Genomic DNA, 57,225 nt, shown 5'->3' with positions numbered 1-57,225 from the left:
TGGATTGGAAATACTGTACGTCAAGGGAGCCTATGAAGCTCTTTTATCCCATAGCGATAATTCCCCTGATGAGCTTGATATGTTAAGTGATGTACACGACCGGATGGCTTTGCAGGGATTGCGGGTATTGGCGTTTGGGCAGAGCGATAGCGGATGGGAAGACCCTTATCGATGGAAGATTAGGATAACAGGTCTTATCGGATTTGCAGACAAAGCCAAAGAAGGGGTAAAAGAGGCGATTGAGCTTGCTAAAATGGCGGGGATACGGCTTATCATGATTACCGGAGACAATCCGATCACTGCAAGCGTTATCGCCAAAGAGGTCGGTATAATGAAAGATAACACACCGATTCTTATGGGAAAAGAGATTGATACGCTGGATGATAACGCTCTGCTGGAATCGTTACAACATACTTCTGTCGTTGCCCGTGCTATGCCTGAGCATAAATACCGAATCGTCCAAATTTTGCAAAAAAGCGGTGAAATCGTTGCGGTTACCGGCGATGGTGTTAATGATGTTCCGGCACTCAAAGCAGCGGATTTGGGAATCGCAATGGGAAGCGGAAGCGAAGCGGCTAAATCGACTGCAAAAATGGTCATTGTCGATAATAATCTCGGTGTAATTATCAATGCGATCCGCCAGGGGCGTATCATTGCCGATAATCTGCGAAAAGTCATTTTTTATCTCCTCTCGACGAGTTTTGCTGAAATCATTATTATCACCTGCGCCATTGTCATGGCCTTGCCTCTTCCCCTTCATCCGACCCAAATTCTATGGATAAATATTGTCACGGACGGTGTTTGTGATAAAACTTTTGCCGTGTGTAAAGAAGAGAGCGATGTAATGCGCCGTTCTGTCCGTCATTTGGATCGGCAGTTTTTTGATCCGATCATGGTATATCGGATCCTTTGGTTTGCCCTAGCCACGGCAAGTATGGTACTGGGGCTGTTTTTGTATTTGCTATCTCATAACTATTCTTATGAGATAGCGATGACCGCCGCATTTACCACTCTTGTAGCCGCCCAATGGATCAATGCGATCCTATCGCAAAAAGAATCAGAACCTTTTTTCAAAAACATTCGAACCAGTTTCACTATCAATCCGTGGATATGGGTAGGGGTGGCCGCAGGGATCGGATTGCAAACGATTGCACTTTATATACTGCCGGAATGGTTTCACGTTATACCGCCAACAGCGGAAATTTTAGGATATGTTCTGATCGCATCTTTGGGTATTTTACTAATGGCAGAAGGCTATAAATGGATCGAATATCGATTCTATAGTGTTCACTAATTTTATGAATAATTCTTGATTGTTTTTGAGGTTTATTATGTGTTTGGAGGATAAAAGTTTACCGAGCCGTGTTTAACTCGGTAAATAAGATATTATTTAAAAAGGGCGATCATAACGCCTGCCGCAACAGCAGAACCGATTACACCGGCCACGTTTGGCCCCATTGCATGCATCAGCAGCATGTTGGATGGATCTGATTTCATTCCCTCTTTTTGCGATACACGTGCTGCCATCGGAACGGCGGAAACACCGGCAGAGCCGATTAGCGGATTGATTTTTTCATCACTGAAAATATTCATGAGTTTTGCCATCAAAACTCCTGCAGCAGTACCGACTGAGAATGCCAACAAACCAAGACCTAAAATAGCCAACGTATCGACAACCAAAAATTGATCTGCCGCCAATTTTGATCCGACGGCAAGTCCAAGGAAAATCGTAACGATATTGATCAATGCGTGCTGCATCGTATCGCTCAAACGATCGACGACACCGGTTTCTTTAAAGAAGTTACCTAGGGCAAATGCACCGACCAACGGAGCCGCATCCGGAAGGATGAAAATAATAAGCATTAGTACAAGAATCGGGAAAAGGAGCTTTTCGAGTTTTGTAACATGACGCAACGTACGCATACGGATTTTTCGCTCTTCAGGAGTTGTCAATGCACGCATAATCGGCGGTTGGATAATCGGAACCAAAGCCATGTACGAATACGAGGCAACGGCGATCGCACCTAAAAGCTCAGGAGCAAGTGTCGATGCGATAAAGATCGATGTCGGACCATCCGCTCCACCGATAATACTGATAGCGGCAGATTGCTGCAACGTAAAATCAAAAATGGTTGTGTATTGGCTAAGGGCATACGCACCGACCAATGTTCCGAAAATACCAAATTGTGCAGCACCCCCTAAAAGGGCAAGGCGCGGGTTGGCAAGCAATGGACCAAAATCGGTCATCGCCCCAACGCCCATAAATATCAAGAGCGGAAAAAGACCGTTGGCGATCCCCATATGATAGATGATCCCCAAGAAACCGTCCGGTCCCGCCATGTTTGCAATCGGGACATTGGCGAGCAATCCGCCAAATGCGATAGGAAGTAATAATAGAGGTTCAAACCCTTTGGCAATCGCCAGATAAAAGAGGATAAAAGTAACTCCAAACATAATCAAACGTCCCCATGTTTGGTGGAAATCGGACATTGGTTCGCCATGAGAGGTTAAAACCCCTTTTTGTGGCTCGATAAGAGCGCTGATCCCTGTCGTATGATAGAAATTGACCATCATGGCGTTAAAACTCATCGGTTGATAGTTCTCTTCACGATAGGTCGATTTTTGCGGTGTATCGGTTTTAGTCGTTACCGGCGTTGAAATATCAACAGCAACAACGGGTTCTGAAGCCGTACTCAAACACGAGAACATCAACATTATTAAAAGGGCAAACAATAATTTTTTCATTATATTTTTCCTTCTTGCTCTAATTGATGATGATGCTGTAATGCTCCCAAAATAGCGGCTATTTTAGCATTCTCATTTGTTTTTTGTACCGGAGCTTTTGGTGCAGATACCGGCGCATGTACTTTAGGTGCCTCCGGAAAATATCGCAGAATCAGTTTGGACATCAGCTTTGTCATGTAAATCATGATGGTTAGAAATAGATACACCGTACCCATTCCCAAAAGCATGATTTTTATACTTTCTAAAAACACACAAGTTCCTTTGTATTAATTTATCTTATTGTAACCGAATTTTTATTTGAGTCTGTATAGGCGAGTCTCTCTAGCTTAATACCATCCCAAAACCGTAAACTGAACATACCATACCGCGAGTGATGCGAGGTATCCCACGAGTACCGTCCATGAGAGTTTCATGTGGGAAGCAAAGGTATATATACCGTGCATTTTCCCCATGACACCAACCCCTGCCGCACTTCCGAAACTGATCAGTGACCCCCCGATACCGGCGGTCATGGTTACCAGCATCCATTGTGCGTGATCAATAGAGGGATTGGCTTTTAAGACGGCGGACATAACGGGAACATTATCGACGATTGCAGAGAGGAATCCCACTCCGATATTGACGATGGTTGGATCAAATGCCTCATAAAGTTTTGCCGCATAGGTGAGGAAACCTGTAAAATGAAGTGCACCGACTGCCGCCAAAATACCGAAGAAAAAGAGGAGTGTATTGTTCTCAATTTTACTCATGGCCTCGAAAATACTGACATCGATGTTGTGTCTTTGTTTGAGAAAGTACATATAGAGCTGCAAGATTGCCAAGCCAAACAGCATCCCCCACATTGGAGGCAAATGAAGAACCTGTTTCCCTGCAACCGCGAGAGCAATGGTAAGCGCTCCGAATGCGATAATGACTTTTCCCCCCTTTAGAATTTCAATTTTTTTCGCCTCCTCCGGATCACCCTCTTTGTTCGGATCAAGATCGGGAACATAACGGCTGAGGAAATAAGCGGTTATTAGCCAACCCGTGAAAGCTGCAGGGAAGAGATAGAGAAAATCGACAAAAGCCCCTTTTTCCGCTGCCCATACCATCAAAGTCGTGATATCTCCAAACGGGCTCCACGCACCGCCGGCATTGGCGGCAACCACAACGTTGATGGCACTCGGAACCAAAAATTCTTTCGTTTTGTTATCAATCGTCAATAACACCGTTGAGAGAATCAAAGCGGTTGTGAGGTTATCGGCTACCGGTGAGATAAAAAAGGCCAAGGCCCCGGTAATCCAGAAAAGTTCACGATAGCTGTACCCCTTGGCAATGAGTTTAGACCTCAGGGCACTGAATACACCGCGTTCGATTAACGCTTCAATATAGGTCATCGCGACAAACAAGAAAAAGAAAATTTCGGCAATTTCCAAAATCAGATGATCAACTTCATGTTCAAAGGGGGTCAAATCGGCTCCCACACCGACATAATAAAGCCCGATAAGGACAAACATAAACGTTCCGGTAAACAAGGCCGGTTTCGCTTTATCGATATGGTATTTCTCTTCGGCCGCAATAAAATAGTATCCCACTATGAAAATAGCAAGTAACAGCCATCCGAAAGGATGGCCTACAAAATTGATTGCCGCTGATTCTGCAACGGGTAGGGTCATGATTGGATTCCTTTAGATAGCTATAAAAGCAATAGCGGCTTTTGTTGAAACGGTACCGTTTCTTAGTGTTAAGTGTATCGTAGCTTACATGATTGATGGTTGAGAGAAGGTAATCTTTTCTAAAATAATTTAAAAATGATCAATTTTTAATTTCCGAACTTAGGGGTTCTTTATAGCATAGTGAATGAGGATTTTTCCGTTTTTGGATCGCTGATTGTCGTAAATGAAAAAGGGGAGATATTACGCCGCTTCTTCCACTCTGTAGAGCAGGCGGGAGCGTGAATTCTACTCTCCTGCTGATTGTTCCCCCGAAAGGGATGCTGTTATTTGATGTCGATATCGATGTGGGCCGACGTATCAGAATCGAGCACGCCGTTTGTGGCCGTCTTGATAAAGGTGTTATTTGAAGTGCCTACCGGCGATGTGCTATCCAGCGAGAACGTAATACGCCACTTCCCTTTTTTCGCATAAGTGATATTAGTATCCTGGAGGTTCCAGACGAAACCGTACGTAAAGTTGCCGGCCACATTGATCTCAGCCGCGAAAAAGCCCGGGCCGTCGCCTGTCCAAAGGGGTTGGTCGTACAGCGGAGCTTCTAGTTCAGTACCGTTATCATCCACTTTCTGGATTTTCAAGTGGGCATTGGTAGCAAAGACGAATGAGGTATTGTTTTCATAAGTAGTTTTGTCTGTTCCGTATATCTCATTCTCATTGGTGCCGTAGAGGGAAACCATCTTATACGATGTCATCGGCGTACTCAGGGCTTCGGAGAGCACCATCTCGATTCTGATGACGGAATTATCGGTCAGGTTCTGGCTGATTAGGTTGTCGCCCCATTTTGCCGTAACATTGTGCTCCGTATCCTTCCCGTTTTTCCATTCTCCCTGCCATGTGCTGCTTGTCTTCTGTTTGTAATAGGTTACGCCGCCGAGCACAAATGTCGTGAACTCATTGAAATTGGGAAATACCGCTAATGTTTCCGTGCTGAACGGGCGAAGCCCGGTATTGTAGTCGATGGCGGAAAGGTTGTTTTCCGTCCAGGATTTGTTCACGTCAAGAAGGAGCCCCGTGATACCGTAACCGTCGGCAAAGATCAGCGCTGCGGCAAAGTTGTTTCCGAAAGGAGGGGTCGCTACTACAACCGATGGGGTCTCCCCGCCGGCGTTCTTGGCGGCTACGACCCAGTAGGTAGTAGTTACGTTATCATCCACCTTGGTACTCTCGATGTACTCAAAGCTTGTTGCCGATAAGGAGGTGAGATGGTTTTTCGGTTGAAAGACTGGATTTTCCGCTGTAGGTTCTGTTGTGCTACGATAGATCTCGTAGGAGATCGGCGCACCGCCTGTTATTGGTGCATCCCAGGTCAGCGTAAAGGTCAGCAAACCCGAAGCTTTTGAATCATCAATTGCAAAATTCTGCGGTGCTCCCGGAGCCTCGACACCGCCATCGCCACCATCGCAGCCCTTAATTATAATAATGAACAAAACCAAAAATAACGCGGCCACCATTGAGACAAATTTCTTACTTCGCAATTGAATTGCTTTCATCTGTAACCCCTTGTGTATTACTATCTATTGACATGCTATCTTTATAAAGATAAATTGATAATAAAGTATTTTATTTAGTTATCATTTGTGAAAAGCAAATCTCGACGACATGAAGCTTGATAAGCTCAGTATTAAAACAGAAGAGTAAAAAAGTAAGTAATGTGGTTCTAAAAGAAGAAGAGATAAAATGAATAAAATAGCTACCTCTTTAGTAATGCTTTCTTCTATTTTTTGTACAATGACACAATAATACAATCAAAATAACTTTAAGTTTTAAAATATTTAGTGATCATTTTAATCTTTAGAGCTTGGAAATACCGAAAATATGGGAGTTTAGCATGAAGATAAGGGTCTATTACGAAGATACCGATGTCGGCGGGGTCGTCTATCACTCCAACTATCTTAACTTTTGTGAGCGGGCGAGAAGCCAGCTTTTTTTTGATGCAGGACGTTCTCCGATTTTAGAAGGGGGGCATTTTGTAGCCAAACATATCGAAGCCGATTATCTGAAAAGTGCTAAATTCGGCGAGTTGTTAGAGGTTAAAACCCATCTGGTAAAGATCAAGAATGCTTCGTTTACACTTTTACAGCAGATTTTTCGAGACGATGAGAAAGTGTTTGAGATGACGATTGATCTGGTTTATCTTGATTTTGAGGGTAATATGTCAAAAATCCCCTCTTCGGAAAAAGCTTTTTTATCCGACTTACAGTAGCGGTTTTAGTTTCGGAGCCGCTTTTTCGATGGCTCTAGCAATCTCCTGATTTCCCTGCATTACCGCAATATCGAGCGGCGTCATCCCCTCTTTGCTCATGCTTTGTCCCGACGCTCCCTTTTCGAGGAGATACAGTGCAATAGACGTATGCCCTTTCCATGCAGCGAGATGCAGAGGGGTTGCTCCTCCTGCATCCTGGGCATTGACATCGGCACCTTTTGCAATGAGATGTTTTACCGCTTCGCTATTTCCGACCCAGCAGGCATACATCAAAATCGTTTTGTTATTGTCTGCCCGGGCAGCATTCGCATCTTGAAGGGTTTGGACATGCGATTGAAACGTTGCGGTGTCATTGCGATCGAGTAAACCGACCAAATCAAATATATCCGCCCCTTCCACCGCTCCGACGGTGAGGAAAAGAGCAAAAAAAATATTTTTTATCATAATTATTTTTTAAACTCCTGGATAAACTCTTCAATATCATCAAACAATGCTTGAAGATCTTCTTCGTGTTCTACTTCATCCGCCAAAATTTGAGAGACGAGATCATAGGTAATGATATCTTTGTCGCGCGTGATATCGAGGATATTGGAATAGACGCCGATGGCGCATTGCTCTCCCTTGATCGCTTGCTCCAACACTTTGCGGACATCGGGCTCGCTCGGAGCATCATAACCGCAGTTGCAATTGGTCAGCCACTCTGCCGGATGAAGCGCAGGAATCCCCCCCAGCTGAATGATACGGTCACATACCATCGTCGCATGTCGGAGTTCATCGGCAGCATGCTGGGTGAGTTCTACAATCGCGGCATCTTTCATCAGCCCTTTAACGACTTTGGCTTCAATGAAATATTGATAGTAGGCGAGCCATTCATCGCAGTACGCTTTATTGAGCAGTTCGTAAACCGTTTGCGCTTCGATTCCCCGAAGCAGTGAAATACCTCTTTTACCCATTGCCCACTCCTTATTCTAGATAGATAAACTCTATCACTGGTTCTCTTAAAGGAAAATTATCATCCGCAGTAACGATTCAGTTCTTCCGGAAGTAAAAGGTTCACCTCATTCGTTTTCGAGATGGAGATAACCCCCTCGGATTTTAGTTTTTTAATCATTCGAGAGAGGGTTTCAGGAGTGATGCCGATTAACCGCGCAATATCGATCCCCTTGAGGCGTTGAAACGTATTTCGGTCCTCTCGGATTAAACGTGCCACTTTGGCTATAGCATTAGGTGCGCTATAGCGCTTCAGCGAGAGTTCGAGCGTTGATATTTTCTGGGTCAGAGAAGAGATGATGGCAATGCTCAATGAGGGGTCATTTTGCAAAAGTTTTAAAAACGGTTCACTGGATATTTTAAGAATAATGGAGGATTGGAGTGATTCGCACGATGCGGGGTAGGGGATGTGTTTGAGAGTCGCTGCTTCGGCAATCAACGAAGGGGACCGGAAACGATGGATTAGAATGGTTTCCGTGGAGGCCGTGGTTTTAAAAATAGAGACTTCCCCCTCGATGAGAAAATGAAAGTAACGGCTTTCATCCCCCTCATAAAAGACGATCTCCCCTTCATTGTAGTGTCGGATAATCCCGATCTGCTCAATTTGCGTCCGCTGTTGCGGGGTTAAATGGCTAAATATCCCGAATGTATCGAGTGAATGTGCTTTAACGGGAGGTGAGGGGTTCAAAACCAAATTCTTTCGCACGCAGCAGTTCAACAGGATAAATCACCTGCGAATTAATGAGACGCATGGAATATTCTCTGGGATCACCGCTGAGCTCAGAGACAAGATAATCGATACCGACACTGGTAGCGTATTGAATCCAATCTACAGTGATATCATTATTCATAAGGGCATTGGTTTCATAAATTGCCGAGGGAAATTCGATCAGAGAATTGGCAAGGATCATATTTTTGCGATCTTGATACTGGGTTAGCGTCAGAAGGGTGGGGTCGATATTGATCTGTGTTGAGAGGATATTACGCTCTTTAACCCCTGTAAAAGTCATATGAGCTGTTAAAACGGCACTTTTGACGACGGGAATATGGAGTATGACACTGCTTTTGGCAAATACGGAGGGCTTAGAGAGATGAGAGATGATGTTGTCACCTTTTAAATCTACCGGGTAGCTTGCCACTTTTTTCTTGATACCTTTATGGGTTAAAAACACCTCTTCGGTGATTGATTTCAGCTGAGTACCGACACTGGAGTTGTCATAAAAAATCGCGATCGAATCACTCATATAAGGGAGAAGGGCTTCGATTTGTGCAACATAATCGATCCCGCCGAAAGCGATGTTATCGGGTGCAGAGGGGATATCCCGTTTATGCACGGTAGGGATAAAAACCGGGATACGGGTATCCAGAGCGGTGAAGTTTTTAGCTCCTGCAGCGGTGAGCGGGGCCAGTATCCCATCCATCCCATCATGACGCACCTCGTCCAGAACCTGAGAGAGAGCATCGGTAGATTCATCAGGCATATCGTAGCGTTTTATCTCATATTGGTCGTTCAGACGGCTCATGAGGGTGGCCATTGAGACATTATAGACCGATTGTGTGTATTTACCGATCACTTTGGGGGAAGAAATTACGGCTATTTTGATGGTTGCAGGGAGACGATCGTTTTGCACCGAAGGTATCGGATCCGAAGATTTTCGGATGGTAATAGTTTGGGCATGGATAAATAGAAAAAAAAGCGGGAGAATAAAGAGGATTCGTAAAAATTTCATGATAATTGTCCCCGAATGGTGTGTAAATCACGCATTGTCTCTTTTTTGAGAGAAGGGTTTCGGACGAGATAGAGAGGATGATACATGGGGATTAAAAGAGCATCCCCGAAAGGGATGATCTCTCCTCGTACACGCTCAAAATCTCCCATATCACCGCTGAGAACTTGGTACGCATCAGGACCGAGTGTGACAATAACTCGGGGTTTGATCAGTGAAATTTGCTTGGATAAAAACGGTGTACAACTGCTGTATTCGCTGGAAGAGGGGCTTTGAAATCCAAAAGGTTTGCATTTTACGGCATGGGTAAAATAAGTCTCTTCGACACGCATATGCAATACTTTTTCGATCATATCGCGCAGCATCACTCCCGATCTTCCGACATAATATTCGGATGCTTCATCTTCGGCAGCAGAAACATAGCCATCCACAAACATCAACGAGGCGCGGGGATTTCCATAACCGCTCATGCTCTGGCGTCGTGATTTGCTCAGGTCGCACAAGTAACACTGAGCAATACTTTCTTCCAATGTGCTTAATGAATCCGGCAAACTTTTTGATGTACTTTGGACATTCGGCGTAATGGGATCGATATAGGTATGCCCGAGCGCTTTTAAACGGTAAAGATTTTCGAGTAAAGCAAGATTTTGAAAAGAGTCCACGGTTTCCACTTCTATGAATTTAAAAAGAGTATAAAGAAGAAGCGGTTAAAAGGAGATAAAGGAGCGTTACTAGGAGAAAAGTATCTCTTCGGGTTTACCGGTATAGTATCCTTGCGAATAGTCAACGCCAAGCTCTTTTACCGCATCATGAATGGGCTCAGAACTCACAAATTCGGCTATCGTTTTAGCACCGATTTTATGGGCAAAATTGACGATAGTTTCAACCACGATGTGGTGTCTTGGATTATCGGTAATCCCTTGGATGATGGAACCGTCGATTTTAATATAATCGACATTTAATTTTAGAATGTTTTCAAAATTCGAATACCCTGTTCCAAAATCGTCAATGGCAATTTTGGCACCCAGAGCTTTTGCGGTTGCAATAAACTGGACTACTTCATCGTAGTTTTCGATCCCCTCGGATTCCAGAATTTCAAATACCACTCGTGAAGCGGTACCCGTTTTTTTAATCGTATGGATGATCTCTTTGACGATATGAGGGTCACGCAGATCACTGTCCGAGAGGTTAATCGAAAAATCTTCACTACGGGATGAAAATAAAGAGCATGCTTGATTGATGACTTCAGCCGTAATTTGAGGATAAAGTTTTGTCTTTTTTGCGATTGATAGAAAGTGTGCAGGTGATATTATATTTCCATCATTGTCTACCATACGAACCAATGTTTCGTATTTTTCTATTTGTCCGGATATGAGGTTAACAATAGGCTGATAATGACAAATAATCCGTTTCTTTGCCAATGCCGTACGAATAGAATCACTCATTCTCATATTGGAAAGATAAGTTTCTTCTATGTTCTCATCCTCAGCATACAAAGCGATTGAGCGTTTATGTTTTTTGGCTCGGTTTAAAGCAATATCGGCACGTGTTAACAATTTATTGTGACCGAACGCAGCACCGACTGACATACGGATAGTGACTCTCTCATGGTTGACACAAAACACGTTCTCTTCCAGCAAGGACATTAATGCCGAAATCCGGTTATGCAGATCATTCCAGGTGAAATTGTCGTACAATAAAATCGCGAATTCGTCTCCGCTTATACGATACGGAAAAAAATTCATCTTGCAAAACCATTCTCCCACTTGATGAAGAATAGTGTCTCCGATTTCAATTCCATAAAAATCATTGATCTCTTTAAAATCGTCGATATTAAAAATAACGCAGACAGAGGGATTTCTTTTATCCATGTCGGCAACTATTTTTTGTCGATTCGGCAACCCCGTCAGTTGATCGTAGTAGGCAAGTTTGAATGATTTTTCTTGACTCTCCCGTAACGCCGTTAAATCGGTAAAGATCGCGAGGTAATTTTGGATTTTGTGATTCTCATCCATGATTGCGCTGATACTGACCCACGCCGGAAAGATAGCACCGTTCTTGCGCTTATTCCAAATTTCACTGCTCCAATGTTTTTCTTTTACTAAAGTATTCCACATTTGAGTGTAAAAAGAGGTGTCATATTTTCCGGATGAGAGGAAATTGGTATTTTTCCCGATAACATCCTTTTTTTCATAGCCGAATGTTTTTAAAAAGGCCTTATTGACTTTCACAATATTGTTGTAGCGATCGGTTACAATCATACTGTCCGAAGCATGTTCCATCGCCATGGCAAGGATTTCAAATTCTCGCCGATTTTCATAAATGTTTGCTTCATCCAATGTTTTAAATGATAGACAACTGGATTTTTTGTCCACACATAGCCTTTAAATAATTCATAAATAATTTGTTAGCACGAGTATATTATTTTATAACTTTAGTAATAATTTTTTTATCTTCAAATAAAACCGCTGTTTTTTTTAATTTACCGCATTAAATGAAAGTTAAAATGCAGAATTGAAAATTCTCTAAAATTCATGATAGAATCTGCTACAAACATTAAATAGTGAAGGGTTGTATGTGGATAACACTATACTCTATTCGATAGAATCATTTCCACCGTTGCCCGAATCCATCAAGAAAATCAATTCACTTTGCAGTGTTGCAGAGGTTGATTTAAAATCGATTATTCAAGTCATTGAGTCGGATCCTATCCTCTATACCAATATTTTACGCTCCTCAAATACTCCGTATCATGGATTTCGCTATCCCATTACGTCAATCTCACAAGCAATTGCACTTTTCGGTATCGCGGCGATTCGCGGGATGTCTCTTACGGCTGCGTTAAAGGCGCATCCTTATACGGATGTCTCAGCGTATGGCATGAGTATTCATGAGTGGTTTAGTGTGATGCTGCAACAGCAACGTTTCCTGGATATCTGGCTCGGAAAACAACATCGTTCAATCCTGCAGTCGCTAGGGGGGCTTACCTTTATTCTCGAAATAGGGCGCTTGGTTGCTTCCTACGCGTTAATGTTTCAGAAACATTCGTATTGCTTTACGGAGCATGAACCGGACAAACTGAGTTTTGAAGAAATAAATATACTGGGAGCTTCCGGTGATGAGCTGGCAAGCAAACTGTTCAAATTTTGGAATTTTGACTCTTTATTTGTCGATTCACTCTCCCATTCGCTGAACCCGGATGATGGACTTGAGCCTAAAAGCTGTGCGGCACTAAAATGTGCAAGGACCCTCTTTACACTTAGAGAGGTAAAACCGTTTGAAAAGATCACCCCTATTTTAGAGGAGTATGATTTTGCGGTCAATGATGCAAGAATTGCGTATGAGATGTTGCTCAATGTAAATGAGTAAACAGAGAATATAACTAAAGAGAGGCAAAAGAGATAGAAACTTGACCTCTAAAGGTCAAGAAAAGGGTTACGAACAGTGTCCGCCGCCGCAGCAAGAGCTAGCTTCTGCAACTTCAACTTCTACCGGAGTTGATTCCCAAACACCGTGTTTTGTGCAGTATCCATGAGCAACAAGGGTCAATTTTTTACCCATAGGGACGATGTTGAACGTTACTTCTGCATGATTTTTTTCATTTCCGAGAGTTCCTGGAACGAAATCAGCGCGTGCAAGTAATGTCTCTCCATTGTAAAGGGCGATATTCGCAATAAAGTGATCGAAATCGTCCGGATGAGAATATTCGTTCCCCATTTTTACGGTAACGGCAAATTTTTCACCTTTTTTAGCGCTTGCTTCACAGTGGATAAACGGTGAGTGACGATCGATATAATCTTTTTTCGCTTCACGGTCTACGGTACTGATATCTACGTAACGATTGATTGTTGGCATGTGAGGTTCCTTTTTATTGTTGATGTAATACACTTTTTGGGCAAAGCCCACAAAGTGGCAGGGACAAATGTCCCTACAACCCCCTAAAGCTTTCCGCATCTTTCGAATACGGAAGAAAACTTTTTCAGGTTGAGTAAGACATTGTACAACTCCAAACTTTTAATCATGCCTAAATCAGATACTTTATCTCTGAATTAATTTTTTCCAAAGCAACAGCGATTTTTAACCATCAAAGGGGTAAAATCGGGCTTTAAATATGATTATGGATAAGTGAATATGTTAAAACCTCTTTTGATTGAAATCGGTGTCGAAGAACTTCCGGCTGTTCCACTCCTTAAAGAACTAAGTGAGATCGAGAAAAAATGGGTAGCTGTTTTGGAAAAAAACGCCCTTGCAGGTGAATTTGAATTTTACTATACACCGCGCCGTTTGGTACTGTGGCACCGCGAATTTAAAACACGTCAAGACGACCGTATCGAGGAATTTTACGGTGCTCCGGTAGAGATCGCGATCAAAGATGGATCTGCGACTCCTGCCGCACTCGGATTTGCGAAAAAATGCGGCGTCGAGTTCGACCAGCTCACCCGTGCTGAAAAAGGGGGAAAAGAGGTTCTCTATTTCAGCCGCACCGTAGAAGGACGAGCCAGCAATGAAATTTTGGGCGAAATGATCGATCAATGGATCAAAAGTCTCAATTTCGGTAAATCGATGCGCTGGGGCTCTTCACACGAGAGCTTTATCCGTCCGATTCGCTGGGTAAACGTTACCTTGGGTGAAGATCTTGTCGATATGGAACTCTTCGGTGTCCGTTCATCCGCTGAAACTTATGTTCACCGAATCAGCCACTTCGAAGCAAAAAAAGTAGACTCTATCCATCACTATTTCGATCTACTCAAAGAGGGTTCCGTAGACCTTTATCCCCAAAGCCGCCGCGAATCGATTTTGGCTAATTTCGCTGCACTCGAATCCAAACACGGGATTAAAATCGAAATCGACCAAGATTTGCTCGATGAAGTTGTCGCCATTACTGAGCACCCGACACCGCTTTTGGGAAGTTTTGACGAGAGCTTCCTTGAACTCCCTCCCGAAGTCATCATCACCTCGATGAAAGAGCATCAGCGATACTTCCCTGTCTTTAAAGAGGGTAAACTCATTAACGCGTTCGTCGTCGTCTCCAACGCTCTAACCAATGATTTCAGCCATGTTATCGAGGGGAATCAGCGTGTTCTCCGTCCACGCCTCTCCGATGCACTTTTTTTCTATCGCAATGACCTGAAAAAAGGTTTGAGTACAGCAGGATTGGAGAAAGTCGTTTTTATGAACGGTTTGGGGACGTTGGCGGAGAAAATTCAACGCGAAAAAGTGGTCGCATCGACCATTGCCAACTTAATATATGATAATATTAATCCTGATCATTTAGAGCGGGCAATGGAGTTGGCAAAAGCCGATTTGATGTCCGAGATGGTCTATGAATTTACCGAGCTTCAGGGGCTTATGGGGTATTACTACGCCCTTGCTCTGGGGGAATCTGCCGAAATCGCCACGGCGATCAAAGAGCAATATCTCCCTACGGGGGAAGAGAGTGCACTACCATCCACAATCCTCAGCGCAATCGTCGCCATGTCGATGAAACTCGATACCCTGATCGGTATGTTCAGTATCGGTGAGATCCCGACGGGTTCACGCGATCCGTTCGCCCTTCGCCGCGCTGTCAACGGGATCATCAAAATCGCCGTAGCGCACCAAATTCCGTTGAACTTTTCAACCTTGATTGATCAGCTTGCTTCTTTGTATCCACAAGGAAAAGAGTACAAAAAGAACGTTGAGACGTTTATTATTGAGCGTCTTGCCGGAGCGTATGTCGGTGTTAATCCCTCTATCATCCAAGCTGTCGTGGCGAAAGATGCCCATGTAGAACTCGACGTTCTCGACATCGACCGAAAAATCCGCGCCGTCTCATCCATTGCGACATCGGATTCATTCGTCGAAGCGTTCTCCACCTTTAAACGGGTCAGCAACATCCTCAAAGACGAAGCGATGGACAAAGGTTTCAGCGTTAACGAAGCGTTGTTTGAAAACGATGCGGAGCGTCATCTATACTCTGCCGCAACCTCTGCAATCTCCGCAAACTATGAAACCCTAGAAGAGCGTTTGGATGCACTCTTCGCCCTCAAAGCTCCGTTGGACAACTTCTTCGACAATGTTATGGTTAATGCCGAAGATTTGAGCGTCCGTGCTAACCGTAAAGCGTTGGTTGGGATGATTTACGCCGAGATTTACTCAATTGCCGATATCAAAAACATCACCCTATGATGTCATCATCATTGGTGCAGGGATAAATGGCTGTTGTTGCGCCTATACTCTCGCACAAGCAGGTCTTAATGTCGCTCTAATCGATCAAGATGGTATCGCCTCAGGCGGGAGCGGTGCGGCGGGGGCGTTTATATCGCCCAAAATCTCCAAAGCGGGTACGCTCAAAGAGATCATGAGCGAAGCACACACCGAAGCACTCGAATTCTACACAACCAATTTCCCGAATTTTACCCTTGTCAAACCGCTCCTTCACGTTGCAAATACTCCGGAAGAGGGTGAAAAAGTTGAATCCTTCAAGCATGAAACTCATCTAAAACACTCGAATATTCCCCATAAGATACAAATACTCCTGAGTGATGAAGCGTTAAATTCACCTTCTATTTATTTTGACAAGGGTGCCGTCGTCGATGCGCAGGGTGTATGCAATGCCATGACGGAGGGGATCGATTTTTATCCGATCAAGGTAGAAAAGCTGATCCACAGCTATGGATCATGGCAAATCGGTGATTTGAACGCCAAACACCTTGTCCTTTCAATCGGAGCCTATCCGAAACTGCTTCCTATTGAGTATGTCGGTTTACGGGGTATTTGGGGACATCGGATTGATATTGAAACCGCTACGCATATCCCCTGCATTCTCCACCACCATGTCTCAATCTCTCCGACAACGAAAGAGGGGATAGTCGCTATCGGAGCAACCCATAACGTCCATTACTCCCCGTTTTCTGGGGAACTGTATGATGTGGAGCAGGGGAGATCCATTCTCCTTGAAAAAGCGTCAAAAACACTAAAATTAAATAATATTAATATCATCAACGACTATATGGGGTTGCGTTCAGGCTCAAATGACTATCTCCCGATGCTGGGGAGTCTGGTTAATGCCGTTTCTACGTTGGAAAAATATCCTCATCTACGGCACGGGCAGGTAGTCGATCCGCGTAAGTATGTCTATTATCCGAACCTAACGATGATAAACGGTTCCGGAGGGTATGGATTTGTACTCGCTCCCTACTTGGCAAAGCGATTAGGTGAATTTTTAACGGATGGAAAAGAGATGGACCCTATTTTATCGCCGTCGCGATTTTTCCCGAGATGGGCAAAGCGTCAGTCGTAAACGACCACTCCGTAGTTGTCATCAATACGATAAAAACGTGAATCGGCGGTGATAATCAGCTCGTCGAGGCGTGCCAAGTGAACATAGCTTTTTTTGCCGATTTTTATTCCGTTTTCGAGAAAAAAGCGCTTAAGATTGACGAATTTGATGTCATTTACGAATTTGTATTCGAACTGATTGTAGAGGCGCATTTTTTTGTAGCCAAAGATATGGCTATCGACCCCTAGCTGGGTTGCGGCGTATTGGGTCGGCAAATAACCGCTCAGATCGGTTAGATCCTCTTCGATATGGGCATATTTGCCAGGCAGGGTATTTTTTTCAAGAAAAACGTAACGGTTGAGTTTGATATGACGGGTATCATTCCAATACTGATAAGCAGGCGAAGAGATGTCGAGTTTGGTATAGACCTCTTTCCAAAGCCAATGTTTATCAAGTGTGGAATAAAAAGCAGACATACTTATTCATCATTGTTTAGGTTATTGAGTGCGAGACGTTTGGCATACATAAAGCGTTGCTTATAATACCCTTTATCAATCGAATCGTATTGAACTTTTTTATTGGCGTATGAGGCATGAATGATTTGACCTTCGCCGGCGTAAATAGCCACATGTGAGGGATCAGATTTGTAGGTGCGATAAAAGAGTAAATCGCCGATTTGAAGATCATTCGGATCAACATTTTCTCCCAATTGAGCTTGTTCTGCAGCACTACGGGGAAGGGCAATGCCGAATTGTCGATACACCTGTTGGGTAAAACCGGAACAATCGGTCCGTTCTCCGTCTCTGTTTCCAAATCCGTAAGGGGTTCCTAGAAAATCTTTAGCGCGTGAAAGGAGCTTCTCTTTTGCATTTTTGAAATTTTTAACGATCTTATGCGTATTATTTTTAGATTCGTTAGTGATGTTTGAAGTATCGGGGCAAGCTGCTTTTGAGGCGATGGGAGCCGGCTTCGTAACAACCAAAAAAGGATTGCTATCCTGACCGATCGTATCGGTATCCGCTTTCGTATTTTTTAAAACGGTTTCCGGGATTACTGCTGTTTTAATGGATGGTTCTGCCGGCGGGGTAGGTTTGGCAGCCGATAAAGAAGCATTGTGTTTAATAAAGGGGGTTTCATCGTTTTTAATCGTATCATTATTTTTTTTTAATTCGCGTTCATATTCTAGAAAGAGGGAAGGTTCCCGCCTCTGCGACTCTGCATGGACTGTAAGGGTCAGTAAAATCAGTGATAGCACTGTATGTTTAATCAACATCAAGCCTCCCATTTTTTCTGCGTAACAGTCATTATAAATGAAAAAGCTTTAGTTTTTTTTATAATCGACAATTTTGGCACGGCGTTATGGTACACTTTCTTCAAAAACGAATGGATAACACACATTTATGAAAGAAGCCATTGTACTGCTTAATATGGGCGGCCCCAACAATCTTAATGAAGTTGAGATGTTCCTGCACAATATGTTTAACGACCCGTATATCATTCGAACAAAAAGTACGCTTTTACGCCGATTTATCGCGGGAATGATCACCTTGACACGTACTGAAAAATCGCAAGAGATTTACCAAAAAATCGGCGGAAAATCACCGCTGGTTGAGCATACACGCAGTGTAGTAAAACGGTTGCAAGAAGTTGTAGGTGATGAGATCATTGTGGATTTTGTCATGCGTTATACCCCTCCGATGGCCAACGAAGTGTGTCGGCATTTAAAAGAACAGGGGGTAGAGAAAGTCTATCTTATCCCTCTGTATCCGCAATATTCGAGCACCACTACTCAATCCTCTCTCGATGATTTTGAAAAAACTGCACACGCTGTCGGATGGGACGTCATTACGGTAGAGATCAAACATTTCTTTGCCCATGAAACCTATAACCGGTGTCTCATCGAGCGGATCAAAGAGGCTTTGGGCGAGGATAAGGCTGATAGCTTTGAACTTATTTTTTCTGCCCACGGTCTGCCGCAGAAGATTGTTGATCAGGGGGATCCGTATCAGCGTCAGGTGATTGCCCATGTTGAATTGATCGAAACAATGATGAAAAAAAATGATCTTAATTTCAACGGGATTCATCTGGCCTATCAATCCAAAGTGGGGCCGATGAAATGGCTGGAACCCTCGTTGGATACGACGTTGCATGATCTGAAAAACAAACGAGTTATTATCGTTCCGATTGCTTTTACGATCGATAATTCCGAAACCGATTTCGAACTCTCTATTGAATATGCCGAAGTTGCACATGAACTGGGATATGCGGAGTATCGGGTGTGCCGTTGTCCGAATGATCATCTGTTGTTTATTCAAACGCTTCATGAGTTGTATCAAAAGATGAAATGAACCGTATGAAGAATATTGCGATATTCGATATGGATGGAACATTGATTGATTCGGGTTTGGATATTACCCTCTCGATCAATCATGTGCGTGCGAAGTGCTACGGTCTTCAACCCCTCAGCGTCCGTTCCGTCGTCGATGCAATCAATGCACCGGTCCGCAATCTGTCTGAGATTTTTTATGGAAAAACGCTGTATGAGGAGCGTGCTCGTGAACTTTTTGAAGAACATTATTACGATCAGTGCATTCAACATGTGATACCGTATGAAGGGATACGTGACGTTTTAAATCAGTTTCGTGAAAACGGGGTGGTCATGGGAGTGGCTACCAATGCTCCGAGTATTTTTGCCAAACGGATGCTCGGACATTTGGGCTTGGATTTACATTTCGACCTTATCATCGGCGCAGATGATGTTGATACCCCCAAACCTCATCCGCAAATGCTGTATCGCCATCTTGAACATCATGCTTACCGTTCGGGTATAGATAATGCTTGGATGATCGGTGACAATTCCAAAGACATGGAGGCCGCCTCACGAGCCGGTATTGCCAGTATCTTTGCCGGCTGGGGATTTAGTTCGAAAGGCGAGGGGGACCATTTTGCCTCTTCACCTCAATCTTTAATCGACATTATCTCTAAAAAGGAACCGTTATGATTAGTATCGATTTACTCCTCACCCTTATTATCATGTCACTTCTGTTTTTGCGTCATACCGCAGTCTACAAAGATTCGAACAAAATAAGCTATACCCCGGTTGTGTTAGCCTTGGGGGCCATCGGTGGATTGTTTCATTTTATCCTCAGCAGCGGAATGGATGCGGGTGTTCTAAAAGAGTCCCTTTTATCCCTGAGTATCGGGATCCTCCTCGCTGCCATCATGAGTGTGATGTCTCAGACGGTATCCGTTATCAATGCCAATGAGGATCGCACACGCATCAGTGGAATCAGTGATGAAGTTGCCACATTAGCTTCTTCCGTGACAACGCTAAAAGAGCGACTTGATCTTGTCGCCCAGTTGGAAAACTCGACGCACGATCAAATTCGTTATCTATTTAAAGAGGAACTCGATGCACTCAATAGCATCCAAGCGAACCAAAAACATTTTGTCTTAAAAATCGAATCCCTTTTGGCGCAACAGCAAAGTGCTATGGAAAAATTTGAAGAGTTTACCCTCACTGAGCTTCCAAGTTTGGACAATGTCGTACATCGCCATATCGATCTTCTGCGCGTTGCCGAACAAGACCACTTCAATCAGCTCAAAAATGTCGTCCGTGTCAGCTGTGACGAGCAAAAAGAGGTACATACACAGCTCAAAAACGTACATGACCTTCTGATCAAAATGAGTCATCAGCTCCCTGATCATACCATCGCGGTTGTGCAAAAAGAGCTTGATCGGATCATCCACGATTTTTCCCATCACATCCAGTTGCTCGGAGCAAAAAGCGAATCGATTGTTACATCATTGCTGGAAAATGATTCCTTATTACGAGGTTCGCGGGAACAAAGCGAACTCATCATGCAGCAGATGGTTCTCTCCTCCAAACAGATGAAGGAGATGACACTGCATTCGAAAGAGCTTTCGGAGTCCTTGAAACCGCTCTCCCGCCTTTTTGCCTCGGCTGAAACCTTACACGATGAATTTCAGAATGCGAAAGGGAGACTGAGCGAACTCATGATTACCCTTGAATCGTACGAACGCCAAGAATATCGTGCTATCCGCCAGACTTTAGAAGAGGTAGCGGCCGAAGCAACGGCACAAATGCAGCTCCTATCCCAAAGCCTCCAAAAACGAGAGGCGCTTCCCCTCATTGAAGCAAAAAACGTCCAGGAACTGGCCAGTAAAGTGAAACTCCAAAAGAGCTATTTGGGAGAACAGCCAGAATAAAGTTATAATGGCAAAAAAATAAGGTTTTTAGTCAATGGTAGAATTTTATGAGCTCCTCGATGATGAAAATGTGCCGTATCGCTGCGATGTAGAACTCGATCTCATCGAAGAGTCCCCCCAAGAAGAACGGCCATGGCTTTTGTGGCTGTTCGTTAAAGCCGATCGTGTTGACGAAGCTCTAGAATCCTTTACGGAAGATTTAGCAACAGCGCTGAATACTTCCATGGATGCGGTGTTCGCCGGCAGGGTGATGAAGGAGGGGTGGGCAGAATTTTATTTCTATGCTCTTCAAGCAAAACGGTTTGAAAACATCAGCTCCGAAGTGATGGTTCGTCACGGCGGATACGTGTATGAGCGTGGTTCGTCCAAAGATGCCAAATGGGAAATGTACAGTGACAATCTCTATCCCGATGCCTATGGTCTTCTCAGTATTCAAAACCGCCATACCATCACTGCGCTTCTCGAAGCGGGGGATGATCTTAGTATTCCCAGAGAAGTGGAACACTATCTCTTCTTCCAGACCAAAACATCGATGGAGCGTGCCGTTGCACAACTCGCATCACACGGCTTTGCGGTGAAAGAGTATGTCCATGACGATGAGAGTGATTATGCCTATGGGGTTATTCTGATTAAGAATGAAATGATTACTCCTGAAATTGTCGAGGAGACAACAACGTCGTTGTATGAATCAGCGATGCAGGAACATGGACATTATGAGGGATGGAGCACGGTACTCGGATAATGCTCATCCGTCGTCTTAAAGGGGTTTTCCCCTATACTCTGGCACTGTTTCTGAACGCTTTTACCGATCTTGGCCATAAGATTATTATTCAAAATACCGTTTTTAAAATCTACGACGATCAAACCCAGATTATTTACACGGCGATTCTAAATGCCTTGATTTTGCTCCCGTTTATTTTTCTTTTTACCCCATCCGGATACCTCTCTCACCGTTTTTCAAAAGCTAACGTAATGCGCTACGGAGCATTTGTTGCAGTCGTGATAACGTTGCTGATCACCTACAGCTATTATCAGGGGTGGTTTTGGACCTCTTTTGCCCTTACGTTTATTTTGGCAGCCCAAGCGGCGATCTATTCGCCTGCCAAATACGGATATATCAAAGAGATTTCCGGGGAGAGGGATTTTAGCTATTTGAATGCATTAGTGCAGTCGGTTACCACGGTAGCTATACTTTCCGGTATCATCGCTTATACCGTATTGTTTGAAAATTCTCTTACCACCCCTTACCGCAATGAGGCTGACATATTGCGTCAAATCGCCCCTTTAGGGTGGTTGCTCGTTATTGGAAGTCTCATCGAATTTCTTCTAACCCTTCGTCTTCAATCGTACAGTGAGGGGAGTTTGACCCCTTTTAATGTCAAAAAATATCTAACCGGCTATACTCTCCGAAAAAACTGGATTCTCCTTCGCCGCAAAAAAGATATCTTCGAAGCAATCCTTTTCCTCTCCCTGTTTTGGTCGATCTCCCAAGTGATATTGGCTGCCTTCGGGGCCTATGCTAAATCGACACTAGGAGTTGAGAATACGATTGTCGTTCAAGGTCTTATGGCGCTCGCCGCATTTGGGATCATTGCCGGTTCCGTTATCGCTTCGCGCCTCTCCCGCCACTATTTGCACAAGGGGCTGATCGTCGCCGGTGCGCTCATCATCACCGTTATGCTCACCTTTTTGCCGATGACTTATAATCTGAATGTGATCGGGTTCATCTTTTTTGGATTCGGTATCGGCGGGGCAATGATGATTGTCTCGCTGAATGCTTTGATCCTTTCCAAGACTCCGAATGCCCATATCTCCTATGTTTTATCGGGCAATAACTGGATTCAGAATATATTTATGACCCTTTTCTTGGTTTTAACGACCTTTTTTGCCTATTTTGGCTGGGACGCAGTGATGCTTTTTTATGCGATGCTCTTTATTTCCATTCTGCTGAGCTTTGGGGCAATAATTCGCTACAAGGACTATTTTGTATGGCTCATCTTTGAACGGCTGTTGGCTTTGCGTTACAACATAATCCCTTTGCAAACCCACAACGTCCCCTCGGATACTCCCGTATTATTGCTGGGAAATCATATCAGCTGGATTGACTGGATTTTGGTGCAGGTGGGAATTGAACGGCGTATCCGGTATTTAATGGAACGATCCATCTATGAAAAGCCGCTGATACGACCGATTATGGAACTGGGAGAGGTAATCCCCATCTCGTCCCGGGGAGCGAAAGAAGCGTTCCAACATGCGCGGAACCGTCTGCAAAACGGTGAAATCGTCGCCCTGTTTCCCGAAGGGGCCATCAGCGGTGACGGCGAAGTGGGGAAGATTCAGCACGGATATAAAAGGATTGCTTCGAGCAGCGAGGGGGTTATTGTCCCCTTTTATATCGATGGGATATACGGAAGTATTTTTTCCCGTTCATCAAAACGTCATACCCCGTCACGTTCATGGTTTAGGCGAAATGTCCGAATCATTTACGGTGAGCCCCTCTCAATGAAGAGTGAACCCGAAATTGTGTATGATGCTATTATCAATTTAAAGGAGAGGTATGGCACTCAACAAGCCTGAATATACACTTTTTAAAAATACCCGTTATGCGTTGAACGGTTTGGTTGAAGTGACCAAAAACGAAAAATCGTTTCGTTTGCAGATCCTTTTGTTTGTCATCGGGATGGGTGTTGCCTGGAGCCTCCCGATAGAATTCGTATACAAAGCCATTCTTGCTGTCTCTTTGTTTATACCGCTTATTGCCGAAATCATCAATAGCGCTGTTGAACGGACGGTCGATTTGGTTACATTTGAGCACCATGAACTTGCCAAACGTGCAAAAGATGCCGGAGCGGCATTAGTCTTTTTGTCCCTGGGAATGTTGACGTTCATTTGGGGCTTGACACTCTATACGGCATTTTGTCTGTAACGTTTTCGTAAGAGAGATTTGTTTATACTTTTGTTTTAAAACGCTAAAGGGAGAAAAATCCCTTTAGCTACTCGCTGCTAAAGCATGCCTCTTGCGAGGCAGAAGATTTTGATATAACAATTTAAAAGGAATCATATGGCAACTGTACTGATTATCGGCGCCGGCGGAGTAGGGCGCGTTGTGGCACACAAATGTGTCATGAACAACCATGTATTTGACCGCATCGTTTTAGCAAGCCGCAGCATTGGCCGCTGTGAAGAGATCAAAAGCGAACTCCCTGAGGGGGCACTTGAAATTACAACCGTAGATGCGGACAACACTCAAGAGGTAATCGATCTTATCACGAATGTCAAACCGGACATTCTCATCAATGTTGCGCTTCCGTATCAAGACCTCGCGATTATGGATGCGTGTATCGCGACCAAAACCCCATATCTCGATACCGCTAACTACGAACACCCGGACGAAGCGAAGTTCGAGTACAAACTCCAATGGGAAAGAGATGCTGCGTTCAAAGAAGCGGGTATTATGGGACTCCTCGGCAGCGGCTTCGATCCGGGTGCAACCAACGTTTTTTGTGCGTATGCTCAAAAACACTATTTCGACGAGATCCACACGATCGATATCCTTGACTGCAACGCAGGGGACCACGGCTATCCGTTCGCTACCAACTTCAATCCTGAGATCAATCTTCGTGAAGTGAGCGCAAAAGGGCGCTACTGGGAGAACGGCGAGTGGATCGAAACGGCACCGATGGAGATTATGCAGGTATGGGATTATCCCGAAGTAGGGCCGAAAGACAGCTATTTGCTTTATCACGAAGAGATGGAATCACTCGTTAAACATATCAACGGACTCAAACGAATCCGTTTCTTTATGACCTTCGGACAAAGCTACCTTACCCACATGAAATGCCTCGAAAATGTCGGGATGCTTGGCATCGAACCGGTAGAACATCAGGGGATGAAGATCGTTCCGATCGAGTTTTTGAAAACATTGCTTCCTGATCCGGCATCCCTCGGTCCTCGAACCAAAGGGAAAACGAACATCGGTATCGTCGCCGAAGGTCTCAAAGACGGTAAAAAGCGTAAAATCTATATCTATCAGGTTAAAGATCACGAAGCGTGCTACGCCGAAGTAAAATCGCAGGGTGTTTCGTACACGACGGGTGTTCCAGCGGTAATCGGGGCAAAACTTATGGTGCAGGGGATCTGGAACGGTACAGGGGTGTTTAATATGGAACAGATGGATCCTGATCCGTTTATGGATGAGATGAACACCCAGGGTCTTCCTTGGAATGTACTCGAGATGGAGTGCTAAAAAGCTTCTCCTCTTGGTTGGCATAACCAACCCGAGAAATGTCAGTACCTACTTTGTTTTTGCAACGTAGGTGTTCGCATTGAGGTAAATCGTATAGAGATCATGCGGTGTCAGTTGAACTTTAGGGGCTAAATATTCGATAATCGTTTGAATATTTTCCGTCGTTTCCAATTTTTCAGCAACATTCAGCAATCTCCCGAAATACCCCTCTCTTGAGAGCAGTGCATCCATCATGGGCTGGCTGAGTTGCGTTTTTTCCAGTATTGATTCCATGGAAACTTGCATATAGGCGTCAACGAGAGACAAACTTCCGGTTAAAAACGCTTCATCCGCCAATTCCGGTTTTCCGCACATTTTTACCAGATCCTGCATCATTTTTCCTCTAAATTTTGCCGCATCAAATATCGCTTCTTGAAACAAGACATTATCTGACCCCGCGTACAAAAAAAGACCAAGCCATGAACGCAGCCGCGATGGGCCCAGCAGGGTCAATATTTGCCTTATGCTGGTGATTTTATTGTTAAACTGAAAGTCAGCAGAGTTAATATAGCGCAATAGATTGAAGGTCAGATCGGGATAATGGGAAAATTTCTGTGTCAATATCTCAATATCCGAGGTCGTATAGAAGGTGTTGATTAAGTCGAGGACATTGGCCATCGTCGGCTCTATTTTTTTACCGATGAGAATGGTCGGCTTTTCAAAAAAATAGCCTTGGAAATAATTGAAACCGGCACTCTTGCACCGTTCAAACATCTCCATATTTTCAATTTTTTCAGCCAAAAGTTTGACATCATACGACAAAAATCGTTCGGCCATCTCCTCAATACTGACATCATGGGACATCAAAAGATCAATCTTTACAATATCGACATACGGAAAAATCAATTTGAAATACTCAATATTACTGCTTTTACAGCAAAAATCATCGATTGCAAAACGGTATCCAAGTCCATAAAGGTACTGAATCCGTTCAACAATCGCCACGGACATTTTAGTATATTCTAAAATTTCGAAAATAAATTTTTCTTTGGGAAGCGAGAGGAGCGCATCACTCAGCAAGGTATGATCATCGACATTAATAAAACCGATTTTATCAGCGATAATCGGACCAAACCCGATATTATGGATTGTATTAATGATAACTCTTGCCGTCGCCTTGGCATCGTCATGAATGATTGCATTCTGCTGACCTTTGCCACGATGCAAAAGTTCATACCCGAAGCATTTTCCCTCATGATTGAAGATGGGCTGTCGACCGAGAAATATTTCCGTTTCTGTCATTGTTGCCCCTTATGTTATAGATATAATTATAAGTGATGCTGTCTTAAACTCCGGAGCTGAAAATAGCGCTCATATATCCCACAACACGTGAACTGTCCCCGCTTGCATCGGCGCTGGTTCGGTAATCGAGGAGAGTGCTTTTCATCCCATTTTTCTTAGCCACGTTGAGCATCGCTTCTACACCGATCATCCCGCATGCTTCGCATCCTTGATGGAGCGTATGTGTATTTTCATCTCGAATCGCTTCCAGACATATCGAATCCAATTGTTTGGCTTCATCGAGCGGATAGTAATGACTTAAATCGGTGCTTATGACAACGGCCGTATCGCTTTGAGTTAAACAGTAGGTGATTATCGGTTCAATCAGGGAAGGCTCTGCGTACGCGTAGACCAATTCAACCACCCTGACATCGCTCATATAGTGTTTGATAAACGGCATCTGCACCTCGGTGCTGTGTTCGTGATGAGCTTCCGGGTAATAAGGGATGTTCAATCTCTCTCTCAAATCCTTTACAAGAACACGGTCTATCTCCAAATCCCCCAGCGGTGTTTGATAAGATTCCGTATCGGAAATGCTCACCCCTTCAAATCCGACACGGTGCGAGGGACCGATAACGACGATTGTTTTAGGTATCGAGTGGGCAAGAACCCGAAAGGCTATGTTAGCTGTAAATCCAGAATAGATCCACCCCGCATGGGGGACAATAATCGCATTTCCCGTGAGGGTATTAAAATGGTTTAAACTTTCAGGATGATCCTCCAATATCACATTGAAACGATCGATCATCCCATTGACTTCATATCCCTTTGCAGGATAAAAACTTCCTGCTACGCTCATGGTTCTACGCATCATCGGTTTCTTCCTTGTATTTTTCAACCTGATAGGTATAAATTTCAGGATGGTAAGAGAGCGGATCGCTTCCGATTCCGGCCTTATGCCCCAAATGGGCAAAAAACAATTCGAAATCATCCAATTCTTCCCATACTTGCGGTAAAAATGTGGCTTGATGATTTCCAAGACGCATTATGACGCCGTCCACATGCGGGCGGATGAGATGCGAGAGTTCCTCGGCATCACGGTAGGTTACCTCCGCTGGTGGCGTCAACAGTGAAACTTCTACCCGTACTTTATCCATCTCCGATTCAGAAACAGGGAGGAAGCGGGGATCATGAAAAGCTGCCGATTGAGCATTGGAAATCAAATCATCCATCAAAGGTTTGTGGGCCATGATGGATCCGATACAACCGCGCAAACGCCCCTCAATCGTTAGGGTAACAAAGGTGGCTCCTTGGTGAGCTAAACTCGGATGAAGAGAAAGCCAGTGATCTTTATCAATGTATGTCCCCTTCAACTGAGCCATGATTGCATTTCTGGCAATATCGACATAAAAAGAAGAACCCATTTGAACCTCCTGTACCCTTTAAAATTACCTGCATTCAATGATTTTAGCACTAAACACATTATGTGGAAATAACTCTATGCTACAATCTCGCCATTAAAACTCCCTACCTAGGAATTCCTATGAGCACGATCGATTTTTCCCAACTCATCCACACACCATGTTACATTTGTGAAGAAGCACTTTTAGAGAAAAATTTACAGGTCATGGAACGTGTTCAGCGTGAATCCGGAGCGAAGATTATCCTCGCACTCAAAGGGTTTGCGATGTGGTCAACTTTTGATTTGGTGGGAAAATACCTTCAGGGGTGTACAGCAAGCGGTTTGCACGAGGCTAAACTCGCCCGCGAAAAGATGAATAAAGAGGTACATACCTACTCTCCGGCATTCAAAGATGAAGAGATTGACGAAATTGCCCGCATTAGTGATGATATCGTATTCAACTCTCCGGCACAGTTTCACCGATATTTTGAACGTGTGAAAGCGATCAATCCGACGATTTCCGTATCCCTTCGGGTCAATCCCGAATACTCCTCTTCTCCGGTGGATTTGTATAATCCGTGCGGACTTTACAGCCGCTTGGGAACAACGCTTGCAAATTTCGATGCGTCGATCGTCTCGAAGCTCGACGGTTTAAATTTTCATGCCTTATGCGAACAAAATGTCGATGCGCTGGAGGGAGTGCTTGAAGCATTTGAAACCAAATTCGGTGATTACATGGATGGTCTCAAATATGTCAATTTCGGGGGAGGGCACCATATTACCCGTGTTGATTACGATGTCGATCGTCTTATCGAAGTGATTCAGTCCTTTAAAGCGCGGCATAAAAATATTACCGTTTATCTGGAACCGGGTGAAGCCGTGGGCTGGCAAACGGGGCCGCTCGTCGCATCGGTGCTCGATATTGTCCATAACGGAATGGATATCGCGATTTTGGATACCTCAGCGGAAGCACACATGCCCGATACCTTAGCCATGCCCTACCGTGCGGCAATCCGTGGAGCAGGGGAAAGCGGAGAAAAAGCGTACACCTACCGATTAGGGGGAAATACGTGTTTGGCGGGGGATATTATGGGGGATTACTCGTTTGATGCACCTTTGCGCGTTGGGGATAAAATCATCTTCGAAGATCAAATTCACTATACCTTTGTCAAAAATACGACATTTAACGGGATTAAACTCCCTTCCCTCGCAATCTGGACGAAAGAGGGGAAACTCGAAGTTATTCATGAGTTCGGTTATGAGGATTATCGTAACCGCCTCTCTTAAACGATCTCTTCACGGAGTTTTTTGATAATCTCCTGCTCACGGCGTGTAATGTATTTGCCGAGTTCGCCCTCCTGCTGAAGGGTAGGCTCGATTTTAAAATGGTATTTATATCCCCCCTCATAGGAAGATTTCAATACAAGATTCCCTTTGATCTCAGATGCGGATCCTATAATGTCCGAAGGGAAGATAAGCGTTATATCCTTCGTAAGTGACAGGGGGTAGGGATGCTTACTGGTAACGGCAATCCCTCCAATGGAAATATCATACAAATGGCAGTGAAAATTTTGGTTCAACTGTTGAACCGTAATCCCATGCACTTTTGTGGGTTGTACCCGGATATTTTGACGATGAAAAAGTGCTGTTTCCAGCTGATCAAATCGGCTCAGTTCTAAAACACGTTCCCCATTCAGCACTATAGGCTTTACGGCAGCATAAACGTCATATCTGAAATGGGCATTGTTCAGGAGATAAATGCCGTTTTGCAAAATGGCGGCGGTCTCTTGAAACGGATGGACACGGATAATGGCACTATAGGCATTGGTGTGGAGAATCTGTGCCTGATATTGAATCGGTACTCCGTAATAGGTGTTAAGGACGGGGATCGTTTCCGAATCCTGACGCAATTTTTCGAGTATATTGATAAAGGCATCTTCAAAAACCAACAGAGATTCATCGTCAAGGCGGTTAGTAACATAGGTGATAAAGCGCTCAATGGCTGTGGTGAAGGTCGATATTTTTTCCCATCCCCCTGGACTACCGTAAAACGATTTGATGTAATGATTGAGTAGGATATAAAAAGTATCGGATAAAAAAAGTTCCACCGCTTCTGTACTGCGAAAGAGTTCCTGCACATCATGAAGAACGGTCTCATATTTCCCGTTTTTTTCCAAAAAAATCCAATCAAACAGAGTACCGATCAGAATTTGAAAACGGTTTTGGGAGATGGGGGCACTTTCTATATCTGTATACGCTTTCCATGCAGCTTTGATAAATATAAGACGCAATGCCTGCATATCCAATTTTGGATGGGAAAGGGTTTTGAAAAGAGTGACGGGCGCTTTAGTGGACATCATCTTCATCTTGATGGCAGAATGCAATAGCTGCTTTGATAGCATTGATATAACTCAATAGGGAAGCTTTATTTTGGTAAGCGATGTCAAAGGCCGTCCCATGATCAACAGAAGTCCGGATAATCGGCAATCCTAAAGAGACATTGATCCCCTCATCAAAATAGAGGGCTTTGAGCGGAGCCAATCCCTGATCGTGATACATTGCGACAATGGTTTTATAATACTCTCTGCTTCGAGGGGTAAAGGCAACATCGGGAACCAGCGGGCCTTCAAAGATACTCTCTCCGATTTGTTGATTTGCCTGTTTGATAGCCTCTTCTATTATCGTCTCTTCATCACCCAAAACACCGTGATCACCTGCGTGCGGATTAAGCCCTAGCACCCCTATCGGAGAACGATGGACGCTTTTATGGAAAAGCAGTAAAAAATCGGTAATTTTTTCAACGCTCATGTGTTCAACAACGCTTCGAAGCGGAATATGTTCGGTATACAATGCAACATAAAGTTTATTACACCCGAGCATCATAATCGCATCGCTTTTAAAGATATCCCGGAGTGCATCCGTATGACCTACGTATTCGATCCCTGCCATCATCCACGCTTCTTTATGGATAGGGAGGGTGACGATCGCGTCAACGGCTTTCGATTGGGCAAGCTCTACGGCAGCGATAAAAGAATCATAGCTGTAACGTCCGCTTGAAGCCGATACTTTCCCCGGTTCGATTGTAAATTCCCCTGAGACTTTATACATATAAAAATCATTCGGAAATTGGGTGTGTAACAACAATGCTGCCTGCTGAGCCATTGTGTAGTTGATGCAATAAAGTGGATTGCAGAGCTGTTTGATCACGTTATGCGCTTTGAGAAGTATCTCAAATCCCACACCATTCAAATCGCCGACACTGATAGCGATAGTTTTTAACGCTGACATAAGGCTTTCATATCCGACACAGCAGTCGCTAAACCTGTAAATACCGAACGTGCAATGATGCTCTGACCGATATTCAATTCTTCGATCGTATCGATGTCAACAATAGACTTAACATTTTGATAGTTGAGTCCATGTCCTGCGGCTACTTTTAGCCCTAACATACGTGCCTTGTTTGCCGCATCAACAATCACTTCGTACGATCCGTTCAAACGGCTATCAAGCTCTTTACGGCTTAGACGAAGCGTTTCAATCGCATGGTGTGAATGGGGAAGGGCGGAATGGCGCATGGCGTATACATTCGCATACGTACCGGTGTGGAGTTCAACCCACTGAGCTCCCAGTTTGCAGGACAGTTCTACCGCTTCATTCGTCGGATCAATAAAGAGAGAAACTTCTATCTCATTTTCAGAGAGTTTATTAATAGCATTTAATATGGCTTCATATTGCCCTCTCACGTCGAGTCCCCCCTCCGTTGTAACCTCTTCTCTTTTTTCAGGAACCAAGGTAGCGCGATGGGGACGCAGGGTACATACGATATCGATGATTTCAGGATTGATCGAACACTCTAAATTCACTGGTAAGGATGAACTCTCCAAAATACGACGGACATCCTCGTCATGTATATGGCGACGATCTTCGCGCAAATGGATCGTGATTTGATCGGCACCGTTTTGCGCACAAACACCCAATGCCATTAGAGGATCAGGATCATTGATCTTACGTGCTTCTCGAAGCACAGCAATATGATCGATATTAACACCGAGCTTAAGATTCTCTTCGTGCATAAAAATCCTTTTTGAATTGAATGAATTGACCGGTTAAGATCGCTTCTCGGGCTTGTCGAACCAACCAGAGGTAATAGTGCAGGTTATGCAGTGAAGCGAGTCGGAAATAGGTAATTTCACGCGAGCGAAACAGATGATGCAAATACGCACGACTGTAGCGACGACAGGTGTAGCACTGACACGCAGGATCAATCGGTTCAGCATCAAATTTGTAGCGTGCACCTTTGATATTCACTTTTCCAAACGTCGTAAACAGTGTTCCATTGCGGGCATTACGGGTAGGCATGACACAGTCAAACATATCAACACCCCGTTCGATATTCTCGACCAAATCTTCAGGAGTTCCGACCCCCATCAGATAGCGTGGCTTGTCCGAGGGCATCAGGGGGGTAGTATGCTCGACCGTATCATACATCAGATTATTTGACTCGCCGACCGATAACCCGCCGATCGCAAATCCGTCATAATCCATCGCACACAACTCTTCGGCCGATTGGGTACGGAAATTAAAGTCCGTTCCCCCTTGGATAATGGCGAAGATGTTTTGATGGATACCGATCCCTTTGGTCTGATTGTTTCGGTGATAGTCGATCGATTGCTGTGCCCACTGCGTTGTCCGCTGAATCGAGGTTTTGATACGCTCCTGCGTTGCGGGGAGAGCGACGAGATCATCGAGGATCATCATAATGTCGCTGTTCAGATTGTTTTGGATATCGATCACTTTTTCGGGAGTAAAAAAGTGCTTGCTTCCGTCGATATGAGAGCGAAATTCGATTCCCGATTCGGTCGGTTTGGAAATGTCGCTGAGGCTGAAAGCTTGAAATCCGCCGCTGTCAGTCAAAAAACTCTTAGGATAGGTGGTAAACCCATGCAATCCCCCAAGCTTTGCGATGGTTTCATCACCGGGACGTAAATAGGTATGATAGGTGTTGGCGAGAATAATCTGCGTATCCAATAGTTCCGTCATATCGGCCATATCGAGCGCTTTTACCGAGCCTACCGTCCCTACCGGCATAAATATAGGGGTTTGTATCGTAGAGTGTGCCGTAGTAATAGTACAAGCTCGCGCTTTACCGCAGGTAGCATCGACCTTAAATTCCATTCAAAACCTTGTTTTTTCACTATTTTACCGTACATTAGGTTTATAGGCAACTCCAAAGCAATAACATTCTATAATTGTAAAAACAATTATGCAGGACACTCTATGAGCATCGAACACTCACAAACAGCCTTTGAAAAAGCCCAGCAACTCATTCCAGGTGGTGTTAACTCTCCCGTACGCGCATTTAAAAGCGTCGGCGGAATTCCCCGTTTTATTTCACGCGGTGAGGGGGGATACTTGATCGATATCGATGAAAATCGCTATGTCGATTATGTTCAGAGCTGGGGGCCGTTGATCTTCGGGCACCGTGACGAAAGTATCGAAAATGCCGTGATCGAAGCGGTCAAACGCGGTCTTAGTTTCGGGGCGCCGACGGAAGCGGAGTCGGAGCTTGCGGAGCTAATTATCTCTATTTACGACTCTATCGAGAAAATCCGTTTTGTCAGCAGCGGAACCGAAGCGGTGATGAGTGCGATCCGCCTTGCACGCGGATTTACCGGACGTGATGATATCGTCAAATTCACCGGATGCTACCACGGTCACAGCGATGCGTTGCTGGTTCAAGCGGGTTCAGGTGCCGTAACGTTCGGAACACCGAGTTCGCCGGGGGTGCCTGCCGATTTTACCAAACATACTTTATTAGCGGAATATAATAACATTGAAAGCGTTCGCCAATGCTTCAAAGACAGCCCGGGAATCGCGTGTGTGATCATCGAGCCGATTGCCGGAAACATGGGACTCGTTCCTGCGACCAAAGACTTTCTTGCCGAACTGCGTGCCGTGTGTAATGAGTACGGTGCATTACTCATTTTCGACGAGGTTATGAGCGGCTTTCGCGCGTGTCTGCATGGTGCAGAGAGCATTACGGGAACCAAACCCGATCTGGTGACGCTAGGCAAAGTGATCGGCGGCGGTATGCCGGTAGGTGCTTTCGGCGGTCGACGTGAAATCATGGCGCACCTCTCACCGGAGGGGGGCGTTTATCAGGCGGGAACGCTGAGCGGTAACCCTGTTGCAATGGCGGCAGGATTGGCGTCGATTAACAAGCTCAAAACAAATGGACGGGTATTTGGTGTCCTCGAAGAGAGGGCAAAACGTTTGATGAGTGGATTTGCGGAAGCGGCTGCGAAACACAATATTGGACTTCAAACGGATGTGCGCGGGTCTATGTTTGGATTTTTCTTCAGCGATGAGCAAGTGACGAACTTTGCCGAAGCATTAAAAAGCGATACATCACGATTTGCCCGTTTCCATGCGGCAATGCTCGATGCCGGATTTTATTTTGCCTGTTCCCAGTTTGAAACCGGATTTATCTCCACCGCGACGACAGATGCTATGATCGAAGAGACGATTGCAGCAGCAGAAATGATTTTTTCAGAGTTATAAAAAGCTGGATTCCCGCCTTCGCGGGAATGACGACATTCGTCATCTTCGGGCTTAACCCGGGGATCCATCTCAAAAAGAGAAGGAATATAATGGAAAACGAAGAACAAAAACCACGTTTAAAGCCGATTATCGAAGGGGCTGAGACCTTATCGCTCGGTATCTCCATGGTTGTTGCTATTCTGATCGGGGTAGCGATCGGATTGGGACTTAAAAAACTGACAGGCATTACCTGGTTGCTGTGGGTTGGTGTAGCTATCGGAATTTTAGCTGCCTTTTTAAATGTATTCAAAGCCTATAGCAAGCAATACAAAGAGTTTGAAAAATTAGCCAAAGACCCCCGCTATAATATGGGAAAATCACAAAAAGACGATGATGACGATGACGAAGATTAAAAAGCCTTTTTTAATTCTAGCGGTCGTGATGGTTGGGGCTCTCCCTTTATGGCTCCTGTCAGGGGCAATATACGCTAACTTCACCGTGGCCATGTTAACCTCAATGGCTATTGTCATGGGATCGCTCTATTCGTACCGAAATATGATTCAAAGTCGTGTCGGTGATATTGATCCTGAAGATAATAAAGACGTTATCGATATGATGGATGATCCGTATGATCTATACGAAGAAGAACGTGCCGACGAAATCGAAGATATCAAACAAATGATTAAAGAAGAAAAAGCGCGTCAAAAGAGCAACATCATCCAAAATACGACGAAAAACGCTTCTGCATGGGTATCGGTCTATCGACTTATCCCTTATGCGTTTTTAGTCATGGGATTTATTGCACTCGAAAACAATCAAACACTCGAAATAGTTCCCTATCTTGTCGGACTTGCCGTAGGAATTCCAATCGGATACCTGATTGCCCGAAGCCTCTTTATCGAGCACACTAACGAGAATTAAATCTCATTAGCTCGGGAAGAAGCATTTTTTATTTGACAATCATCGGGACGTTAATCGTAATTTTTTGTTCTTTAAGATCGACGAAGAGATTGTTCTCTTCCGCTAAATGGGAGATTTCAGAGAGATATTTCCGATTGATCGTTTCTGAGGATACTTCGATCGAAAAGAGGGAATATTTTTCCCCTTCGAACTTGATATGCTCTCCGACACGGAAAAAAAGCCGGGTTACAATTTTTTCATTTCCTACCATTGAGACATAAATCTTATTCAATAACTTTATAAACCACTCCGTTTGCAGTCGAATTTCAGGGATGGTGGGGTCAAGTTCTTTCGTATATTTGGTTTGGCTTCCGATGGAATTGGAACTGATACACAAATCGATCAACGTATAGACATTGACCAACTGTCCGTCAGGTTTTTGTTTCGTAAACTGGAAAGAGGGGAGCTGATAAAGACGGATACCGATCTCATCTTCATCTTCATACCCAACGGTAATCCCGAAAAATTTAAACCGTCCGAATTCAAGCTCTAAAAATGTTGTTTTAAATCCGAACGAGGAACTCGCATAGGTCGTTGCGATTTTGTAAATAGCCGAGGCATCAACCGCTCCCAGTAGGTATTGTGCCTCAGTATTTAGCGATACGATCTTACCGCCGGAGTTGAAAAGGATAAATGGATTAAAATCAAATTCAATCCACTGCTGATCAAATGTCATCAGTCCTCGATGTAGTTTTTCAATTTACGACCCACTTTTGGGTGTTTCAGTTTTTTGATCGCACTGGACTCGATCTGACGAACACGTTCACGGGTGACGTTAAGCTCTTTTCCGATCTCTTCAAGAGTACGGTCACTTTCATCATCCATGATACCGAAGCGCATTTTGATAACCGCTTTTTCCCGTTCATTGAGCTGTTCGAGAACACTTTCGATTTGCACTTTCAAGTCATCTTTGAGAATAGCATCGCTTGGCGAAACCGACATCTTGTCTTCGATAAAATCTCCAAAACGGCCGTCTTCTTCATTCCCGATAGGGGCTTCGAGAGAGATCGGTTCTTTCGTGATTTTGATGACGTTTTTAACTTTCTCAACCGACAATCCGACTTCTTCCGCGATGGTTTCGACATCCGGCTCTTTTCCGTGCTCTTGGAGATGTTTACGCATAATTTTGTTGATACGGTTGATCGTTTCGATCATATGGATCGGAATACGGATCGTTCTGGCTTGGTCAGCAATCGCACGGCTGATCGCTTGGCGAATCCACCATGTCGCATAGGTCGAGAATTTGTACCCTTTTTGGTATTCGAACTTATCGACCGCTTTCATAAGACCGATGTTCCCTTCCTGGATCAGATCGAGAAAAGGGAGACCGCGGTTGGTGTAACGCTTCGCGATGGATACGACCAGACGTAGATTCGATTTTGCCATACGGGTTTTGGCCATTTCAGAAATGTTTTTACCCCGTTTGATCTGCTCCAAAATATCGGCTAATTTTTCAGGCTCCATATTGAAGCCCCCTTTAGACGCCTCTTTGGTCTGAATGAGTTTTTTGATCTCCATATAGGTACTGACCATGGTTGCTTCAGGTACCTTTGTCGCAATCTCTTCTTTGGTAAGATCGCAAATTTTGTTCAAAATCAACGTATGATTTTTTTTCAGTTGATCATTAAAGAGAGGAAGTTTGTATTCAAGACGCTTCAATTCACGGTCAAACCCCTCATCGCTTCGCAATGCTGTTTCCATCGATCGGACCAGTTCATTGATCAATTTAGAGGTTGGCCCAAGATCCAACAATGCCTCTTTGAGCATTTTTTTCTTGAAACTGACATTCAGAAAAAATAAGACATAATCGGCATCCATCTCGTCGATCGAGCACTCTTCCAACATCTTTTCGGTTGCTTTAACCCAGTCTTTTTTGGCTTTTTCGAGTGCTTTAAAGCTGGTAACGACTTTTTCTACCCGTTTTTTATCTTTGAGAGACGGGGCTTTCTCGGTTGTTTCTTCATCATCAACCTCGTCATCACCCTCATCATTCTCCTCTTCGTTCTCTTCTTCAAAACTTTTGAAAAGCTCTTTTACACGGCGTTCACGATTGATTAACGGATCTTTGTAATCGAGGATAAAATCGATCAGATAGGGAACCGAGCAGATGGCATCGATGATAATTCCTTCTCCCATCTCCATACGTTTCGAAATTTCAACCTCTTCTTCTTTCGTGAGAAGAGGAATTTGTCCCATTTCACGCAGGTACATCCGGACCGGAGAATCGGAACGTGACCATTCCAGGAGTTCATGCTGTTTGAGAATATCAAACTCATCGCCGCTGGCTTCTTCAATGTATTTGAGCTGAGCGGCACGTTTTGCCGCAGCCTCTTGCTGGTTGAGCATTTTGGCATGTTCAGAAGAGGTAAAAAGACAGATCTTGTGTTTTTGAGCCAACTTTAGGATGGTTTTTGCTTGTGCAAGGGTAGGTTGCTTGTCAAAAGGATCGACAATTGTTTCATACGTGAGACAATTTTTGGATTTATGTTCGGTAAATAGGGTTTCGAGATGTTTATTTAGATCTTTGACACTCATGCGAGGAGGACTCCCTTAACGTTAAAAGAGGTGGATTATACCCAAATTATTCTTAAACGCCTTTTTTAACTTTCAATTTCTATGCCAAACAAACTCTGGAACACTTGTTGCTTTTACCATCTCAATACTCCACAAGGATGATAAATGCAGACCGGATATTATGCGGCAACAGGGGGAATGGTAGCGCAGTTTAATCGTATGGACACGATCGCTTCCAATCTTGCCAATGCCAATACAACGGGATACAAACGGGATCAATTGATTACGGGTGATTTTGCACGCTTGTTTAAAACGGCGCAAAGCGAACTACCGATTGCAAATCAAACCGAAGAAGCGGCTCAGTACTTTAACCGTGCACTGAGCCGTGTTCCGCAGATCACGGATGCCTATACGGATCAGAGTTTAGGGGCAATGCAACGAACCGATAATACGTTTGATATGGCCCTCTCAAAAGAGGGACAATTTTTTGCGGTCAACACACCGCAGGGAGTTCGCCTCACTCGTGACGGAACCTTCACCATCAATGATGAAGGAAAGCTCGTCAACAAACAAGGGCATGAAGTTCTTTCCGCCGATTATTTTCAAACCAAGACGGCGATCACCTTCACCCCTCAAGACAGTGTCGTAACGATCGATAAAAACGGTCAAATATCCACCAATGTTCCGGGATCGACCCAAATGGTGGCGAATAAAAAACTATTAATCGCTGAGCCCCAAAATATCCGGGCTTTGAAGAAAGAGGGAGATAACCTCTATATTCCCGATCCAGCCGATCCGCTTACCCCATTAGCGCAGAGCGGAAGCGTTATGCAGGGGTTTGTTGAAAAAAGCAACGTCAATGCCGTCAATGAAATGATCGCTCTCGTCGAAGCAAACCGTTTGGTCGGTATGTACCAAAAAGCGATGGATTCACAAATGAATGATCTAAACCGTGATGCGATTGAAAAAATCGCCGTAACCAGACGATAAACCTAAGGAGACTTGACTCATGATGCAATCACTCTATACCAGTTCGACCGGAATGATGGCGATGCAAACGCAGATCGATACGACGGCCAATAACATTGCCAACGTTAACACGATGGGGTACAAAAAATCACGCGCCGAATTTGCCGATTTGATGTACAAAGTGATGACCTATGCCGGAACCTCTACCAGCGATACAACGAAATCTCCGACGGGGATTGAGGTGGGTCTCGGGGTGCGTCCTACCGCAATCAATAAAATTTTTACCGAGGGGAGTCTCAAACAAACCGACAATCCTCTTGATACGGCAATCACGGGAAAAGGGTTTTTCAAACTTGAACTTCCCAACGGGACGGAAGTTTATACCCGTAACGGCTCTTTTAAGATCGATGAAAACGGAACCATTGTCAACTCGGACGGCTACAAATTGGTTCCTGAAGTCGTTGTTCCCGAAGATGCCATTGATGTTACCATCGGAACGGACGGTATCGTCAGCGTTACCCAATCCGGGCAGGCTCAAGCGACCCAAGTGGGGCAGATTTCACTCACGAATTTTATCAATCCGGCCGGTTTGCATGCCATGGGAGATAACCTCTTTGTCGAAACCGACAGTTCAGGACAACCTGTTGAAGGTACGCCGGGAGTCGACGGATTGGGATCGATCCGTCAAGGATTCGTAGAGCTCTCGAACGTTCAGTTGGTTGTGGAACTTACCGATCTTATTACAGGTCAGCGTGCCTACGATGCCAACTCTAAAGTGATCACGACGAGTGATGAAATGTTGGCAACCACCAATGGGTTGAAACGTTAATAGTATCACCTTGGGATTCCCAAGATAGATAGGGCATTGTGCCCTTTTCGGACAACTTCATCTTAACTTTCTTAAATACCCTCGTACACTATCATACAATCTATTTTTAACATAATTCATTATTTTATCTGTATAATCCATGCTATATATTTGGATTAGAAAATGAAGATTGAATACCTGACCCCTTATTTATATTAAAAAATAAGCTATACTCTTTTTGTTTAAAAATATCAAAATAGAGAACAAGGTCATCATTGTTTCCTTAATCAAAGATATCCCTTGCACCCCTGATAAGAAGAAAAAAAGGAAGCATAAAAACATGAGCAAAAACAATCGTATCACCCGGTTTCGTGGCGTGGGCAGCGCTTTAATCCTCTTCGGAAGTATTCAGAGTATCTTCGCCACTGACACGGCGTACGATCCCGCAGTTGTCATGACGGACAAAGGTGTCGTGCGGGGCGTGATTCGTGATGGCGTACGGGAATTCAAAGGTATCCCTTATGCGCAGCCTCCGGTAGGGGAATTGCGGTGGGATATCCCTAAAGTGTCTTTGGCCTGGCGTGGAGTTTTGGATGCGACGGAATATAAAAGTGCCTGTCCGCAGGCGGAACGTTACGGCATTCCCGAATCGAGTGAAAACGAGGATTGCCTCCACATCAATGTCACCGTCCCGTATTCGGGAGAGGCCGATCTCAAGCGCAAGCGTGCCGTGATCGTCTGGCTGCACGGCGGTGCGTTCGTCGGGGGTTCAAGCGCCCTCTATCCGCTGGACTATATGGCTAAATCGGGCGATGTCGTTGTCGTATCGATGAACTACCGTCTCGGAGTTTTCGGTTTTACGGCCCACCCGTCGTTTGAAGCGGATCATAACGGCGGTTACGGCCTTGAGGACCAGCGTGCCGCCTTGCGTTGGGTACAAAAAAATATTGCCGCGTTCGGCGGGGATCCGGAGAACGTGACGATTGCCGGGGAATCAGCAGGAGGGGCAAGCGTCTGCATGCACATCCTCGCCCCCGAAGAGACTTCCGGACTGTTTCGCAAAGCCATTATCCAGAGTGCGGGCTGCGTGACTCCGCTGCCGAGCCTTGAAGAGGGGAAAAAGACGGGGGAAAAAGTGGCCGATCTGGTAGGCTGCAGCAACGATAAGGATACACTGTCCTGCCTGCGCAAGAAGCCGGTCAAAGATCTGCTGGATGCGTCGAGTCAGGTCGCCGGTTCGAACATACTGACGTATATGCCGGTTATCGGTACCAAGACGGTTCCGCTGCCGGGTTCGGAAGCGATTTCTGCGGGCAAATTTGTCAAGGTGCCGGTAATGTACGGCGGCACCAGCGACGAACTCCGGCTCTATGTTGCCTATGCGATTCAGGGGGGACAGCCGATCACCGACAGCAACTATGAGGAGATGTTGAAGACGACTTATCAAGAGAAGAGCGGCAGTATCGCAAAAGAGTACCCGGCGAGCGGGTACTCTTCGGCTGCTTCGGCTCTTGGATCGGTTTGGTCTGATTTCCGTCCCGATGTCGGTATCAATCATTGTATTTATCTTGAAAGTTCCAAACTGCTCAGAAAATCGGTTCCTGTCTACCAGTTTATTTTTTCCGACCGCAATGCTCCGCCGGTTACAAAAAACCCCGGTTTTGAAATGGGTGCGGTGCATTCATCAGAACTTCCTTACATGTTTCCCCATTATGACAATACCACGAAGCTCTCGGGTCCCGATCTGGCTCCCCCGTCGCAAAAACTGGCGGACCAGATGATAGCCTACTTTACGAGCTTTGCCAAGACCGGAAAACCCGCTGCGTCAGGTGCGCCGGAATGGTGGACTTTTGACAATGACGAGCGGGTAATGAATTTCGAGCCGGGCAATCTGGGATATTTCAATTCCAGCGAAACAAGTAAATGCGATTTCTGGAAGACGCTGTATCCGACCGTACTGACTCAATGAACGCACAAGAAACAGGCTCAGGGGTATCCGCAGGATACCCGATGCTTCCGGTTATTATTCTCGGGATGGTTGCTACCCTCCCTCCGCTTGCCACCGATCTGTATCTTCCCGCATTTCATTTACTGGCGGAATCGTTTGCTGTTGAAGACGGCAGTATTCAGGTGACGCTTTCGGTATTTTTTCTCGGCCTTGCACTGGGGCAGGCTTTTTACGGACCTTTGATTGACCGTTTCGGAAGACGTGGCCCGCTTCTTTTTGGTATCGCATTGTATGTTTTTAGCACGGTTTTATGCTTATTTACCGATGACATCACCGAATTTACGATACTTCGTTTTGTGCAAGCCCTCGGAGCCTGTTCGGGTATGATCGTGGGCCGGGCAATCGTGAATGATTTATTCGACGAACAAGAAAGTGCCCAGGCTCTTTCCGTGCTGATGATGGTGATGATGGCGGCGCCAATCGCTGCCCCGGTACTGGGAGGATTGATTCTGTCCGTGACGATCTGGCAGATGATTTTTGTTTTTATGCTGGCGTTTGGGGTGGTGTGCGGTGTCCTTGTCTGGCGCTATCTGCCCGAAAGTCTTCCTGCTCCGAAGAGAAAGCAAGAAGGGCTGGCAACGACGTTTGCCGATTATGGACGCTTGCTTCGTCGACGCGGTTTCATTGTTCCCGTACTGGTGGGAGGATTTGCACAAGGGTGCATGTTTGCATTTATTACCGGCTCGCCGTTTGTTTTTATCCGCATCTACGATGTCGGTGAGCAAGCATACGGTTGGCTGTTCGGCTTGATCGCTGTCGGCCTGATTATTGCCGCGCAGGCTAATCGGGCAGGGCTCAAGCGCTGGAATGTGCATACTCTCCTCGGCGCGGCATTGGTTTTAAATGTTACGGCTGGGGTGAGTTTGTTTGTACTGTCCGAAAGCGATAGCCTGATCGCGTTTGTCATCCCTCTTTGGTTTGTCATCGCATCGATCGGTTTTATCGGGGCAAATTCCACTGCTATCGCGATGGCTCGAAGCGGAGAGGATGCGGGAAGCGGCTCGGCATTGATCGGAGTTGTACAGTTTGGCTGCGCGTTTATCGTAAGCGGACTCGTGGCTGCCACTCAGAACGGCACGGCATATCCCATGACGGCTGCTGTCGTTATGTGCGGTCTGAGTGCCTTATTGCTGTGGCGCATGGACCGCTCCAGCAGGAATGAAGCCGTTCGCATTTCTTAATTGTTGACGTACGAGGAAATAATAAATAGATTAGATTAAATACCTGACCCTTATTTAGCGGGGGATTTAAAACTCTTTCAACTCTTCTTGGCTATAATCCCCTCAATTTTACGTACTATAGGATTTTTGATGCAAAAGATTGAAGGGAAAGTTTGGAATTTCGGTAAAGATATCGATACCGACCTCATTATTGCCGCTCGTTATCTCAACACTTCCGATCCAAAAGAGCTTGCAAAGCATGTAATGGAAGATGCTGATCCGACATTTGTTTCTAAAATGGTTCCGGGTGACATTATTGTTGCCGATGAAAATTTCGGCTGCGGCTCTTCTCGTGAACATGCCCCGATCGCCCTTAAAGCAGCCGGAGTCGCTGCCGTTATCGCACCGACATTTGCCCGTATTTTTTACCGTAATGCTTTCAATATGGGATTGCCTATTTTCGAGCTGACCGAAAGTTTGGAAATTCATGAGGGTGAGCATGTCAGTATCGATATGGATGCAGGGACAATTACCAATACAACAACCGGCAAAGTGTATAACTTTATCCCTATCCCTCCGTTTATGCAAGAGTTGCTTAGCGCCGGAGGTTTGATGAATTACGCAAATGCCGAAATAGCGGCGCAGGAGAAATAATTGATGAAAAGCTATAACATTGCCCTTATCAAAGGGGACGGAATCGGTCCTGAGATCATCGACGAAGCGGTTAAAGTTCTTGACGCCGTTGCTGCATGCGAGAATATCGAGTTTAATTACCAAGAGGCGCTGATGGGCGGATGTGCCTACGATGTTACCGGTGATCCTCTTCCGCAGGAAACGATTGATATCTCTCTTGCCAGTGATGCAGTACTTTTCGGGGCTATCGGCGGAACGAAGTGGGATAACCTCCCGCGTGAAAAACGCCCTGAGAGCGGATTACTCCGTTTCCGCAAAGAGCTTGGCGTATTTGCCAACCTTCGCCCCGCAAACGTATACGATGAACTCGTCAATGCCAGTTCTCTGAAACCTGAAATCGTCAAAGGTGTCGATTTAATGGTTGTCCGTGAGCTCATCGGCGGGATCTATTTCGGTGAGCCTAAAGGACGTGACGAGAATAAAGGGTGGAACACTATGGTCTATACCCGTGATGAAGTTATCCGTATCGCCCATGTTGCGTTTAAAATCGCGATGGAACGCTCTAAAAAAGTGTGTTCGGTTGACAAAGCAAACGTACTGGATGTCAGCCAGCTATGGCGCGAAGTCGTTGAAGAGGTAGCCAAAGAGTATCCTGAAGTCGAACTCAGCCACATGTACGTCGATAATGCGGCCATGCAGTTGATCCGTGATCCAAAACAATTCGACGTTATTTTGACCGGCAATATCTTCGGAGATATCCTCAGTGACGAAGCAAGCATGCTCTCCGGCTCTATCGGCTTACTCCCATCAGCCTCTGTGGGTGCTGAGATCGGTGTATACGAACCGATTCACGGTTCAGCTCCCGATATCGCAGGACAGGGGATTGCCAACCCGATTGCAACGATTGCGAGCGCTTCGATGATGCTTCGATTTGCATTGAACGAGCATAAAGCAGCGGACCGTATTGATTACGGTATTAAACAAGCCTTGGCGAACGGATATCGAACCAAAGATATTGCAGGATACGATGCTAAAGAGATTTGCTCTACAAGTGAAATGGGCTCCATTATTGCTAATTATGCGGCCAAATGCAAACGCTAACTCTCGCTAATATTTATGAACTTCAAGGGCTAAAAGAAGATGCTCTTGAAATTTATAAAGAGATTTTAAAAAAAGACCCTTCCAATGCAGATGCAAAAATTGCTATCCGACGTCTCTCAGGAATGCGGAAAAAATTTTTAGGGGTTAATAATGAGATGAAAGCTTTTTTTGTCCAAATGGACGAAGAAGCTGAATTTATTCAATTTGAAAGGTGGTTGATGAAAGCATGGAACTAAAAGATGTTATTTTATCTACATTGGCCGAAATTGAAGAACTATCGACACTGTCCGAACCCGCTGAAAAAATCGAATCGATAAAAGAAGAGATCTCTTTTCATCATGAAGAGGTGACTAAACATGACCATGTGAGCGTTGAGACGATTCATACAGTACGTGATGATGAAGCGAGAATGTTAGAGGGGATTCGGGAGAGACTACTTGTACTTTTTGAAGGGTTTCAATCACCGAACAATGTCCAAATTGAAGCTAAAGTTGATTTAACGCTCAACTTTCTTGAATATCTTTTAGCCACTATCGATCATCGCTTAGACACTATCAAAGACTCCTAAAGCGTTTCAATCAAGAGGATACAGAATGAACGAACACTACCGAATTTTGATCGATTGCAAAGATGAAAAAGGACTTGTTTATAAAGTCTCCTCTATTTTCTTCCATCGTAATCTCAATATTATCTCCAATAATGAATTTGTAGATAAAGCGCACAATAAATTTTTTATGCGCAGTGTTGTTGCAGGTGAAATCGCTCCGGATGCGCTTCGATCTGAGCTTACGGCTATTTTGCCGAAAAATGCACATTTGGAAGTGATCGCTCCGCGCAAAAAAAGAGTTGTATTGATGGCAACCAAAGAGTCTCATGCTTTGGGCGATATTTTAATTCGATATGAAGCGGGTGAACTCGATTGTATCATTGTCGGTGTTGTATCAAATTATGATTTACTTGAACCGCTGGTTTCCAAATTTGATATCCCTTTTTATACGGTTTCCCATGAGGGATGCGACCGGGATGAACATGAGAAACGTGTTCTCGCACAACTCGGACAACTGGGTGAAATCGACTATATCGTTTTAGCCAAATACATGCGTATCTTAACCCCTCGTTTTGTCGAAGCATACGAAGATAAGATTATCAACATTCATCACTCATTTCTCCCGGCATTCATCGGAGCCAATCCTTACAAACAAGCGTATGAACGAGGTGTGAAGATTATCGGTGCAACCGCCCATTTTGTCAACAACCATCTGGATGAAGGGCCTATTATTGCTCAAGATGTCATTCATGTCAACCACGCCTACGGATGGGAAGAGATGCAGCGTTTAGGACGCGATGTTGAAAAAATAGTCCTCTCTAAAGCCCTCAAATTAGCATTGGAGGATCGTATTTTTGTTCACGCCAACAAAACGATCATTTTCTAAATGTTCAATATCGTTTTAGTCAATCCCCAAATTCCTAATAATACCGGAGCAATCGGGAGACTCTGTGTCAATACAGGCTCTTCACTTCATTTGATAAAGCCAATCGGTTTCGATATCGATGAAAAAGCGGTTCGTCGTGCGGGGTTGGATTATTGGCATAAAATAGATTTACACGTGTGGGAAAATATCGATGATTTTTTCAACTCACATCCCGAAAGTCAAAAATACTATTTTGCAACGACGAAAACCGACAAACCGTATTTTACTATGGCTTTTCAACCGGGAGATTATCTTTTTTTCGGGAGTGAAACGGCTGGTATTCCAGCCACTGTTTTGGAACAATACCCTGATAAACAAATGACCATACCCATGACGAAAGAGGGACGCAGTCTCAATCTTGCTATTAGCACCGGAATTATTCTATACGAAGCAATCAAACAAAACTTTGATACCTATAAAGAGGATATGTAATGCTCGAAATAGTTGATACTCTGGTTATCGTTCTTTTTGTTCTCTTCATAGTTTACATCTTCCGGGGATATCATCTTTCCCGATTGGATAAAATGGAAAAAGAAGATCAAGACAAAGAATCGTCAAACTAAAAAATTTTCTCTGCCCAAATCCCCATTGTCGTTTCAAATCGATCCATCCAGCCATTTGCTTTGCGAATTACCTTTGCCATTGTCAACTCCTTGAGTGATATTAGGCAAATCGTAGAGTATTTTTAAAAACAATCCTATAAATATGTCATATTGCAATATATCTATTGTTTTTATGTCATAATCCATACAATACATTATCGATAGCTCAAAAGGATTTCAATATGAAAACATTCAGTGATATTGTTGAGACGATCAAAGACATTGTCTCTTCCGAATTTCCCGAAAAAAAAGTATTTGATAAAGATGTGGCAGAATTATTGGATATTTCGCAAATGAATTTTGCGACGATGAAAAAGCGTAATAAAATCCCGTTTAACGAACTCCTTGATTTTTGTGCCAAGCGTTCCATTGCCATTAATTGGCTCTTGTATAATCAATCTCCCGAGAGTTTGATAGAACCGACGAACCGCTTTTATATGGTCCGTTATTTCTCGTCGGTAAACGCCTCTGCGGGGGGAGGGGCGGAAAATGATGAGCTCTCTTATGAACCTTTGATGTTGGAAGAAAACTTTGTCGTCTCGCTCGGAGGCGACAAAGAGTTACGCCATATCGAAGCGATCAATGTTTCCGGCGATTCCATGGAACCCTCTTTTAGTTACAATGATATTGTATTTGTGAACCGTTCCAAAACCGATTTGAGCCGAGGTGGAATTTTCACCATTCGTACGGAACACGGGCTGTTTATCAAGCGCTTACAAGTACGGATTGATGGTAAACTCGATATCATTTCAGATAATAAAGACTATCCTACTTATGTCGCACGTCAAGATGAAGTTGAAATCATCGGGAGAGTTGTCGGACGCTTTGGCGGAGTAGAATAATATTGGAAAGAGCATGAAAACAACCGTATGGATGAGTGGATTATTATTACTGGGAGGGTGCAGCAGCCATACCCCTCTGACTACCGCAGCGCCGTCAAAACCACTCACTCCTATACTGGAAGCGGATCGTAATCAAAGCGGTTTGAACGACCCTTTTTACTGCAAACTTCCTCAGGACATGGAGATAAAATTACCGGAATTCGGTCCATTAGTCAATGATTTGGAGCGCTTTGAACAATCCATAAATCCCTATGTAAACCAAAATGGTGTTGATCGGGAAAGTTTATTAGAAGTACAAAACAATTTTGAAACACGTTATTACGCTCCGTGGAACTACACGATCCCCCCTCAAAAAGTCCAAGATGTTTCATGGCCTCTTTGTGCTTTCAAAGGAGGGTATGGAAGCAATCTCAAGCCTGTTCCTCCTGCATGGTTTGAAGAGATGAAAGAACAAAGTAATTTTGAAGCCTATGGAACCCTCAACCAAAAAGCAATCACCTTAAAGTGGATGAATATTCGCGCATTCCCTACCGATAAGCCGCTTTATAAAAATCCCGATCGCCCGGGAGACGGATATCCGTTTGATCTTCTCCAAAACAGCAGTGTAAATTATAATGAACCCATTTTTATCTCGCATACTTCAAAAGACGGTGCATGGAGCTATATTTTTACCAACAACGCCTCTGGATGGGTCAATTCGGATGGAGTGACTCCTCTTGATGATGCAACGGTTAAAAGTATCCAAAAATCGGAAAAGATTTTTGTGGTTGAAGATAATGTTGCGATGCGTGACAGCAGCAATCGATTTGTTGCCTATTCACGTGTGGGGATGGTATTGCCCTTAGAGCGCAGTGAAGGTGAAAACTATTATGTCAGAGCCATTGACAGCAACATTTCTTCTAAAATTCTCACTCTCTCGAATAGATCAGCGCATCTTGGTATCAGTAAGCTGAACAAAGGGAATTTAATCACTATCGGCTCACAAATGATGAAAAACAGTTACGGATGGGGCGGAATGTACGGTGAACGGGATTGTTCATCGATGATAAGGGATATGATGACCCCTTTTGGCATTTGGCTTCCCCGCAACTCCGCTTCGCAATCACGTACCGGAGAGGTCATATCATTTGCAGGGCTGAGCGATAATGAAAAACTCTACCAAATCAAAACGAAAGGGGTCCCTTTTGAGACCATTATTTATCTCAAAGGGCATGTTTTACTTTATATCGGTACCTATCAAGAAAATGTAATGGTAATGCATAATATCTGGGGTATACGCACACTCGATAAGCAGGGAAACAAAGGAGGGCGTCATATCGTCGGTAAAGCGGTTATCAGTACCTTGGAACTTGGTTCTGATTTAGAAGATTTTGATCCCTCTATGAAGTTGCTCTCACGCATAGAGAGTATGAATATTTTTACAAATACCCCGCTTACGCTGACTCGAAGCGCTAAAAACACCCCTAAGAAAAAATCTCTTTGAGGCTTTTAGCCTCGAATATCCAACAGTGAGCCCAGCATTTCATCTTGGGTTCGAATCGCTTGAAGATTCGAAGCGGCTACTTTTTCAATCGATATTTGATCCGTTATCTCTTTGGACAGATTAGTTTGCGATTTCTCACTTCCGTTAGAAACAGCTCGGGTTGTATTCGCTTTCGTTCCCCCATTTTCGGTTTCACTGATCGTTGTATTGTAGGGGGTAAACCGATCTGTATTGACATTAGCAACATTATAAGCACTGTTATTCATATAGGTTTGATTCGAAAGAAGAGAAGATACGTTTGAACTTATCATCAAAACTCCTTTATTTAGAATGGCAATAGTATAAATTCCATCACCTTAAGCGGTGATAGGAATATCGGATTAATGCAAATCGGCGTTAAGTTTGACTTCGCGTGTTGAGCGGCGGATGAGCAATTGACCCGTGGTGGAGTCTTGACGGTAGTGAATACCGTTCAATCCGACCAAATCTTTACCTTTAAAACTTGTCCCGCTGAGTGCTGCGCTCGGGTTGGCTTCTTGGATCTTAGCAAGTTCTTCAGCACTCACTGCGAATTTGGTTCCTGCCAATACGGCGATCCCCGCATCGACGATACATCCATCCCCCAATGCGATACCGGTAACCGAGTTGGCACCTAAAAGGGTGTTTTTCCCGATAGTCACCGGGATACCGTCGGTTCCGCTGAGTACACCGAGGATCGAAGCCCCGCCGCCGACGTCTGAACCGTCCCCGACAACCGCAGAACTCGAAATACGCCCCTCTACCATGCTCACACCTGTGGTTCCGGCATTAAAGTTCACATAACTCGCACCCGGCATGATGGTCGTACCTGCATGGAGCTGCGCACCGAAACGGACTTTGGAATCGTCCAATACACGGGTGTTATTTGCAGGGATGATGTGCTGGAGATAGCGAGGGAATTTATCGACGAAATCGATTTTCGGATATTCGTTGGCAAATTTGAGTTCGATTTCGTTTTCACGGAGCCATTCGAGCTCGATCGGTTGACCGTCCGACCATGCGACGTTGTGTAATGCGCCGAATGCACCGTTAAGGTTGAGTGAGCGAAGAGCCGCTTTCGAGGTAGAGAGAGCGTAGAGTTTGAGATAAGTCCCCTCGACGCTGGTACAGGCAACATCGTTGAAAAGAATTACCAGACGGAATTCGCCCTCGCGCATGCCGCGCTCTTTGATTTGGTTATAGAGGGCCGAAATCACCTGAATATTTTTGTGCGCATCGCCGAACGCTTCATCCGAATAGGGGGTAAATGCATTTAAGCACCCCTCCAAAAATTTGAGCGTTACAGGTATGATTACTTCATCAGCGTTGAAATCAATCTCAAATCCTTGCTCTTGTGCGCTTTTGATAAAGATAGCCGCACTGCCGAAGTTTTCATTCCAGTTGATATGGGGATACGTTGCTTGAAGGATTTTTGAACCATCAAGCTGGCCGAAATCAACACGGCAAATACCGAATGCAAGGGGGTTTTTATATCCTGCAGTATTTTGAATCTCTTGAACACATGCCTTGAATGCTGATTCGGTTTCTAGAATTTCCATATTTGCTCTCTTGTTGTAAAATTAATATGGAATTTTACCACAAGAGTCTAGACTTCAGTTGAATCTTGCGTGTTATACTATCGCATATTATTGGTGGGACGATTATGGAAGAATGGATTACTTTATTAAAATCGAATGACTATCTTGGTGTAAAGAAATATCTCAAACACGGTGGCAATCCCAATGAGGTAGAAGAGAATGGCGAGTCGGTCATTTGTTTTGCTTTGCGCTATCACTGCGACAGTGAGATACTCGATTTACTCATCGAAAACGGTGCCGATATTCATCATGTTGATGATGAGGGGGTTAGTGTATTTGATGTAGCGGTCACCTACAACAACCTCCCTTTAATTGAAAAACTCATCAATGATGGATTTGATGTCAATCGTGCAACGCGTCGCAGCGGATTTACCCCGCTGATGGGGGCGGTTTGTTACGGTCGTGTCGACGTGATCAAAAAGCTGCTTGACATGGGGGTTAATATTCAATCTCGGGATGCTTATGGACTCAGCGCTATCGATTTTGCCCGTAAAATGCATAAAAAATCAATTTTAGCTCTTTTAGAAGGGGGTAAGAATGGAACAGATTAAAACTTTTCTATTGTTAGGCTCTTTGAGCGTTTTACTCGTTTTTATCGGCGGATATTTGGGAGGGCTAGGGGGTATGATTATCGCTTTGCTTATAGCCGGCGGGATGAATTTTTACGCCTATTATTTTTCGGACACGATGATTTTAAAACATTATCATGCGATTGAAGTAGACCCCAGAGAATCACCGATGCTTTACCGTGTTGTCGAACGGCTGGTAGAACGGGCCAACCTGCCGATGCCCAAAGTCTACATTATCCATGATCATATCCCCAATGCATTTGCAACAGGACGCAATCCTGAGCATGCTGCGGTTGCGATTACAACGGGACTGCTTGAATTACTCAGCGAAGATGAAATTGAGGGGGTTATGGCACATGAACTCTCTCATGTCAGACATCGCGACATACTGGTCGCAACGGTTGCGGCAACAATCGCAGGAGCAGTCGCTTTTGTCGCGAATATGATGCAGTTTGGTGCCATGTTCGGCAGTCGTGATAATCGTGGCGGCAATCCGATCTTAATGATTGCCATGGCAATTTTACTCCCTATTGCCGCAAGCATCATTCAAATGACAATCAGCCGCTCACGTGAGTTTATGGCCGATGAGGGTGCAGCACGGCTAACCGGGCATCCTGAGTGGCTTCAAAACGCCCTTATAAAGCTTACAAATTATAACGGGAGAGGGGAAGTGCAGGGCTCAACTCCAGAGAATGCCCATATGTTTATCATTAGTCCGTTTGACGGCAAAAACTTTGCATTTTCAAATCTTTTCCGAACCCATCCGACAACAGCACAGAGATTGGAACGTTTAGAGGCACTAAAAGGGGAATTTAGCTCACCAACGGAGCAAAATAAACTCTACGATCGGCATTACGTATAATCTGTTATTCAGGTTCTATTTTGAGTGTAAAATGGGGCTTCCGGGGGAGCTTTTTTTTCGGATTCTTTAAAAAGGTATAACGGTATATCCCATATATCACCACACTGATGCTTAGCGTAATAAGCAAATAACTCATTTAACCCTCCTCACTTAGATAAGAGTAAATCGGCAGATTATAGCAAATGTTTATAATTCGTTATTTTGGATGATATCATAATCAATCCCTTTTTCTTCCAAAGCATGAATAAAGAGCTGAAAATTTCTGCTACACAATTCATAATCTTCCGAGGCAACCGAAATTTCGACGATGGGATATCCTCCATTGATCATCGGCAATGATGAGAAATCGACATTTTGATCCATCTTCTCCATCACCTCGATAAGGGTGTTTTCACTCGTTTGTGCTATTAGGGTCTGACGATAGAGGAGGGGAGCTTTTGGGTAGAAATGGTTCAAGGCTTCTTCAACCATCGGATGAGACATTTCCGGAAATCCCGGCATAAAAAAATAGCGATCTTCAAGAGTAAAACCGGACATATTGTTGATGATATTATGGAGCAGTCCCGCATTTTTGGGCAGTTCTGCCATATGTATACGATGCGGATACGCGGCATCCCCAAATCGTTCGATAATATCGCGGGTAAATTGTTCATGAGGAATTAATGCGCCGTCACTGAAAACGTCAGCGGAAATCTGGCGTGTCAGATCATCGGGGGTGGAGCCAATTCCTCCGAAGCTGAACATGACGCCTTGTAGATCGTTTTTAATCATGTTAAACGTATTATGGATGAGAATAGGATCGTCTTTGATGATGAAAGAGGAGAAGAGGGTGTAACCCCGACGCATCAGCGCATCACGTATAAAAAGAAAATGTTTGTCTTCCCGACGCCCATTAAGGATTTCAGAACCGATGATAACGGCATAAAAATGAGGATTTTTCATAGAAGAATTATAACACCCTCTTCACCCAGAGCGGGAGAAGGAAAACTATTGCAATTTGGCAAGAATTTCTTTTTCGACGGCATCGATTTTTTGGGTTCCGTCGATCGTGATGTATTTAACCGACGTATCCGAAGCGGCAACACCTTGGTAGTAGTTGACAAGTGGAGCGGTTTGTTCATGATAAACACGGAGACGATCGAGAACGACTTCTGCTTTATCATCATCTCGTTGAACCAAATTTTCACCGGTTACATCATCTTTACCTTCCACTTTCGGCGGGTTGAAAACGACATGATACGTTCGTCCTGATGCAAGGTGGGCGCGACGACCCGACATACGCTCAACGATAACACTATCAGCAACATCGATCTCAATCACCGCATCGATTGCCACACCCGCCTCTTTAAGTGCGTCAGCTTGCGGAACGGTACGTGGGAATCCATCAAGAAGGAAACCGTTTTTACAATCATTTTCCAAAATGCGTTCTTTAACCAAACCGATAATGATCTCATCGGTGACGAGTTTGCCCGAATCCATAAACGATTTTGCCAATGTTCCCAGTTCCGTTCCCGCTTTGATCGCAGCACGGAGCATATCCCCCGTAGAGATTTGCGGGATATCAAATGCTTTGGTCAAGAACTGCGCTTGTGTCCCTTTTCCGGCACCCGGAGCGCCTAAAAGAATGATTTTCATTTAATGTTATCCTGTATTAAATTTTTGATTCGAGATAGAGTTCCATCTCATCGACAATGGCTTCGATAGTACGTTCGCCATCGATCTTTTTGAGAAGGTTTTTGGATTCATAAAAGCTTTGGATATCCGCTAAAGGTTCTGCATAGACTTTCATCCGATTGTTAAACACTTCTTCTTTGTCATCACTGCCGCGTGAGCGTCCTAATACGCGATCTCGTGCGACCTCTTCGCTCACTACGACTTCGATGACACTGACAAGTTCTATATCACTGTCACTATCTAGAAATTTGTTCAATTCATTCATCTGCTCACATGAACGAGGGTATCCATCAAACAAAATGACATCAGCAGGAGCTGATTTGATCGCGCTGGTGATCGTTTCAATAGCAATTTCAATTGGGACAATGAGCCCTTTGCTGATAAAGCTGTCGATCAACTGACCCCGCTCGCTGCCGCTGGCTACTTCAGCACGGAGTAAATCTCCGGTAGAGTAGTGAACGATTTCGTCATTGTTTCGTTCCGCAATGATCTCTGCATCGGTCGTTTTACCCGATCCGGGAGCTCCAATAATGAGAAAGAGTTTTTTCATCGCTTATTTTGCACTTTCGCGAAGACGGATATGAAGTTCACGGAGTTGTGTCAACTCTACCGGACTTGGTGCTTGGGTCATGATACAAGAGGCTTTTTGGGTTTTCGGGAACGCAATAACGTCACGAATACTATCTTTTTTAGAGAGTAACATCATGAAACGGTCAAATCCGATGGCGAATCCGCCATGCGGCGGTGCGCCGAATTTGAGTGCATCAAGGAGGAAACCGAATTTCTCTTGAGCTTCCTCTTCACCGATACCGAGAAGGGTGAAGATTTGCTCTTGCAACGCTTGTTTATGGATACGGATCGATCCACCGCCGAGTTCCGTTCCGTTAAGTACGATATCGTACGCGATCGATTCGATATCCTCGAGGTGTTCATGGTTCAAATCACGCGGCATTGTGAACGGATGGTGAAGCGCTTTGACACGGCCCTCTTCGATTTCGAACATCGGGAAATCGACAACCCAGACAAATTCGAAGCGATCTTTGTCGATCAGGTTCATTTTTTCGTGCTCAGCGATGAAAATACGGAAGCGTCCCATATAATCCCAGACGGTTTTTTTGTCTCCCGCACCGAAGAAGACGACATCACCCACTTCCATACCGGTACGGTCGATAAGAAGCTGGAGATCTTCAGCACTGAAGAATTTTTCCAACGGACCTTTAAGGCCGTCTTCTTTCATTTGGAAGTAGCCGAGCCCTTTGGCACCGAATTTGCGGACATAGTCTTCAAAGCTTTTCATCTCACGTTTAGAGAATGCCAAATCGGCACCCGGAACCCGGAGCGCTTTGATACGGTTCATTTTAGGGTTGGCGGCGATCCCTGTAAAAATTTCGTTGTCGCAGCGTGCGAAGATATCGATGACATCGACCATTTTCAGGTCATAGCGGAGATCCGGTTTGTCCGAACCGTACCACTCCATCGCATCGGTGTATTTGATGCGGTTGAACGGTGTGTGAACTTCATGTCCCGCTGCAGCGAACATCCCCGTAATCAGCTCTTCAGCGACACGGATAACGTCTTCTTGGTTACAGAAACTCATCTCGACGTCGATTTGAGTAAATTCGGGCTGACGGTCTGCACGCAAATCTTCGTCACGGAAACATTTTGCGATTTGGAAATAGCGGTCAAATCCACCTACCATCAACAGTTGTTTAAACAACTGCGGTGATTGGGGGAGGGCGTAGAACTCACCTTCGTGTACACGGCTTGGTACGAGATAGTCACGTGCACCTTCAGGGGTTGATTTAGTCAGAATCGGGGTTTCAACTTCCAAAAATCCGAGACGGTCCAGTACATTCCGTGCCGCAATGGCCGCTTTGGAACGGAGCATAAAGGTGTTGTACATGGATGGATTACGCAGATCAAGGTAGCGGTATTTGAGACGGATCTCTTCTCCGACACTGTTGTCACCGATACCGAAAGGGACAGGCTCAGAGCGGTTTTCAATGATCAGTTCTTCAACGACCACTTCGATAGCACCCGTTTTAAGACGCGGATTGACGAGACCTTCGCCACGGTTACGAACGCGACCGTGAGCAATAAGGACGAATTCGTCACGCACTTCACTGGCCATTTTATGGGCATGGGCATTGTCTGCAGGATCGCATACAAGTTGAATTAGGCCGCTTTTATCGCGCAAATCGATAAAAACAATCCCTCCGTGGTCGCGGTAGCTGTTCGCCCAACCGCACAGAACGACGTTATCGCCGACGTTTGCTTCACTTAAATCGGTACAAAAATGACTTCTCAAATCAAAGTCCTTAGGTTATATTTTTCGCAATTATAGCGGCTAGAAACTTTTGGTTTGATAATAGTATTCGAATCGTCTTCGATACTGGAATGCGTATGATACAGAAAACCGTATCCAAATACTTTAAATATAATATATATTATGTTAACCAATTGGTATTTTAAGTAGTCTTTTTTTCTCTTTCAGCTCTGTTACACTAAACTTACACAATGGAATCAACAAAAGAACAACTCATAATTGACATTGAAAACCTTCTTAACCGATATGAAGGTATTAGTCCTACGCATATCGATCCTGCACTTTTGCAATTTCTTGATCGTAAAACTCTTCTTAATATAATTGATTCTATTCTGCGCCAGCAAGAAAAAACCAATGAAACCAATATTGAATGGCTTGAACAATTTAAAAAGTATTAACATCAAAATATTGTCACAGAAACGGTTTTTGCAAAAATCCAACCTGTAATTGTTTTTTTAAGGGAATGCTAAAAAATATTATCTATAATTACAACAATTATCCACAGTGATATTTTCTACCTAATTCAATCCAAAATTAAAAAGGAGCCTTCATGTCATCGAAAGTAGATTTGGTTCAACTTACTGAACAAACCAAAAAATTGACGGCAATGGTCGTTGAAGACGAAGTCGTTGCTAATGATCTTTTAAGCTCAACTTTTAAAAACTTTTTTGCTGAAGTTACATCAGCCTACAACGGTGCGGAAGCACTGCGTATGTATGAGAAAGTAAATCCGGATATCGTTTTTGTCGATATCATCATGCCGGAAATCGACGGTATCGAGCTTGCTCGCCGTATCCGTTCGATCAACCCGTCACAAATCATCATCGTTATTTCTGCAAGTAACGATATTCAAAAAATCTCCGAATCAATCGAAGTGGGTGTAAACAGCTTCATTCAAAAACCGATTGACACGAAAAAAATTCTTGAGATGCTCCAAAACATCACAAGCCTTGTTTCTAAGCGTAAAAAAATCGAAACCAAGACCTTCTCTATATCGTTGCCGTTGGATGTTTATGAGTTGGTTGACGATAACGCAAAAGCAGAGAGTATCTCTAAAAATGCCGTTATTATCCGTGCTCTTCGCTCATTTTACAACGACTAAACTCCCCTCTTCCCACTTTTGTGGGAAAAATATCTTGATTTAGCTTTTTTTCAGCTATATCTCCCTATAATTTCGGCTCAGGTTTACCTGTTCTTTATCTTTTCATAACGGCCCCATCATCTAATGGTTAGGATTCCAGATTTTCATTCTGGCCATACGAGTTCGAATCTCGTTGGGGTCACCATTTTATCTCTCCTACATAATTTTT

General features: G+C 44.4%; 61 protein-coding genes and 1 tRNA gene (1 of these 62 only partly in view). 34 read left to right on the top strand and 28 right to left on the bottom strand.

Annotation, left to right across the window (positions count from 1 at the left end):
- Window positions 1-1,294, top strand: partial view of a cation-translocating P-type ATPase gene (locus WB308_RS09880; protein ID WP_424191084.1) — the 3' portion only. Its footprint begins 1,226 nt before the window's first position; 1,294 of the gene's 2,520 nt are visible here — the last part of the coding sequence; its start codon lies beyond the left edge, outside the window; it ends in the stop codon at window positions 1,292-1,294.
- A 92-nt stretch (window positions 1,295-1,386) separates the two neighbouring features.
- On the opposite strand, the gene WB308_RS09875 is transcribed toward WB308_RS09880, so the two are convergent.
- The 4 genes from WB308_RS09875 to WB308_RS09860 form a co-directional block, all read right to left on the bottom strand.
- A complete protein-coding gene (locus WB308_RS09875) occupies window positions 1,387-2,745 on the bottom strand; it encodes a sodium ion-translocating decarboxylase subunit beta (RefSeq protein WP_424191083.1) in 1,359 nt (452 codons plus the stop codon).
- Complete coding sequence (locus WB308_RS09870) at window positions 2,745-2,996, bottom strand: OadG family protein (protein WP_424191082.1); 252 nt, start codon at window positions 2,994-2,996, stop codon at window positions 2,745-2,747. Before WB308_RS09870 ends, WB308_RS09875 begins: the two co-directional genes overlap by 1 nt.
- Window positions 2,997-3,071: 75 nt before the next feature.
- Entirely contained in the window at window positions 3,072-4,400 is a 1,329-nt protein-coding gene (nhaD, locus tag WB308_RS09865; RefSeq protein ID WP_424191081.1) for a sodium:proton antiporter NhaD, read from the bottom strand.
- A 323-nt stretch (window positions 4,401-4,723) separates the two neighbouring features.
- Window positions 4,724-5,947 carry a fibronectin type III domain-containing protein gene (locus WB308_RS09860; protein WP_424191080.1) on the bottom strand — a complete coding sequence of 408 codons (1,224 nt, stop codon included), beginning with the start codon at window positions 5,945-5,947 and terminating at the stop codon, window positions 4,724-4,726.
- A 338-nt stretch (window positions 5,948-6,285) separates the two neighbouring features.
- Between WB308_RS09860 and WB308_RS09855 the strand changes: the two genes are divergently transcribed.
- A complete protein-coding gene (locus WB308_RS09855; protein WP_424191079.1) occupies window positions 6,286-6,660 on the top strand; it encodes a YbgC/FadM family acyl-CoA thioesterase in 375 nt (124 codons plus the stop codon).
- On the opposite strand, the gene WB308_RS09850 is transcribed toward WB308_RS09855, so the two are convergent.
- The 6 genes from WB308_RS09850 to WB308_RS09825 form a co-directional block, all read right to left on the bottom strand.
- Window positions 6,652-7,104: an ankyrin repeat domain-containing protein gene (locus tag WB308_RS09850; RefSeq protein WP_424191078.1), complete on the bottom strand. Its 453-nt coding sequence runs from the start codon at window positions 7,102-7,104 to the stop codon at window positions 6,652-6,654. The genes WB308_RS09855 and WB308_RS09850 overlap by 9 nt on opposite strands.
- A gap of 2 nt (window positions 7,105-7,106) precedes the next feature.
- Window positions 7,107-7,613, bottom strand: coding sequence for a ferritin-like domain-containing protein (locus tag WB308_RS09845; protein ID WP_424191077.1), 507 nt, complete (start codon window positions 7,611-7,613; stop codon window positions 7,107-7,109).
- A 59-nt stretch (window positions 7,614-7,672) separates the two neighbouring features.
- Entirely contained in the window at window positions 7,673-8,338 is a 666-nt protein-coding gene (locus WB308_RS09840) for a Crp/Fnr family transcriptional regulator (RefSeq protein ID WP_424191076.1), read from the bottom strand.
- Window positions 8,316-9,380, bottom strand: coding sequence for a hypothetical protein (locus tag WB308_RS09835; RefSeq protein ID WP_424191075.1), 1,065 nt, complete (start codon window positions 9,378-9,380; stop codon window positions 8,316-8,318). Before WB308_RS09835 ends, WB308_RS09840 begins: the two co-directional genes overlap by 23 nt.
- Window positions 9,377-10,039, bottom strand: coding sequence for a uracil-DNA glycosylase (locus WB308_RS09830; protein WP_424191074.1), 663 nt, complete (start codon window positions 10,037-10,039; stop codon window positions 9,377-9,379). The genes WB308_RS09835 and WB308_RS09830 overlap by 4 nt, the downstream gene beginning before the upstream one ends.
- 69 nt (window positions 10,040-10,108) lie before the next feature.
- A complete protein-coding gene (locus WB308_RS09825) occupies window positions 10,109-11,752 on the bottom strand; it encodes a putative bifunctional diguanylate cyclase/phosphodiesterase (protein ID WP_424191073.1) in 1,644 nt (547 codons plus the stop codon).
- Between the two features lie 202 nt (window positions 11,753-11,954).
- Here WB308_RS09825 and WB308_RS09820 point away from each other — a divergent pair, with 202 nt between their 5' ends.
- Complete coding sequence (locus tag WB308_RS09820; protein ID WP_424191072.1) at window positions 11,955-12,746, top strand: HDOD domain-containing protein; 792 nt, start codon at window positions 11,955-11,957, stop codon at window positions 12,744-12,746.
- Between the two features lie 66 nt (window positions 12,747-12,812).
- Here WB308_RS09820 and WB308_RS09815 read toward each other — a convergent pair whose 3' ends face one another.
- Window positions 12,813-13,232, bottom strand: a complete 420-nt coding sequence (locus tag WB308_RS09815; RefSeq protein WP_424191071.1) for a class II SORL domain-containing protein — start codon at window positions 13,230-13,232, stop codon at window positions 12,813-12,815.
- Between the two features lie 276 nt (window positions 13,233-13,508).
- On the opposite strand from WB308_RS09815, the gene glyS reads away from it, so the two are divergent.
- Entirely contained in the window at window positions 13,509-15,545 is a 2,037-nt protein-coding gene (glyS, locus tag WB308_RS09810; protein WP_424191070.1) for a glycine--tRNA ligase subunit beta, read from the top strand.
- A complete protein-coding gene (locus WB308_RS09805; RefSeq protein ID WP_424191069.1) occupies window positions 15,517-16,659 on the top strand; it encodes an NAD(P)/FAD-dependent oxidoreductase in 1,143 nt (380 codons plus the stop codon). Before glyS ends, WB308_RS09805 begins: the two co-directional genes overlap by 29 nt.
- Here WB308_RS09805 and WB308_RS09800 read toward each other — a convergent pair.
- On the bottom strand, window positions 16,650-17,114 hold the full coding sequence (locus WB308_RS09800; protein ID WP_424191068.1) for a hypothetical protein: 465 nt from the start codon (window positions 17,112-17,114) through the stop codon (window positions 16,650-16,652). The two genes, WB308_RS09805 and WB308_RS09800, sit on opposite strands and share 10 nt — an antisense overlap.
- 2 nt (window positions 17,115-17,116) lie before the next feature.
- The gene (locus tag WB308_RS09795; RefSeq protein WP_424191067.1) at window positions 17,117-17,911 is read right to left on the bottom strand and encodes a C40 family peptidase; all 795 of its coding nucleotides are present in this window, start codon (window positions 17,909-17,911) and stop codon (window positions 17,117-17,119) included.
- A gap of 127 nt (window positions 17,912-18,038) precedes the next feature.
- Here WB308_RS09795 and hemH point away from each other — a divergent pair, with 127 nt between their 5' ends.
- From hemH to WB308_RS09760, 7 genes are all read left to right on the top strand, one after another.
- On the top strand, window positions 18,039-18,986 hold the full coding sequence (gene hemH / locus WB308_RS09790; protein ID WP_424191066.1) for a ferrochelatase: 948 nt from the start codon (window positions 18,039-18,041) through the stop codon (window positions 18,984-18,986).
- Complete coding sequence (locus tag WB308_RS09785) at window positions 18,983-19,639, top strand: HAD family hydrolase (RefSeq protein ID WP_424191065.1); 657 nt, start codon at window positions 18,983-18,985, stop codon at window positions 19,637-19,639. The genes hemH and WB308_RS09785 overlap by 4 nt, the downstream gene beginning before the upstream one ends.
- A complete protein-coding gene (locus tag WB308_RS09780) occupies window positions 19,636-20,868 on the top strand; it encodes a hypothetical protein (protein WP_424191064.1) in 1,233 nt (410 codons plus the stop codon). The genes WB308_RS09785 and WB308_RS09780 overlap by 4 nt, the downstream gene beginning before the upstream one ends.
- 34 nt (window positions 20,869-20,902) lie before the next feature.
- Window positions 20,903-21,610 (top strand): DUF695 domain-containing protein, encoded by a 708-nt coding sequence (locus WB308_RS09775; RefSeq protein WP_424191063.1) that lies wholly within the window; start codon window positions 20,903-20,905, stop codon window positions 21,608-21,610.
- Window positions 21,589-23,445 (top strand): MFS transporter, encoded by a 1,857-nt coding sequence (locus WB308_RS09770; RefSeq protein WP_424191062.1) that lies wholly within the window; start codon window positions 21,589-21,591, stop codon window positions 23,443-23,445. Before WB308_RS09775 ends, WB308_RS09770 begins: the two co-directional genes overlap by 22 nt.
- Entirely contained in the window at window positions 23,426-23,794 is a 369-nt protein-coding gene (locus WB308_RS09765; RefSeq protein WP_424191061.1) for a diacylglycerol kinase, read from the top strand. Before WB308_RS09770 ends, WB308_RS09765 begins: the two co-directional genes overlap by 20 nt.
- Before the next feature lie 135 nt (window positions 23,795-23,929).
- Window positions 23,930-25,114 (top strand): saccharopine dehydrogenase family protein, encoded by a 1,185-nt coding sequence (locus tag WB308_RS09760; RefSeq protein ID WP_424191060.1) that lies wholly within the window; start codon window positions 23,930-23,932, stop codon window positions 25,112-25,114.
- A 48-nt stretch (window positions 25,115-25,162) separates the two neighbouring features.
- Here WB308_RS09760 and WB308_RS09755 read toward each other — a convergent pair whose 3' ends face one another.
- From WB308_RS09755 to amrA, 3 genes are read right to left on the bottom strand one after another with little or no spacing between them, the layout of a single operon-like run.
- Entirely contained in the window at window positions 25,163-26,395 is a 1,233-nt protein-coding gene (locus tag WB308_RS09755) for an EAL and HDOD domain-containing protein (RefSeq protein WP_424191059.1), read from the bottom strand.
- Window positions 26,396-26,438: 43 nt separating this feature from the next.
- A complete protein-coding gene (gene amrB / locus WB308_RS09750; RefSeq protein WP_424191058.1) occupies window positions 26,439-27,248 on the bottom strand; it encodes an AmmeMemoRadiSam system protein B in 810 nt (269 codons plus the stop codon).
- Window positions 27,238-27,798 carry an AmmeMemoRadiSam system protein A gene (gene amrA, locus WB308_RS09745; RefSeq protein WP_424191057.1) on the bottom strand — a complete coding sequence of 187 codons (561 nt, stop codon included), beginning with the start codon at window positions 27,796-27,798 and terminating at the stop codon, window positions 27,238-27,240. Before amrA ends, amrB begins: the two co-directional genes overlap by 11 nt.
- A gap of 119 nt (window positions 27,799-27,917) precedes the next feature.
- Between amrA and nspC the strand changes: the two genes are divergently transcribed.
- Window positions 27,918-29,063, top strand: coding sequence for a carboxynorspermidine decarboxylase (gene nspC, locus WB308_RS09740; RefSeq protein ID WP_424191056.1), 1,146 nt, complete (start codon window positions 27,918-27,920; stop codon window positions 29,061-29,063).
- On the opposite strand, the gene WB308_RS09735 is transcribed toward nspC, so the two are convergent.
- The 4 genes from WB308_RS09735 to tgt are packed head-to-tail and all read right to left on the bottom strand — an operon-like array spanning window position 29,060 to window position 32,951.
- The gene (locus WB308_RS09735) at window positions 29,060-30,133 is read right to left on the bottom strand and encodes a PilZ domain-containing protein (RefSeq protein ID WP_424191055.1); all 1,074 of its coding nucleotides are present in this window, start codon (window positions 30,131-30,133) and stop codon (window positions 29,060-29,062) included. The two genes, nspC and WB308_RS09735, sit on opposite strands and share 4 nt — an antisense overlap.
- Window positions 30,123-31,064, bottom strand: coding sequence for a 4-hydroxythreonine-4-phosphate dehydrogenase (gene pdxA, locus WB308_RS09730; RefSeq protein WP_424191054.1), 942 nt, complete (start codon window positions 31,062-31,064; stop codon window positions 30,123-30,125). Before pdxA ends, WB308_RS09735 begins: the two co-directional genes overlap by 11 nt.
- On the bottom strand, window positions 31,052-31,849 hold the full coding sequence (locus WB308_RS09725) for a pyridoxine 5'-phosphate synthase (protein WP_424191053.1): 798 nt from the start codon (window positions 31,847-31,849) through the stop codon (window positions 31,052-31,054). The genes pdxA and WB308_RS09725 overlap by 13 nt, the downstream gene beginning before the upstream one ends.
- Window positions 31,830-32,951, bottom strand: a complete 1,122-nt coding sequence (gene tgt, locus WB308_RS09720) for a tRNA guanosine(34) transglycosylase Tgt (protein WP_424191052.1) — start codon at window positions 32,949-32,951, stop codon at window positions 31,830-31,832. The genes WB308_RS09725 and tgt overlap by 20 nt, the downstream gene beginning before the upstream one ends.
- Window positions 32,952-33,053: 102 nt before the next feature.
- Here tgt and hemL point away from each other — a divergent pair, with 102 nt between their 5' ends.
- The 3 genes from hemL (at window position 33,054) to WB308_RS09705 (ending at window position 35,237) form a co-directional block, all read left to right on the top strand.
- Window positions 33,054-34,337, top strand: coding sequence for a glutamate-1-semialdehyde 2,1-aminomutase (gene hemL / locus WB308_RS09715; protein WP_424191051.1), 1,284 nt, complete (start codon window positions 33,054-33,056; stop codon window positions 34,335-34,337).
- 89 nt (window positions 34,338-34,426) lie between these two features.
- The gene (locus WB308_RS09710) at window positions 34,427-34,729 is read left to right on the top strand and encodes an AtpZ/AtpI family protein (RefSeq protein WP_424191050.1); all 303 of its coding nucleotides are present in this window, start codon (window positions 34,427-34,429) and stop codon (window positions 34,727-34,729) included.
- Complete coding sequence (locus tag WB308_RS09705) at window positions 34,707-35,237, top strand: hypothetical protein (RefSeq protein ID WP_424191049.1); 531 nt, start codon at window positions 34,707-34,709, stop codon at window positions 35,235-35,237. The genes WB308_RS09710 and WB308_RS09705 overlap by 23 nt, the downstream gene beginning before the upstream one ends.
- A 28-nt stretch (window positions 35,238-35,265) precedes the next feature.
- Here the strand turns inward: WB308_RS09705 and WB308_RS09700 are convergent, their stop codons facing one another.
- Window positions 35,266-35,952, bottom strand: a complete 687-nt coding sequence (locus tag WB308_RS09700) for a hypothetical protein (RefSeq protein WP_424191048.1) — start codon at window positions 35,950-35,952, stop codon at window positions 35,266-35,268.
- A complete protein-coding gene (gene rpoD, locus WB308_RS09695; protein ID WP_424191047.1) occupies window positions 35,952-37,811 on the bottom strand; it encodes an RNA polymerase sigma factor RpoD in 1,860 nt (619 codons plus the stop codon). The genes WB308_RS09700 and rpoD overlap by 1 nt, the downstream gene beginning before the upstream one ends.
- Before the next feature lie 144 nt (window positions 37,812-37,955).
- Here rpoD and WB308_RS09690 point away from each other — a divergent pair, with 144 nt between their 5' ends.
- From WB308_RS09690 to WB308_RS09630, 13 genes are all read left to right on the top strand, one after another.
- On the top strand, window positions 37,956-38,780 hold the full coding sequence (locus tag WB308_RS09690) for a flagellar hook-basal body protein (RefSeq protein ID WP_424191046.1): 825 nt from the start codon (window positions 37,956-37,958) through the stop codon (window positions 38,778-38,780).
- 19 nt (window positions 38,781-38,799) lie between these two features.
- Entirely contained in the window at window positions 38,800-39,588 is a 789-nt protein-coding gene (gene flgG, locus WB308_RS09685; RefSeq protein ID WP_424191045.1) for a flagellar basal-body rod protein FlgG, read from the top strand.
- Window positions 39,589-39,805: 217 nt separating this feature from the next.
- Window positions 39,806-41,536, top strand: a complete 1,731-nt coding sequence (locus WB308_RS09680) for a carboxylesterase/lipase family protein (protein WP_424191044.1) — start codon at window positions 39,806-39,808, stop codon at window positions 41,534-41,536.
- Window positions 41,533-42,756 carry a multidrug effflux MFS transporter gene (locus tag WB308_RS09675; RefSeq protein WP_424191043.1) on the top strand — a complete coding sequence of 408 codons (1,224 nt, stop codon included), beginning with the start codon at window positions 41,533-41,535 and terminating at the stop codon, window positions 42,754-42,756. Before WB308_RS09680 ends, WB308_RS09675 begins: the two co-directional genes overlap by 4 nt.
- A gap of 129 nt (window positions 42,757-42,885) precedes the next feature.
- Window positions 42,886-43,389, top strand: coding sequence for a 3-isopropylmalate dehydratase small subunit (locus WB308_RS09670; RefSeq protein ID WP_424191042.1), 504 nt, complete (start codon window positions 42,886-42,888; stop codon window positions 43,387-43,389).
- A 3-nt stretch (window positions 43,390-43,392) separates the two neighbouring features.
- On the top strand, window positions 43,393-44,469 hold the full coding sequence (leuB, locus tag WB308_RS09665) for a 3-isopropylmalate dehydrogenase (protein WP_424191041.1): 1,077 nt from the start codon (window positions 43,393-43,395) through the stop codon (window positions 44,467-44,469).
- Complete coding sequence (locus WB308_RS09660) at window positions 44,457-44,705, top strand: tetratricopeptide repeat protein (protein ID WP_298693238.1); 249 nt, start codon at window positions 44,457-44,459, stop codon at window positions 44,703-44,705. The genes leuB and WB308_RS09660 overlap by 13 nt, the downstream gene beginning before the upstream one ends.
- Window positions 44,696-45,037 (top strand): CiaD-like domain-containing protein, encoded by a 342-nt coding sequence (locus WB308_RS09655; protein WP_424191040.1) that lies wholly within the window; start codon window positions 44,696-44,698, stop codon window positions 45,035-45,037. Before WB308_RS09660 ends, WB308_RS09655 begins: the two co-directional genes overlap by 10 nt.
- A gap of 25 nt (window positions 45,038-45,062) precedes the next feature.
- Window positions 45,063-45,902, top strand: coding sequence for a formyltetrahydrofolate deformylase (gene purU, locus WB308_RS09650; RefSeq protein WP_424191039.1), 840 nt, complete (start codon window positions 45,063-45,065; stop codon window positions 45,900-45,902).
- Complete coding sequence (locus tag WB308_RS09645; protein WP_424191038.1) at window positions 45,903-46,373, top strand: tRNA (cytidine(34)-2'-O)-methyltransferase; 471 nt, start codon at window positions 45,903-45,905, stop codon at window positions 46,371-46,373. It begins immediately after the preceding gene.
- A complete protein-coding gene (locus tag WB308_RS09640) occupies window positions 46,373-46,504 on the top strand; it encodes a hypothetical protein (protein WP_424191037.1) in 132 nt (43 codons plus the stop codon). The genes WB308_RS09645 and WB308_RS09640 overlap by 1 nt, the downstream gene beginning before the upstream one ends.
- Before the next feature lie 221 nt (window positions 46,505-46,725).
- Complete coding sequence (locus WB308_RS09635) at window positions 46,726-47,385, top strand: S24 family peptidase (RefSeq protein ID WP_424191036.1); 660 nt, start codon at window positions 46,726-46,728, stop codon at window positions 47,383-47,385.
- Between the two features lie 13 nt (window positions 47,386-47,398).
- Window positions 47,399-48,868 (top strand): SH3 domain-containing protein, encoded by a 1,470-nt coding sequence (locus WB308_RS09630; RefSeq protein WP_424191035.1) that lies wholly within the window; start codon window positions 47,399-47,401, stop codon window positions 48,866-48,868.
- A 5-nt stretch (window positions 48,869-48,873) separates the two neighbouring features.
- On the opposite strand, the gene WB308_RS09625 is transcribed toward WB308_RS09630, so the two are convergent.
- Window positions 48,874-49,179: a hypothetical protein gene (locus WB308_RS09625; RefSeq protein WP_424191034.1), complete on the bottom strand. Its 306-nt coding sequence runs from the start codon at window positions 49,177-49,179 to the stop codon at window positions 48,874-48,876.
- 69 nt (window positions 49,180-49,248) lie between these two features.
- Complete coding sequence (locus WB308_RS09620) at window positions 49,249-50,445, bottom strand: tetrahydrodipicolinate N-succinyltransferase N-terminal domain-containing protein (protein ID WP_424191033.1); 1,197 nt, start codon at window positions 50,443-50,445, stop codon at window positions 49,249-49,251.
- Between the two features lie 104 nt (window positions 50,446-50,549).
- On the opposite strand from WB308_RS09620, the gene WB308_RS09615 reads away from it, so the two are divergent.
- Window positions 50,550-51,035: an ankyrin repeat domain-containing protein gene (locus WB308_RS09615; RefSeq protein ID WP_424191032.1), complete on the top strand. Its 486-nt coding sequence runs from the start codon at window positions 50,550-50,552 to the stop codon at window positions 51,033-51,035.
- Window positions 51,022-51,915: a zinc metalloprotease HtpX gene (gene htpX / locus WB308_RS09610; RefSeq protein ID WP_424191031.1), complete on the top strand. Its 894-nt coding sequence runs from the start codon at window positions 51,022-51,024 to the stop codon at window positions 51,913-51,915. The genes WB308_RS09615 and htpX overlap by 14 nt, the downstream gene beginning before the upstream one ends.
- Window positions 51,916-52,101: 186 nt before the next feature.
- On the opposite strand, the gene WB308_RS09605 is transcribed toward htpX, so the two are convergent.
- From WB308_RS09605 to aspS, 4 genes are read right to left on the bottom strand one after another with little or no spacing between them, the layout of a single operon-like run.
- Window positions 52,102-52,857: a competence/damage-inducible protein A gene (locus tag WB308_RS09605; RefSeq protein ID WP_424191030.1), complete on the bottom strand. Its 756-nt coding sequence runs from the start codon at window positions 52,855-52,857 to the stop codon at window positions 52,102-52,104.
- 45 nt (window positions 52,858-52,902) lie between these two features.
- On the bottom strand, window positions 52,903-53,550 hold the full coding sequence (gene adk / locus WB308_RS09600; RefSeq protein WP_424191029.1) for an adenylate kinase: 648 nt from the start codon (window positions 53,548-53,550) through the stop codon (window positions 52,903-52,905).
- A gap of 16 nt (window positions 53,551-53,566) precedes the next feature.
- Window positions 53,567-54,139, bottom strand: coding sequence for an adenylate kinase (locus tag WB308_RS09595; RefSeq protein ID WP_424191028.1), 573 nt, complete (start codon window positions 54,137-54,139; stop codon window positions 53,567-53,569).
- Window positions 54,140-54,142: 3 nt separating this feature from the next.
- The gene (aspS, locus tag WB308_RS09590; RefSeq protein WP_424191027.1) at window positions 54,143-55,897 is read right to left on the bottom strand and encodes an aspartate--tRNA ligase; all 1,755 of its coding nucleotides are present in this window, start codon (window positions 55,895-55,897) and stop codon (window positions 54,143-54,145) included.
- Between the two features lie 209 nt (window positions 55,898-56,106).
- Here aspS and WB308_RS09585 point away from each other — a divergent pair, with 209 nt between their 5' ends.
- From WB308_RS09585 to WB308_RS09575, 3 genes are all read left to right on the top strand, one after another.
- Window positions 56,107-56,313: a hypothetical protein gene (locus WB308_RS09585; RefSeq protein ID WP_424191026.1), complete on the top strand. Its 207-nt coding sequence runs from the start codon at window positions 56,107-56,109 to the stop codon at window positions 56,311-56,313.
- Between the two features lie 152 nt (window positions 56,314-56,465).
- Window positions 56,466-57,017, top strand: coding sequence for a response regulator (locus tag WB308_RS09580; protein WP_424191025.1), 552 nt, complete (start codon window positions 56,466-56,468; stop codon window positions 57,015-57,017).
- 109 nt (window positions 57,018-57,126) lie between these two features.
- A tRNA-Glu gene (locus WB308_RS09575) sits at window positions 57,127-57,201 on the top strand.
- The last annotated feature ends 24 nt before the right edge of the window (window positions 57,202-57,225 follow it).

Source organism: Sulfuricurvum sp. (genome assembly GCF_049587615.1).
Lineage (GTDB): Bacteria > Campylobacterota > Campylobacteria > Campylobacterales > Sulfurimonadaceae > Sulfuricurvum.
Note: the sequence above shows the minus strand (reverse complement) of the source record. Positions and strands in the feature narration are given on the sequence as shown.

What these genes read in the sequence shown, in the direction of transcription:
- WB308_RS09595 (WP_424191028.1), bottom strand. Translation starts at nt 54,139, where the DNA reads ATGAAAAAACTCTTTCTCATTATTGGAGCTCCCGGATCGGGTAAAACG.
- WB308_RS09700 (WP_424191048.1), bottom strand. Translation starts at nt 35,952, where the DNA reads ATGACATTTGATCAGCAGTGGATTGAATTTGATTTTAATCCATTTATC.
- WB308_RS09760 (WP_424191060.1), top strand. Translation starts at nt 23,930, where the DNA reads ATGGCAACTGTACTGATTATCGGCGCCGGCGGAGTAGGGCGCGTTGTG.
- pdxA (WP_424191054.1), bottom strand. Translation starts at nt 31,064, where the DNA reads ATGTCAGCGTTAAAAACTATCGCTATCAGTGTCGGCGATTTGAATGGT.
- flgG (WP_424191045.1), top strand. Translation starts at nt 38,800, where the DNA reads ATGATGCAATCACTCTATACCAGTTCGACCGGAATGATGGCGATGCAA.
- WB308_RS09705 (WP_424191049.1), top strand. Translation starts at nt 34,707, where the DNA reads ATGATGACGATGACGAAGATTAAAAAGCCTTTTTTAATTCTAGCGGTC.
- WB308_RS09860 (WP_424191080.1), bottom strand. Translation starts at nt 5,947, where the DNA reads ATGAAAGCAATTCAATTGCGAAGTAAGAAATTTGTCTCAATGGTGGCC.
- WB308_RS09875 (WP_424191083.1), bottom strand. Translation starts at nt 2,745, where the DNA reads ATGAAAAAATTATTGTTTGCCCTTTTAATAATGTTGATGTTCTCGTGT.
- nhaD (WP_424191081.1), bottom strand. Translation starts at nt 4,400, where the DNA reads ATGACCCTACCCGTTGCAGAATCAGCGGCAATCAATTTTGTAGGCCAT.
- WB308_RS09770 (WP_424191062.1), top strand. Translation starts at nt 21,589, where the DNA reads ATGGAGCACGGTACTCGGATAATGCTCATCCGTCGTCTTAAAGGGGTT.
- adk (WP_424191029.1), bottom strand. Translation starts at nt 53,550, where the DNA reads ATGAAAATCATTCTTTTAGGCGCTCCGGGTGCCGGAAAAGGGACACAA.
- WB308_RS09645 (WP_424191038.1), top strand. Translation starts at nt 45,903, where the DNA reads ATGTTCAATATCGTTTTAGTCAATCCCCAAATTCCTAATAATACCGGA.
- WB308_RS09625 (WP_424191034.1), bottom strand. Translation starts at nt 49,179, where the DNA reads ATGATAAGTTCAAACGTATCTTCTCTTCTTTCGAATCAAACCTATATG.
- WB308_RS09655 (WP_424191040.1), top strand. Translation starts at nt 44,696, where the DNA reads ATGGAACTAAAAGATGTTATTTTATCTACATTGGCCGAAATTGAAGAA.
- WB308_RS09765 (WP_424191061.1), top strand. Translation starts at nt 23,426, where the DNA reads ATGGCACTCAACAAGCCTGAATATACACTTTTTAAAAATACCCGTTAT.
- WB308_RS09755 (WP_424191059.1), bottom strand. Translation starts at nt 26,395, where the DNA reads ATGACAGAAACGGAAATATTTCTCGGTCGACAGCCCATCTTCAATCAT.
- WB308_RS09630 (WP_424191035.1), top strand. Translation starts at nt 47,399, where the DNA reads ATGAAAACAACCGTATGGATGAGTGGATTATTATTACTGGGAGGGTGC.
- hemL (WP_424191051.1), top strand. Translation starts at nt 33,054, where the DNA reads ATGAGCATCGAACACTCACAAACAGCCTTTGAAAAAGCCCAGCAACTC.
- leuB (WP_424191041.1), top strand. Translation starts at nt 43,393, where the DNA reads ATGAAAAGCTATAACATTGCCCTTATCAAAGGGGACGGAATCGGTCCT.
- WB308_RS09710 (WP_424191050.1), top strand. Translation starts at nt 34,427, where the DNA reads ATGGAAAACGAAGAACAAAAACCACGTTTAAAGCCGATTATCGAAGGG.
- WB308_RS09620 (WP_424191033.1), bottom strand. Translation starts at nt 50,445, where the DNA reads ATGGAAATTCTAGAAACCGAATCAGCATTCAAGGCATGTGTTCAAGAG.
- htpX (WP_424191031.1), top strand. Translation starts at nt 51,022, where the DNA reads ATGGAACAGATTAAAACTTTTCTATTGTTAGGCTCTTTGAGCGTTTTA.
- WB308_RS09725 (WP_424191053.1), bottom strand. Translation starts at nt 31,849, where the DNA reads ATGCACGAAGAGAATCTTAAGCTCGGTGTTAATATCGATCATATTGCT.
- WB308_RS09670 (WP_424191042.1), top strand. Translation starts at nt 42,886, where the DNA reads ATGCAAAAGATTGAAGGGAAAGTTTGGAATTTCGGTAAAGATATCGAT.
- WB308_RS09785 (WP_424191065.1), top strand. Translation starts at nt 18,983, where the DNA reads ATGAACCGTATGAAGAATATTGCGATATTCGATATGGATGGAACATTG.
- WB308_RS09800 (WP_424191068.1), bottom strand. Translation starts at nt 17,114, where the DNA reads ATGTCTGCTTTTTATTCCACACTTGATAAACATTGGCTTTGGAAAGAG.
- WB308_RS09845 (WP_424191077.1), bottom strand. Translation starts at nt 7,613, where the DNA reads ATGGGTAAAAGAGGTATTTCACTGCTTCGGGGAATCGAAGCGCAAACG.
- WB308_RS09690 (WP_424191046.1), top strand. Translation starts at nt 37,956, where the DNA reads ATGCAGACCGGATATTATGCGGCAACAGGGGGAATGGTAGCGCAGTTT.
- WB308_RS09615 (WP_424191032.1), top strand. Translation starts at nt 50,550, where the DNA reads ATGGAAGAATGGATTACTTTATTAAAATCGAATGACTATCTTGGTGTA.
- WB308_RS09635 (WP_424191036.1), top strand. Translation starts at nt 46,726, where the DNA reads ATGAAAACATTCAGTGATATTGTTGAGACGATCAAAGACATTGTCTCT.
- nspC (WP_424191056.1), top strand. Translation starts at nt 27,918, where the DNA reads ATGAGCACGATCGATTTTTCCCAACTCATCCACACACCATGTTACATT.
- WB308_RS09855 (WP_424191079.1), top strand. Translation starts at nt 6,286, where the DNA reads ATGAAGATAAGGGTCTATTACGAAGATACCGATGTCGGCGGGGTCGTC.
- WB308_RS09735 (WP_424191055.1), bottom strand. Translation starts at nt 30,133, where the DNA reads ATGTCCACTAAAGCGCCCGTCACTCTTTTCAAAACCCTTTCCCATCCA.
- WB308_RS09675 (WP_424191043.1), top strand. Translation starts at nt 41,533, where the DNA reads ATGAACGCACAAGAAACAGGCTCAGGGGTATCCGCAGGATACCCGATG.
- WB308_RS09660 (WP_298693238.1), top strand. Translation starts at nt 44,457, where the DNA reads ATGCAAACGCTAACTCTCGCTAATATTTATGAACTTCAAGGGCTAAAA.
- tgt (WP_424191052.1), bottom strand. Translation starts at nt 32,951, where the DNA reads ATGGAATTTAAGGTCGATGCTACCTGCGGTAAAGCGCGAGCTTGTACT.
- WB308_RS09580 (WP_424191025.1), top strand. Translation starts at nt 56,466, where the DNA reads ATGTCATCGAAAGTAGATTTGGTTCAACTTACTGAACAAACCAAAAAA.
- amrB (WP_424191058.1), bottom strand. Translation starts at nt 27,248, where the DNA reads ATGATGCGTAGAACCATGAGCGTAGCAGGAAGTTTTTATCCTGCAAAG.
- hemH (WP_424191066.1), top strand. Translation starts at nt 18,039, where the DNA reads ATGAAAGAAGCCATTGTACTGCTTAATATGGGCGGCCCCAACAATCTT.
- WB308_RS09835 (WP_424191075.1), bottom strand. Translation starts at nt 9,380, where the DNA reads ATGAAATTTTTACGAATCCTCTTTATTCTCCCGCTTTTTTTTCTATTT.
- rpoD (WP_424191047.1), bottom strand. Translation starts at nt 37,811, where the DNA reads ATGAGTGTCAAAGATCTAAATAAACATCTCGAAACCCTATTTACCGAA.
- WB308_RS09795 (WP_424191067.1), bottom strand. Translation starts at nt 17,911, where the DNA reads ATGTTGATTAAACATACAGTGCTATCACTGATTTTACTGACCCTTACA.
- purU (WP_424191039.1), top strand. Translation starts at nt 45,063, where the DNA reads ATGAACGAACACTACCGAATTTTGATCGATTGCAAAGATGAAAAAGGA.
- WB308_RS09815 (WP_424191071.1), bottom strand. Translation starts at nt 13,232, where the DNA reads ATGCCAACAATCAATCGTTACGTAGATATCAGTACCGTAGACCGTGAA.
- WB308_RS09605 (WP_424191030.1), bottom strand. Translation starts at nt 52,857, where the DNA reads ATGAAAAATCCTCATTTTTATGCCGTTATCATCGGTTCTGAAATCCTT.
- WB308_RS09850 (WP_424191078.1), bottom strand. Translation starts at nt 7,104, where the DNA reads ATGATAAAAAATATTTTTTTTGCTCTTTTCCTCACCGTCGGAGCGGTG.
- WB308_RS09780 (WP_424191064.1), top strand. Translation starts at nt 19,636, where the DNA reads ATGATTAGTATCGATTTACTCCTCACCCTTATTATCATGTCACTTCTG.
- WB308_RS09775 (WP_424191063.1), top strand. Translation starts at nt 20,903, where the DNA reads ATGGTAGAATTTTATGAGCTCCTCGATGATGAAAATGTGCCGTATCGC.
- glyS (WP_424191070.1), top strand. Translation starts at nt 13,509, where the DNA reads ATGTTAAAACCTCTTTTGATTGAAATCGGTGTCGAAGAACTTCCGGCT.
- WB308_RS09640 (WP_424191037.1), top strand. Translation starts at nt 46,373, where the DNA reads ATGCTCGAAATAGTTGATACTCTGGTTATCGTTCTTTTTGTTCTCTTC.
- amrA (WP_424191057.1), bottom strand. Translation starts at nt 27,798, where the DNA reads ATGGGTTCTTCTTTTTATGTCGATATTGCCAGAAATGCAATCATGGCT.
- WB308_RS09585 (WP_424191026.1), top strand. Translation starts at nt 56,107, where the DNA reads ATGGAATCAACAAAAGAACAACTCATAATTGACATTGAAAACCTTCTT.